This window comes from Desulfitobacterium metallireducens DSM 15288 (assembly GCF_000231405.2).
In the GTDB taxonomy this organism is placed as follows: Bacteria; Bacillota; Desulfitobacteriia; order Desulfitobacteriales; family Desulfitobacteriaceae; genus Desulfitobacterium_A; species Desulfitobacterium_A metallireducens.
In genome coordinates, this window is record NZ_CP007032.1 from 1 (window position 1) to 57671 (window position 57671).

Here is a 57671-nt window from a genome sequence, read left to right on the forward strand (position 1 = left end):
TTAAACCTTTATTTAAAATAAAAACTTATAAAATCCAAAGAAAACTTGGCAAGCGCCAAGTTTTAACGCGGTGTAGTTACCTTAACCTGCTAAAAATTAAAAATTTCCATCAATAATGTATGATGAAAAAGGCCACAATAATGCGGCCTTAAGCAGATAATTTCTTCCGCCCTTTTAAGCGACGTCTTTTGAGGACATTTCTTCCGGTTGCACTACTCATCCGGCTTAAGAAACCGTGCACTCTTTTATGACGACGATTTTTCGGTTGATACGTTCTTTTCACTGAAGCACCTCCTTTGAGCAAAAGGACATTAAATAAAATATCCTTACAACAGATATCTTAAAAGATTATACTCTAGTTAATTTTATCATGTCAAGGTGAATAAAAGGAAAGAATGTGGATAACTCGTGGAAATAAAAAGTTATCCACTGTGTATAAATATCATTTATTACTGAAGTTTCTGTTGATAACCCATTCAAAACTTGGTATGATGTTTTTGCAACTCCATATTTCGATAATTTTCCAGGGATTATTTTAGTCACAGCTTACTATGATGTTAAGTTATCCACAAATGTGTATAAGTTTGTGTATAACTTTTTTTTGCCTAAAAAATTTATTCTATTCAACAAGGGAGGTCCATTCATGCCACCCCGCCCACCACTTCAAAAAATGTGGCAAGATACACTTGCTAAACTGGAAACTGAACTTTCTAAGCCAAGTTTTGAAACTTGGCTTAGTTCAACCTGTTTGCTCGATATTGAGGGAAACACCTTAATTATTGGAGTTCCAAATGAATTCGCTAAAGATTGGCTAGAGAGCCGCTATGCCCCATTAATACGTTCAGCGGTTCAAACCGTCTTTAGTCAGCCCATGAATTTAAGTTTTATAATTGGTATTCAAAAAGAAGTTTTACACAACATAGAGAATCCTCAACAAACTTCTATTCCAGAAAATAACGAAATCACACCCAATTTTTTAATCTCAAAATATACTTTTGATACCTTCGTCATTGGTAATAGTAATCGCTTTGCCCACGCAGCTGCTCTTGCAGTTGCTGAATCACCCGCTAAATCTTATAATCCCCTTTTTATCTACGGTGGAGTTGGTTTAGGAAAAACTCACTTAATGCATGCTATCGGAAATTATGTCTTAGAACGGTCTCCAAACACACGTGTTCTCTACGTATCTAGTGAAAAATTTACGAATGAGTTAATCGAATCCATTCGAGATAAAAACCCGGTAGAATTTCGTAATCATTACCGCAATGTTGATATTCTTCTTATTGATGATATTCAATTTCTTGCCGGTAAAGAAGGGACTCAAGAAGAATTTTTTCATACGTTTAATGCTCTCTATGAGGCTGATAAACAAATTATTATTTCTTCCGACCGTCCACCCAAGGAAATTCCTACGTTAGAAGATAGGCTACGATCCCGTTTTGAATGGGGACTCATCACGGACATTCAAGCGCCTAATTTAGAAACACGGATTGCCATTTTAAGAAAGAAAGCAAAGTTAGAAAATCTCCAAGTTTCCAACGATGTAATGGTCTATATTGCTGATAAAATTCAGTCTAATATTAGAGAACTCGAAGGAGCTCTCATTCGCGTTATGGCTTACGCCTCCCTTTCAGAAAAACCAATTACTGTTGAAATTGCAGCTGAAGCCTTAAAAGATATTATTCCCGTTAATACACCTAAAGAAATTACAATTGAAAATATTCAACAAGCAACTGCTGAATATTTCCACCTCTCTTTGGGAGAATTTAAAGCAAAGAAAAGAACCCGTGCTATTGCCTTTCCTCGTCAAATCGCGATGTATCTTTCACGTGAATTAACAGACTATTCCCTACCTAAAATTGGCGATGAATTTGGAGGTCGGGATCATACAACAGTCATCCATGCCCATGACAAAATTAATCAAGCTCGACGTAAAGATCCTTTATTAGATAAAAAGATCAATGAAATCATTCAAAGAATACAATCATATTAGACTATAAATATTCTAACCATTATTTTAAAATAAACGTTAAAAAACTTATTTTGTGGACATGTGGATAATTCCTCAGAAGTTATTCACATGTTTTTAAACATTTCTTTACCCTTATTTATTAAGGGTTTCAGCTAGATATCCACAAAGAGACAAGCTATAGTACTATAACGACTAAATTAATATCTTATTATTATTCACGCCTACTTATTCCTATGTTAATCATGAGGAGGTTATTCATGAAAATTTATTGTTCTAAAGATGCCCTACTTACGGGTGTCAATACAGTACAAAAAGCGGTTTCGAATAAAAACACATTACCCGTATTACAAGGAATTTTAATTAAAGCTGAAAATAATGCCTTAGTTTTTGAAGCAACTGATATGGAAATTGGAATACGCTGTGTTGTTGAAGCTCAAATTGAAGAAGAAGGTATGATTGTTCTGCCAGCGCGTCTTTTTTCAGAGATTGTCCGTAAACTCCCCACTGCAACCATTGAAATTGAACAACGTAATGATGCAGTTAATATTCACTACTATGAATCTGATATTTTACTAAAAGGCTTTGATCCTGAAGAATTTCCCTTACTTCCTGATCTTTATGATGCTGTTTCTTTCAATTTACCGATTTCTCTATTTAAAACAATGATTCGTCAAACTGTCTATGCTTGCGCAATTGAAGAAAATAGACCTGTATTTACTGGAATTTTACTTCAGATTGAAGAATCGAATATTCGTTTAATTGGGACAGATACGCACCGTCTTGCTTATCGAATTTCAGAAATCGAAAATCCTGAAGATCTAAAATTTTATGGCGTGATTCCTGCTAAAACATTATCAGAAATTTATCGTCTCCTTAAAGATGATGATGAAGTTCTAACTATCCGTTTTAATCAATCTCAAGTATCCTTCCAATTTGGTTCAGTTCATTTATTGTCACGTTTGATTGATGGGCAATTTCCTAATTACAAGCAAGTTGTTCCTAAAAGCTGTCAATCTAAGATATTTCTTTCTACAAAAGAATTTTCTGATGCTGTTGAAAGAGCATCCTTATTAGCGCGAGATAGTAGTCATGCCAATATTATTCGCCTCTCCGTTGAAAAAGAGAGATTATGGTTAGATCAAGCCTCTGAAATTGGGAAAATTTCTGAACAGTTAGATATCCAAATGGAAGGAACAGAAGTCAAGGTTGCGTTTAATGCCAAGTTTTTATTGGATGTACTTAAAGTAATCGACTGTGAAAAGATAATATTCGAACTTTCTGGACCCTATGGACCAGGTGTTATCCGCCCAGTTGATGATCCTAATTATCTCAATCTTGTGCTTCCTGTACGTACATCATAAAAAAATGGAGATTGCAAAACTATACTTGCAAAATTTCAGAAATTATAAGAATGAAAAAATACAATTTTCCTCAGGTATCAACGTTTTACAGGGACAAAACGGACAAGGAAAAACCAACATATTGGAAGCCATCTATTATCTTCTAACTGGAAAATCATATCGCGTTCGTAAAGAACAAGAATTAATATTCTGGGGAGAAAATGCGTTTCATATCTTTGGAGATTTTTTAGCTTATGAACGAAGGTTGAGTTTGGAAAGCCATTATTTAGATAAACGTAAAATTGTCAAAATAAATCATGTTCCCTGTAAAAAACTTTCTGATTTTGTCGGGACGATCAATGTTGTATTTTTTTCACCTGATGATTTGATTATGGTTAAAGGAGGACCAGCCGAACGTCGGCGCTTTTTGGATCTTCATATTACCCAGCTCAATTCGCGCCATGTTCATCTTCTCAACGATTATAATAAGGTTCTCCATCAGAAAGCTGCTTTATTAAAAAGTTCAATTCAAACTTCAAAAGTCTCAAATATTGAGATATGGAATGAACAGTTACTCGATTTAGGTTCTAAAATTATTCGTAATCGTTGGAGATTCACTCAGATAATTGCTAAAAAAAGTAAAGAAATTTATTATCAGCTCTCCTCCGGTGAAGAAGAGTTAAGTATAAATTACTTAGCTTTAGGTCATCAGGATGTTGAAGAGGCATTGCATGAATTTCCAATCCTGTTGGAAGAAAAAATGAAGCAAGAAATCGAACGTCAAATGATTTTAGTTGGTCCTCACCGAGATGACCTTAATTTTCAGCTCAATGGAAAATCTGCGAGAATTTATGCTTCTCAAGGGCAGCAGCGCTCCATTGTTTTAAGTTTAAAATTGGCGGAACTCGAAGTGATCTATCAAGAAAAAGGAGAGTATCCTCTTTTACTCTTAGATGATGTACTGTCTGAACTTGATATTTTTCGGAGAGAATATTTGTTAGAGTTTATTCAACCGATCCGACAAGCCTTAATCACAATGACTAGTGCTGAAAAGCCGTCAACTGAAATAGCATCACTTTTCCAAGTAGACAAAGGACATATAGGGAGGATAAACTAATGTTTTTACACTTAGGTGGAGATTTTTTAGTTAATCAGCAAAAAGTCATTGCTATCTTAGATTTGGAAACAGCCATGAAAAATTCAACTTCTGAAAATTATTTAAATAGCATGAAAGTAAATGAAAAGGTACGTTATATTTCAGAAATCGGTAAAGAAAAGTCGTTAATCATCACTACAGAAGGAAATTATCTTTCTCCAATCTCCTCAACAACACTTTTAAAACGTTCTTTATCGATCGAGGAGCAAATCAATGAAAATTAAATATAGATAAATTCCTCTAAAGGATTAGAATTGAATGAAAAGTCTTTTCGTCGTATAATAAAAAGGTTAAAGGTTAACAGGTAAGGTATTATTTGGGAGGGAACAGCTTTGCAAGAAAATGCTGATTTTCAGGAGAAAGTGCCAGAAAACGTTGAGTATAATGCTGATCAAATTGTCGTATTAGAAGGTTTAGAAGCTGTTCGCAAACGTCCGGGAATGTATATTGGTTCAACCAGTAGTCGAGGGCTTCATCATTTAGTTTATGAAATTGTTGATAATAGTATTGATGAGGCCTTAGCAGGATATTGCGATACGATTGAAGTTATTATTCGTAAAGATAATACAATTTGTGTAAAAGATAATGGACGGGGTATTCCAGTTGATATTCACCCTAAGTTAGGAAAACCAGCTGTTGAAGTTGCATTAACCGTGCTCCATGCTGGTGGAAAATTTAATAATAGTGCCTATAAAGTTTCTGGGGGCTTACACGGGGTTGGTCTGAGTGTTGTGAATGCGTTGTCTAAGTGGTTATATGTTGACGTTAAAAAAGATGGAAAAATGTATCATCAAGAATATGAACGTGGAAAGACAATGACAGAACTGACGATTATTGGAGAGTCAGAAGGCTCTGGAACTCAAATTACCTTTGCTCCAGATCCAGAGATTTTTGAAGAGACGACTGTCTTTGAATTTGATATATTAGCTCATCGTCTTCGTGAACTTTCTTTTTTGAATAAAAAAGTTTCGATTACTTTAATCGATGAAAGAAAAGACGAAAGAGAAGTATATTATCACACAGGCGGTATTATTGATTTTGTAAAATATATAAACAAAAATAAAGATGTTTTGCATCCACAGCCTATTTACTTTGAATCCTTCAAGGATAACGTCGAAGTTGAAATTGGCATACAATATAATGATTCTTATACGGAAAATCTTTTTTCTTATGCAAATAATATTAATACCCAAGAAGGCGGCACGCATGAAGCAGGATTCAAGGCGGCTTTAACACGTGTTGTCAATGATTATGCACGTAAAAACAATATTATAAAAGCTAACGATGCAAATCTAAGCGGCGATGATATTCGTGAAGGAATGACTGCTGTAATCTCAGTTAAGGTTCCTGAACCTCAGTTTGAAGGTCAGACGAAAACGAAACTGGGAAATTCCGAAATTCGATCTATTGTTGATTCAATAGTGGGTGAAGGGCTTAATATTTTTCTTGAAGAAAATCCTGCCGTTGGGAAAAAAGTAATAGAAAAGTCACTTCAAGCTTTAAGAGCAAGAGAAGCAGCTCGTAAAGCACGGGAACTTACACGAAGAAAGAGCGCTTTAGAAGTTAGCTCGTTACCTGGAAAACTCGCCGATTGTTCTTGGAAAGAACCTGACCTATGTGAAATGTATCTAGTTGAGGGTGATAGTGCAGGAGGTTCGGCAAAACAAGGGCGTGACCGACGTTTTCAAGCTATTCTTCCGCTCCGGGGTAAGATTCTAAATGTAGAAAAAGCGCGGCTCGATCGAATTCTAGGAAATGCAGAAATTCGTGCGATGATTACTGCAATGGGGACAGGAATCTCAGATGATTTTGATTTAGATAAAGCACGTTATCACAAACTGATTATTATGACTGATGCCGATGTCGATGGAGCACATATCCGAATTCTCCTTTTAACCTTCTTCTATCGTTTCATGAAGCCGTTGATTGATAATGGTTATGTTTATATTGCTCAACCCCCGCTTTATCAAGTGAAAAAAGGCAGAGATGTCTCTTATCAATATACCGATGTTGAATTGTCTAAGGCTTTAGACCGCGTCGGACGGGATAAAGCAGTGATTCAGAGATATAAAGGTCTAGGAGAAATGAATCCAGAACAACTTTGGGAAACCACAATGGATCCTGCAAAACGAACTATATTACAGGTTACAATGGATGATGCTATGATTGCTGATGAACTTTTTACAAAGTTAATGGGAGATAAAGTAGAACCTCGGCGAGAGTTTATTATTAAATATGCCAAAGATGTACGTAATCTAGATATTTAAAGGAGTGCCTGTTAATGTCAATGGAAATGCAAGGGGGAAAAGTTCTTCCGATTGAAATTTCGGGTGAACTTAAAAAGTCATTTATTGACTATTCCATGAGTGTTATTGCCAGTCGGGCCTTACCTGATGTTAGGGATGGCCTGAAGCCAGTTCACCGGAGAATTCTTTATACGTTTCACGAGTTGGGAATGACCCCAAATAAACCTTATAGTAAATCAGCGCGACTTGTCGGAGACTGTATGGGTAAATTTCACCCGCATGGTGATTCCTCTATTTATGATGCAGTTGTTCGTTTAGCTCAGGATTTTTCCAGTCGTTATCCTTTAGTTGATGGACATGGAAATTTTGGATCCGTAGATGGTGATTCAGCTGCAGCTATGCGTTATACCGAGTGTAGAATGGACAAAATGGCTACATTTATGCTTGCTGATATTGATAAGGATACAGTCAACTTTGTTCCTAACTATGATGAAAAACAGGAAGAGCCATCTGTTTTACCTTCAAAGTTTCCTAATCTCTTAGTAAATGGTTCTTCAGGTATTGCAGTCGGCATGGCAACAAATATCCCTCCCCACAATTTAACTGAAGTGATTGATGGTACAATTGCCCAAATTGATAATCCTGATATTACAATTAAAGAACTGATGGAATATATCAAAGGTCCGGATCTTCCGACGGGTGCTATGATTATGGGGACTGAAGGAATTTATCAGGCCTATACAACGGGGAGAGGTATATTCAAGACACGAGCCAAAGCTCATATTGAACATATGGAAAAGTCAGGGAAAATGCGAATTTTAATCACAGAAATTCCCTTTATGGTTAATAAAGCAAGACTGGTTGAAAAGATTGCGGAGCTTGTTCGGGAGAAGAAAATTGAAGGAATTACGGATTTAAGAGATGAATCCGATCGCAGTGGTATGCGGATCGTGATTGAGCTCCGGAGGGATGTTGTTCCGCAAATTATTCTTAATCAACTTTACAAACATACTCAACTTGAAGAATCCTTTGGAATGAATATGTTGGCTTTAGTTGATGGTCGCCCTAAGCTTTTAACGCTGAAAGAAATGATCTACTATTTTATTGAGCACCAAAGAGATGTTATCACGCGTAGAACGAGATTTGAGCTCAATAAAGCTGAAGCTGAAGCTCATATACTTGAAGGCTTGAGAATTGCATTAGATCATATCGATGAAGTGATTCAAATTATCAGGACTTCTGCGGATGAGACTGATGCAAAAAATAATTTAATGGCGCGGTTTGGATTAAGCGAAAAGCAATCGCAAGCGATTGTAGATATGCGTTTGAAACGCTTAACAGGATTAGAACGCGAAAAAATTGAAAATCAATTAGCAGAACTTTTGAAAACAATTGAGTATTTGAGAGCCGTTTTGGCTTCGGAAAAAATGGTTGATGAGATTATTAAGACGGAGCTTAACGAAATCAAGGATAAATTTGGGGATGAACGGCGAACCCAAATATCAATTGATGTCAGTAACATGCAAATTGAGGATTTAATTGCGGATGAAGATGTCGTAATTACGGTTACGCATAGAGGCTATATTAAACGAATACCGCTGAACTCGTATAAGAGCCAGAGACGTGGAGGTAAGGGAGTTAATGGTATGGCGACGCGGGAAGAGGACTTCGTAGAACACCTCTTTATCACCTCTACCCATCAGTACATTCTGTTCTTCACCTCGCGAGGAAAAGTATATCGCTTAAAGGCGCATGAGATTCCTGAAGCCAGTAAGACAGCTAAAGGAATTGCAATCGTCAATATATTAAATATTAATCCTAGTGAAGAAGAAATCACAGCTATTCTTGCAATCAAAGCTTATTCCGAAGATTTCTGTCTTTTCACTGCCACGAAGCATGGAATTGTTAAGAAATCGGCTCTTAATGAATATGATTCCCAACGTAAGGATGGTTTGATTGCCTTGACTTTGGATGAAGGAGATGAACTCATTGGGGTTCGCCTGACCAGAGAAGAAGATCATATTTTAATGGCCACAAAAAATGGATTATCGATATGCTTTAATTGCTCAGATGTACGGCAAATGGGTCGTACAGCACGTGGTGTGAAGGGCATTAATCTTACAGAAGATGATTCAGTCGTTGGTATGGATGTTATCTATGAAGATGGGTCTGAACTTTTGACGATGACGGAAAATGGATTATCAAAGAGAACAGATGTCTCAGAATATAGAGTTCAAGGTCGTGGCGGTAAAGGAATTATCGCGATGAAATTGAATGAAAAAACGGGATCGTTGATAGGAATCAAAGTTGTAAAACCAGAAGATCAGCTTATGATTATAACTGAAGATGGTATTGTTATTCGCCAAGACGTATCTGGAATTTCCAAGCAAGGTCGTTCGGCCCAAGGCGTGATGGCTATGAGGACTAGAGAAAGCCGAGTTGTAGCTATTGCAAAAGTAGTTAATAAAGAAGATGTAGATAATGAAGTTTTAAACGAGGATGAAGAAGAATAAAGACATTACTTTGAATTTTTATGCTCTAATATGCGTAAAATTGACAAAGATTGATTCAGGTGCTACTATTTCAGAAAAAACAAAGACGGTTAAAATTGTTTAGAGGAGGATAAATCATGACGGAAGTTGCCTCATGGAAAGTAAAAACGGGATTAGCAGAAATGCTTAAAGGTGGAGTTATTATGGATGTAACTACACCGGAACAAGCTAAAATAGCAGAAGAAGCGGGCGCATGCGCTGTTATGGCACTAGAAAGAGTCCCTTCAGATATACGTGCAGCAGGTGGAGTTGCCAGAATGGCGGATCCCACGATTATTCAACGGATTATGGATGCTGTCACTATCCCGGTCATGGCTAAGGCTCGGATTGGTCATTTTGTAGAAGCACAAATTCTTGAATCTATGGGTGCTGATTATATTGATGAGAGTGAAGTTTTGACTCCAGCAGATGATATGTATCATATCAATAAACATGATTTTAAAGTTCCTTTTGTTTGTGGAGCTCGAAACTTAGGGGAAGCTCTTCGACGTATTGGTGAAGGTGCTGCCATGATTCGCACAAAAGGTGAACCAGGAACCGGTAATGTAGTTGAAGCAGTGCGTCATATGCGTACAGTTATGAGTGAAATCCGTACTTTATCAACAATGCCTAAAGAAGAATTAATGACCGCTGCTAAAAATATGGGTGCACCTTTTGATTTAGTAGTTTATGTTGCGGAAAATGGAAAACTTCCTGTTGTTAATTTTGCTGCAGGTGGAATTGCTACACCGGCTGATGCTGCGTTGATGATGCAACTTGGCGTCGATGGTATTTTTGTTGGCTCAGGTATCTTTAAATCTGGTGATCCTGTAAAACGAGCTAAGGCTATTGTTTTAGCGACCACGAATTATAATGATCCTCAAATGCTTGCTGAGATTTCTAAAGATCTGGGAGAAGCTATGTCCGGTATTGAGATTTCTACCCTCAAAGAGAGTGAACGTATGCAGGAGCGAGGCTGGTAGTTAATGGCGAAGAAAATTGGTGTCCTAGCCTTGCAAGGTGCTTTTCGTGAGCATCGGCAGGCATTGAAAAGCCTGGGATGCGAAGTCACTGAAGTCCGTAAATCGAGTGATTTAGAAGATATTAACGGACTGGTTATTCCCGGTGGGGAAAGTACGACAATGGGTAAGCTTCTTCAAGTGGATAAACTTGGTGAAAAAATTAAAGAATTAGCGGCTAAAAATTTACCTATTTTCGGAACATGTGCTGGGATGATTGTACTAAGTAAAAGAATCGAGGATAGTAACCAATATAGCTTAGGGTTAATGGATGTTACGGTTCAACGCAATGCATTTGGACGTCAAGTTGCAAGCTTTGAAACTAATTTAGAGATACCTGCTTTAGGTAAGGATCCAATAAGAGCTATTTTTATAAGAGCTCCGTATATCAAGGAAGTAGCTCCTAACGTTGGGATTTTAGCAGAATACGAGGGGAAAATTGTTTTTGCTCGTCAGGGAAATATGATTGCGAGCGCTTTTCATCCTGAATTAACTGAGGACCGAAGAGTTCATCAATATTTTCTCTCGATCGTTGATGAACAACTGGCCAAGTAAGGGCTGGATTAGGAGGGTTTCAATTGCTAGATCTTAAGTTTGTACGAACTCATCCGGAAATGGTTAGGGAAGCGCTAAATAAGCGGAATTCATCCTTAAATTTGGACGAATTTTTAAGTCATGAGGAAAATTACCGAAAGGTACTTTTTGAGGTAGAAAACCTTAAGGCACAGCGTAATACAGTTTCTGAAGAAGTGGGTCGCCGTAAAAAAAACAGAGAAGATGCTGAATCACTGATTCTTGAGATGCGTGAAGTTGGGCAAAAAATAAAAGAGTTAGAAGAAAAACTCAATGACCTAGAACAAAAAATGCAGGCCGTTTTGTACGAAATTCCGAACATCCCACATGAGTCCGTACCAGTAGGTCCGGACGAATTTGCAAATGTTCAAGTCCGTTCTTGGGGAAGCCCAAGAGTGTTTGATTTTGATCCAAAGGCTCACTACGATGTCGGAGAAAACTTAAATATATTGGATTTTGCTCGAGCGGCTAAAGTGACGGGTGCACGGTTTACTTTTTATAGAGGATTAGGTGCTAAACTTGAGCGGGCCTTAATTAGCTTTATGTTAGATCGTCATACGGCTAAGGGATATACCGAAATTCTCCCGCCTTATATGGTCAACCGAAGTTCTATGTTTGGTACAGGACAACTCCCAAAATTTGAAGAGGATGCTTTTAAAATTACGGGGACAGATTATTTCTTGATTCCTACGGCTGAAGTACCCGTGACGAATTTATACCGTGATGAAATTCTTGATGCTGATATGCTTCCCATGTATCATTGTGCCTATAGCGCCTGTTTCAGATCGGAAGCGGGTTCAGCTGGACGGGATACCCGGGGGTTGATTCGCCAACATCAATTTAATAAGGTTGAGCTTGTAAAGTTTGCATTTCCAGAAAACTCTTATGAAGAGCTAGAAAAACTAACACGGGATGCAGAAGCGATTCTTCAAGAGTTGGAACTTCCTTATCGCGTTATGGCTCTCTCAACAGGAGATATAGGATTTAGTTCTGCAAAGACGTATGATTTAGAAGTTTGGCTTCCGAGTTTTAACACCTATCGTGAAATCTCGTCTTGTAGTAACTTTGAAGACTTCCAAGCAAGAAGAGCGAATATCCGTTTTCGTCGTGGACCAAAAGAAAAGCCGGAATATGTACATACCTTAAACGGTAGTGGTTTAGCTATTGGCCGAACCGTCGCGGCAATCCTCGAAAATTATCAGGAAAAAGATGGTCGAGTTCGGGTTCCTAAAGCTTTACAGCCATATATGGGTGTTGAAATAATCGGATAAAGAGTGTTTTAATTTTTCAGACAGATTTTGTCTTGAAAAATATTTAAGAAAGCTGCAGAATACCCATATTAACGGTGTATTTTGCAGCTTTTTATTTTTCTTAGTGCTTGTCATTTACAGTTTAAAAAAAATATGATATACTATCATTCGTATCGATTTGGAGGGGTGTCCGAGTGGTTTAAGGAGCTAGTCTTGAAAACTAGTGACTCCGCAAGGGGCCGTGGGTTCGAATCCCACCCCCTCCGCCATATATGCGCTCGTGGTTCAGCTGGATAGAACGTCTGACTACGAATCAGAAGGTCGGGGGTTCGAATCCCTCCGAGCGCACCATAATTTAAATAAAATTGCATCTTGGCCTCGTAGCTCAGGTGGATAGAGCGGGGGTTTCCTAAACCCTGTCTTGCGGAGGTTCGAGTCCTCCCGGGGCCACCATTATCGAGGTACTCTATGAGTCATCAAGATTGGATGCGCATGGCATTAGAACAGGCCAAGATTGCGTATGATTTAGGAGAAGTTCCAATTGGCGCAGTTGTAATTCAAGATAATAAAGTTATAGCTCTAGCCCATAATGAGAAAGAGCAAAGGCAAGATCCGACAGCTCATGCTGAGGTTTTGGCCGTACAAAGAGCTACTGAAAAGTTAGGGACTTGGCGTTTATCTGATGCAACACTCTATGTTACTTTAGAACCTTGTCCTATGTGTGCAGGTGCTTTAGTTCAGTCGCGTTTGAGGACGCTCGTTTTTGGAGCTAGCGATCTTAAAGGCGGTGCAGTCGGATCAGTAATGAATGTTCTAGACTTTAGCCGTTGGAATCATCGCGTAGAAGTTGTAGCAGGTATTCTTGAAGAAGACTGTTCAGCTATATTGAAGAATTTTTTTCGTCAGCGACGTTAGTAACAATAATAAAATGAATAAATTTTACTTAGATGAGAAGTATTTCTCATCTAAGTACTATAAATAATCACGGAGGAGTATCGAAGTGGTCATAACGAGAGCGACTCGAAATCGTTTGACGGCTTAAACCGTCCGTGGGTTCGAATCCCACCTCCTCCGCCATATGAAGTAATTAAAGGGTTGTCATAATTATAATGACAACCCTTTTAATTTTAAGCTAATAAGAGGTGGGATTCGAACGGGAGGAAAAGAAAATGCGACCTATGGAAGCATTTTCCCGACCAGGCGTGATAGAGAGCGAAGCGAACGGAGCGAATCCCGCCTTCTTCGCCATACTTTTCACCGCGACATGGAACTAGAATCTATGTCGCGGTTTTATTTGTTACTTTCATCCTGCTTAAGTGCAACCATCGACTTTCGTCCCTCACTATGGCTCGGCGAAAGGCGGGTTTTCTTTACTTTCCAGTATTCTCAAGTGAATCAATCTTATCATCACTAATCTCTTCGAGTGATTTGCCCATTGTTTCTTTACCAAAGATTGCAACAATAACAGAGACGAAGGCAAATACTGCAGTCAACATTATAAAAACATAAGTATAGCCGAGCTGAGTTCCATAAGATTTATAAACAACGGGAACAATAAATGGCGCTACAAATGCACCAAGACGGCCGAAGGCAGCAGCCCAACCCGAACCGCTCGCTCTGGCAGCTGTCGGATATACTTCTGGGGTATAGGCATATACGCATCCCCAGGCGCCTAAACTGAAGAAATAAAGTAAGCAGCCAAAGAGAAGAACTTCATTGATGCTTCCAGCGTGTCCAAACAACCAGGCTGCTATTGCTGTGCCTGCGAAATATACGGATAATACCATTTTTCGTCCAACTCGTTCAACGAGGTAAGCTGCACTGAAATATCCAGGTAACTGTGCTAGGCACATAATCAGTGTAAATTCAAAGCTTTTAACCAAGGTAAAACCCTTACCCAATAACAAGGTTGGAGTCCATAGGACAAAGCCATAATACCCAAAATTTATACCAAACCAAATTAACCATAATAGAATTGTATTTTTGATATATTTTCTTGACCAGAAATCTAGGAAAGATACTCGTTCATTATTGACATGAATTTGCTGGTTAAGAGGAGAATCTTTTTGCTTAGCTGTGATGCCAGCTTGATTCTCCATTTTTCTTATGAGAGCATCTGCTTCATCAAATTTTCCTACAGATTCAAGATACCGTGGGGATTCGGGAACTGCCCTTCTTAAATATGCTGCAAAAAGTGCAGGTAAAGCGCCGACCCAAAAAGCCACTCTCCAGCCATATACGGGAATGAGTAGGTAGGCAACAAGCGCAGCAGCAATCCAGCCCCAAGCCCAGAAACTTTCTAGAAGAATGACATTACGCCCTCGTGACTTCGTTGGTGAAAATTCACTAACTAAGGTAGAAGCAGCCGGTAATTCACCTCCAAGACCAAAGCCTGTTAAGAATCTTAAAATAAGAAGCATGGGAAAATTGATTGAAAAACCGGATAGGCCACTGCCAACGCCATAAATAATTAGAGTCCACATAATGACGGTTCTTCTACCCCATTTGTCCGCGGCCATACCGGAGAAGGCAGCTCCTAAGGCCATACCTAGCATTGCTGAACTTCCGAGTAAACCTAATTGCCCTGCGGTTAGTGCCCAGTCCTTGCCGATAGCTGCCATAACACCAGACACCATACCTTGGTCCATAGCATCGAACATCCAGCCAATCCCAGTCAACATCAAGATTCTTCGAAACATAGGTGTATTTGGTAATTGATCGATTCGCGACGAAATATTTAACATCTTTTACCTTCCTTTTACGATTTATCTGTTTCTAATTATCTTACTTATACTAACGCTATTGAGTCAAGAATAGTCGTTAAAAAATCTAAATATTTTTATAATTATTAGCTAGTCAATTTCAATTAATATGGAAAATAGTAACAAAGGAGTGGGCGTTCTAATTTTAAAGAATAGAATATCCTCTTTGTTACCATATTACGACATAGAATTACCTATTTCTGGATTAAATTTCGTTGTTATATTCCTTTGAAGTCTTTAAAATTAACATATAAATACATTTCGGAGGGAATATATATGGAAAAAAGGCTTTTGAAGAGAATAGAGGCGTTGCGAAAAAAGCTGAATCAATTGGGCTTAACCCATAATCTTGTCGATGATGAAGTTGTCGCAGTAAGTCAACAACTTGATCAATTATTAAATCAATATCAAAGAATAACTGTTTATCAACAATTAAGTTTTTGGTGACAATTTTTAGCAATGAATTATCTTTGACGAAATTTGGTTGACAGGTTTTCAACGATAGCTTATAATAGCAAACGTCACTTGAAATTTAATCAATTATTTTCAACGACGCACCATGGAGAGGTGGCTGAGCTGGTCGAAGGCGCTCGCCTGGAAAGCGAGTACATGGGGTAACCTGTGTCGAGGGTTCGAATCCCTCTCTCTCCGCCATACGGATAACTAGGGCCAAGTTTGATCACTTTGTATTCGACTTTGGCTTTTTCTTTTGTTATAATAATTTTGGTCGTGCTAGACGGGGTGGTGGCGGAATCCTGTAACCTGCAATCCGCTGTAGCAGGGTGGAATTCCTGCGCGAGGGCAACGCTTGTGGAGCGGCCAAGTCTAACTTGCGATGAAATTTGGGTCTTACGCAACAGAGCACTTCGAACCGTGTCAGATCCTGACGGAAGCAGCACTAAGGAGCACGCTATGTGTGCCGTAAGGTCGCCTGAACTGAGCAAGAAAGCTTGGATTCGTCCGGAAGTGTTTGTTCGGACAAAGGTGCACGACCTTTAAATTTAAGATGGTCTATGAACCATCTTTTTTCGTATATACAGGAAAATACTGGCTGACTTTGTCTCGGCGGAAAGTGAAGGTGGGACAATGGCCTATTTAGCGCTTTACCGTGAATGGCGCCCGAAAAACTTCAGCGAAATGGTGGGTCAGGAACATGTTACGAAGACCCTCACCAATGCTTTAAAACAAGAAAAAATTGCGCATGCCTATTTATTTAGCGGCCCTCGTGGAACGGGAAAAACGACTGCTGCCAAAGTACTAGCTAAAGCTTTAAATTGCGAGAATCCAGGTGGAGTTGAGCCTTGTAATCAGTGTTCCTCCTGTTTAAGTATTGATCAAGGAAATGCGATGGAAGTATTAGAAATCGATGCTGCTTCGAATCGAGGTATCGATGAAATACGCGAATTGCGTGAGAATGTTCGACTTAGTGCAGGTGAAGGAAAGTATAAAGTCTATATCATTGATGAAGTTCACATGTTAACGACGGAAGCTTTTAATGCTTTGCTCAAGACGTTAGAAGAACCGCCTAAGCGAGTCGTTTTCATATTGGCAACAACTGAAGTTCAAAAAATACCTTTAACAATCTTATCTCGGGTGCAACGCTTTGAATTTCACCGAATCCCCCTTGAACAGATTGAGACGCGATTGCAAGAAGTGTGTCAATCTATCGATCGTACCGTTTTGCCAGAAGCTTTGAAGATTATTGCTCAAAAATCTGAAGGAGGCTTACGCGATGCCTTAAGTATTCTCGATCAGTGCTTACTCCTTGATGGGGATATTGGGGTAGAACATGTCTATCAAGTCTTAGGGATGGTTGGAGAAGAATATAGTGCCCAACTTCTTGATATACTTCTGACTCGTGATTATGCTCAAGCATTAGGATTATTGACTGAAGGAATTAATCAAGGCCGTGATCCACGGCAGATATTGAAAGAATTTATGGAGTACTTACGTCAGGTTTTACTTTATGTTTCAACACATCGAGTTCCCTTTGTTGCTCCTCAACTCAAAGAAAAGATTGTTGAACAAAGTGAACAGGCAGGGATGAGACTTGTTCTGCAATGGATTAGTATTTTATTGCATGGAGAGAGTCAGCTTAAATATGCGTCAAATGCGCGACTTGCAACGGAAATGTTACTTGTTCAAATGATTTATGATACACAGGAGGGGACTCCTTCGGGTTCCGAGGAGTTAGGACGGCGATTAACCTTACTTGAACAAGAGGTTCGTAAGTTAGCTTCAGGACAGCCCCTTCAGGTTACACAAGTGAATCCTCAGCAACAAGGACAAATCTCTACAAAAAGTCCTCGTAATCCCTCTGAGGAAAAACGTAAAGTTGAACCAAAAGTGATTGCTAAGGCACAATCTGTGGAGAGGGGCCAAAGCGGGGTATCGCTTGAGCTTATTCAGAATAAGTGGCCAGAAGTTCTGGATCACGTTCGTAAATACAAAAAATCAACCCATGCCTTTTTAATGGAAGGAAAACCATTAGATTTAAAAGAGCTAAAACTGTTTATTATTTTCAAAGAGGGGTTATCATTTCACAGGGACAAGGTTGATCAAACAGAAAACCGAGAAACTATTGAAAAAGTATTGCAGGAATTTTTTGGAGTTCCCTTACATTTGCAAAATATGATGGAAAGTGAATGGGAAAAGTTCAAACCCGAGATAGATCAAGAGGAAGAGGAAAGTAACCTTGTTGTCAAAAAAGCTGAAGATATTTTTGGGGCAGATCTTGTAATTGTTAAACAGGATTAGACAAGAAAGAAGTTTTTAAGTACAATCATTTTAATACAGTGCCATAATTATGATTAGGGAATAAGGAGCGTGCAATGATGGGTTATAAAGGTGGTATGGGGAATATGGGCAATATGGGTAATATGTTAAAACAAGCCCAAAAACTTCAGGAAGAAATGGCAAAAGCTCAAGAGGAGCTAAAAACAAAGACGGTTGAGGCTTCTGTTGGGGGAGGCGCTGTCCAAGTTGTCGTCAGTGGGAAAATGGAACTTATTGAATTGAAAATTAAGCCAGAGGCTGTTGATCCAGAAGATGTTGAAATGCTCGAAGATATGATTAAGGCGGCTGTCAATGAGGGCTTCCGGAAAGTCGAAGAAATGACTGCCTCAGAGATGGGTAAGCTGACCGGTGGACTAAAAATTCCTGGATTGTTTTAAAGGGATAAGTGAGCTAGAATATGGACTTTTTAAATTATCCGCAACCTTTAGCGGATCTTATCTCAGGGCTTTCGAGACTCCCCGGAATAGGGCCGAAAACGGCCGGGCGTTTAGCCTTCTATCTTTTGCAGCAACCTCAAATCGCAGAATCACTAGCTGATGCGATCCACAATGCCATGGAGAACATTAAAGAGTGTTCTATTTGTTCAAACTACACGGAACAAGATCCTTGTCCCATTTGCACCAGTGAAAAAAGAGATTCTTCACTTCTTTGTATTGTAGAGCAGCCAAGAGACGTTGCCGCTCTTGAAAAAACGAGAGAATTTAAAGGTAGATATCATGTTTTACACGGGGTTATATCTCCATTAGAAGGAATTGGGCCTGAGCAATTAACGGTTTCCCAACTCCTTAATCGACTAGAGGGGATTAAGGAAGTTGTTATGGCATTGAATCCAACCGTCGAAGGAGAGGCAACCTCAATCTATTTATCCAAGCTTTTAAAACCTATTGGAATTAAGGTCACGCGTATTGCTCATGGTTTACCGGTAGGCGGAGACTTGGAGTACGCAGATGAAGTCACGATTGCACGTGCTTTGGAAGGCCGTCGATTACTATAAAAATAAGTTGTGGTAGTTCTTCTTTGCCTGGTTCAAGCATAAGCTTGGACTAGGATGGACAAAGGAGGACAAACCATGACTTTTTTGTTTTTAGGTCTTTTTGTTGTTTTGATGGGACTAGTTGTTCGCACGAGCTTAGGAAAGCCTAATTTATTGCTTAAATTGTCGATTCATATTCTTGGTGGTATTGTGGGATTATGGATCTTTGATCTTATTTTAAGTGTCTTAGGTTTTGGAATTCCGATTAATATATTTACAATTTTTATTGTAGGGTTATTAGGTTTCCCAGGTGTTTTAGCACTTGCTGGGCTTCAGGCATTTGGAATTTAATTATGTATACATTTTCACACACCCTTGACTAATGAAACACGTGAAGGGTATACTGAGACTAAAGAAAAAGGGGACTATTCAGGAATGACCAGAATAGTGCCCTAATCTGTTTTTTTGGGGTTCTTTTATGAAAATTCTATCTATTTCAACAATATATGCATTATACATATAACTTAGAATTTAGGGGATAGAAAGAAACCTTAGAACCCTATAATTAAATTTTTCACATTTTAAGGAGGATGTATCCAATGGCAAAAATGAAAACCATGGATGGTAATGAAGCGGCAGCACATGCGTCGTATGCGTTTACAGAAGTCGCAACCATCTTCCCCATCACGCCTTCTTCGACGATGGCCGAATTTGTAGACGAATGGGCTGCTCATGACAAGAAGAACATTTTTGGACAGGCTGTTAAGGTTGTAGAAATGCAATCTGAAGCTGGTGCTGCTGGTGCGGTTCATGGCTCTCTCCAAGCAGGTGCGTTGACAACTACATATACAGCTTCTCAAGGTTTACTCCTCATGATTCCAAACATGTATAAAATAGCTGGAGAATTACTGCCATGCGTTTTCCATGTTAGTGCACGTGCTTTAGCAACTCATGCGCTTTCTATTTTTGGCGATCATCAAGACGTTATGTCTGTTCGGGCTACTGGCTTTGCTCAACTTGCTTCTAATAGTGTTCAAGAAGCCCTAGATTTAGGATTTATTGCTCATTTAGCTACGATTAAAGCACGTGTTCCGTTCGTCCATTTCTTCGATGGTTTCCGGACATCCCATGAAATTCAAAAGATTGAAGTCACAGATTATGAAGATGTTGCTAAACTCTTAGACCGTGATGCTGTTGCAGAATTTAAGGCTCGTGCCTTGAATCCGGAACATCCTGTACTTCGCGGTTCTGCTCAAAACCCGGATATTTATTTCCAAGGCCGTGAAGCTTCAAACAGCTTCTATGAGGCAATCCCAGATATTGTTGAGCATTATATGCAAGAATACAAAAAAATCACGGGCCGTGAATATCATCCTTTCCAATATTATGGTGCTGAAGATGCTGACCGTGTCATCATTGCCATGGGTTCCGTCTGCGATACCATTGAAGAAACAATCGATTATTTGATGGCTAAAGGAGAAAAAGTTGGGGTTATTAAAGTTCACCTCTTCCGCCCGTTCTCCGCTAAATATTTATTCAACGTTTTACCGAAAACGGTGAAGAAGATTGCAGTTCTTGATCGTACAAAAGAACCTGGTTCTGCAGGTGAACCTCTCTATCTTGATATCAAAGATGCGTTCTATACAAGTGAAGTGCGTCCGGTAATTGTGGGTGGACGTTATGGTTTAGGTTCTAAAGACACTACACCTTCTCAAATCTTGGCTGTCTATAAAAACCTTAATGCAGCAGAACCTAAAAACAGTTTCACCATCGGAATTATCGATGATGTAACCCATTTATCCTTGCCTGAAGATGAATTCATTGATACAGCACCGGAAGGAACAATTTCTTGTAAATTCTGGGGGTTGGGTTCTGATGGTACAGTCGGTGCGAATAAACAAGCCATCAAAATTATTGGTGACCACACCGATATGTCTGCTCAAGCCTATTTCCAATATGATAGTAAGAAATCTGGAGGTACTACGATTTCTCACGTTCGTTTTGGTAAGAAAGCGATTAAATCTCCCTATTATGTTATTGGGGCAGACTACATTGCTTGTCATAATCAAGCCTATGTTGGCCAATATGACTTAGTTAAAGGCTTGAAGAAGAACGGAACTTTCGTTCTTAACACGCAATGGAAACCGGAAGATCTGGAAGAAAAAATTCCTACTTCTTTAAAACAATACCTTGCGAAAAATGATATCAACTTCTATATCATTGATGCTGTTTCAATTGGCCGTGAGATTGGTTTGGGTTCCCGTATCAATATGATCATGCAAGCGGCTTTCTTTAAGCTCGCTAACGTGATTCCTGTTGATGTAGCGATTGGCTACCTTAAAGAATCCGTTATTAAAGCTTATGGTAAAAAAGGTCAAAACATTATTGACATGAATAATGCTGCGATTGATCGCGGAGTTGGTTCTCTCGTTAAGGTAGAAATCCCTGCTTCTTGGGCTACAGCAACGGACGCACAAGCAGAAGCTGCGGCAACCAAAGAATTACCGGATTTTGTCAAGAATCTTATGATTCCTATGAATGCACAAGAAGGAGATAGCCTTCCTGTCAGCGCTTTTGCTGGTATTGAGGATGGTACAGTTCCTTCTGGCACTGCTGCGTATGAAAAACGTGGGATTGCTGTCATGGTTCCCGAATGGCAAATGGATAATTGTATCCAATGTAACCAATGTTCCTATGTCTGCCCGCATGCTGCAATTCGTCCTTTCTTAATGAATGAAGAAGAAGCAGCTCAAGCCCCTGCAACCTTTGCTGGCAAAAAGGCGATCGGTAAAGAAGCAGAAGGTCTCCAATTCCGTATTCAAGTGGACACACTCGATTGCACTGGTTGTGGAAACTGTGCTGAAATCTGTCCATCTAAGGAAAAATCTCTTGTTATGAAGCTTGCACCAGAGCAAATTGAAGCTCAAGCAGATAACTGGGAATTTGCACTTACGCTTTCCGATAAGAGCAAACGTTTTGACTTATTCACAGTTAAGAATAGTCAATTTGCACAACCTCTTCTCGAATTCAATGGTGCTTGCCCAGGTTGCGGTGAAACGATGAATGTTAAGCTTCTCACCCAACTCTTTGGTGATCGTATGATGATTGCTAATGCAACAGGTTGTAGCTCCATTTGGGGCGGTAGTTCACCTTCCGTTCCTTATACCACGAACAAAGAAGGTAAAGGTCCAAGCTGGGCAAACTCTCTGTTCGAAGATAATGCTGAGTTCGGTTATGGTATGTATCTTGGTGTTCGTCAACAACGTGATAAAGTAGCACAATTGATGACCGAAGCTATCGCTACTGATATCAGCGCTGAGCTTAAAGAAGCTTTCCAAGAGTGGATTAAGAGTATGAATGATGGCGATGAATCCAAAGTAGCATCGGCTAAGGTTCTTGCTCTTCTGAATAACTACGAAGGAGACAATGGTCTTCTCAAAGATATCTACGCTCGTAAAGATCAATTCGTTAAAAAATCACAATGGATCGTCGGTGGAGATGGCTGGGCTTATGATATCGGTTACGGCGGTTTAGACCATGTTCTTGCTTCAGGCGATGATGTGAATATTCTTGTTATGGATACTGAAGTATATTCCAACACCGGCGGACAATCCTCTAAAGCAACACCACGTGCTGCTGTAGCTAAGTTCGCTGCTGCTGGTAAGAAGATCCGCAAAAAAGACCTGGGTATGATGGCTATGAGTTATGGTTATGTTTATGTCGCCCAAATTGCAATTGGGGCAAACATGGCTCAAGCGCTTAAAGCGATTAAAGAAGCAGAAGCATACAAGGGACCTTCACTTATTATTGCTTATGCACCTTGTATTAACCATGGTCTTAAAGTAGGAATGTCTAAGAGCTTAAATGAATCTAAAAATGCCGTTGAATCGGGTTATTGGCATCTCTATCGCTTCAACCCGGATCTTGAAGATCAAGGTAAGAATCCATTCGCGTTGGATTCCAAAGAACCAACTAAACCTTTCCGTGACTTCATCATGGGCGAGGTTCGTTACACCTCCTTGCTGAAAACCTTCCCAGAAACTGCTGAGGAACTCTTTAACGGCGCTGAGAAGTATGCAAAGGTTCGTTATGACTCTTACAAACGTCTTGCAGATCAAAAGTGGGACTAAGAAACTTAATTCAATATGATTTTTTCGAATTTTGAGAGTGGGTATTTCCCACTCTTTTTTTTTGCTGACTGATATGGGTTAAAAATTGGGTTTGAAAGACCAGGGGCTGTTGAAATTAACAGCCCCTTTCTTTTCCTCCCAAAAGACCCTCAAGCGTAGCCTCACGCACAGGAGTGAACGATTTGCGAGGAGGAACGGTTTAACGCACGAGGCTTGCGTGGGTTAACGGCGCCACTGGACTTGGCCATGGAAGGCCTGATGTCGCGGGTGCATGGACGCATAGGAGCGACTCACATCAGGTCGAGTTCCTGAGTGTTGAGTGAACGGATGCACGTGAAGCTACACGACCATCAATTGTGCAGGCCTTTTTTTACCGAGTGTTGACCTTAAAGGGGTCTCTGGCTTGTTCAGCGATTCAGGAGGCTAGAAACAGATGCATAACGAGCAGGAACTTCGCGAAAGATAAGCTAGATGAGGGGGAATCGTTTTGAAAAGTTGGCTAAAAATGATTAAGGATCTTACCCTAAGACCCCATACTCGAAGAATTCGCAAGCCTCCAGTTTTGCCGATTGATCAGGAGCGTGAAAAACCTTTATCCTACAAAATAATCCGGGAAGAACTTGAAAAAAGTAGTGACATTGTCTTCCGGGAGTTTAGTTTACGGGCGCAAGAGGAAATCCCATGTGAGCTTGTCGTTGTTGATGGACTGATTGATAAGTCTATCTTAAATGACTTTATTCTTCGAGTCCTGATGGTGGATTTGCAGTTAGATCCTGACATAAAAAAGCTAACGCAAAACAATATTATCGATAATGTACTAATACGTTTAGCACCGGCCAATGAAATAAAGAAAATTGATAAGATGGGAGAGGCTCTTGATGGCATTTTATCAGGAGATGCTGTTCTCTTTTTTGAGAATCTATCGGAAGCTTTGGTTATCGGAGCAAGAGGTTGGGCCTCGCGAGCTGTTTCCGAGCCCCAGATTGAGTCGTCCATCCGGGGGCCTCAGGAAGGGTTTACAGAAACGCTGCGAACGAATACGTCCTTACTCAGAAGAAGAATTAAGCATCCCTCTCTGCGAATCGTTTCCCTAAAGCTTGGGGATTTGACCCACACGGATGTCGTCGTTTGTTATGTTGATAAAATTGTGAACTCTGATGTTTTATCCGAAGTCCTTCGACGTTTGAGTCGGATAAAAGTGGATGGGGTAGTTGCTGGTGATTCCATTGAGGAAATGATTGAAGATTCACCCTACTCTTCCTTTCCCACGGTTTATCATACAGAACGACCTGATGTCATTACAGCAAATTTGTTAGAGGGTCGGGTAGCAATTATGGCTGATGGAACACCAACCGCATTGCTTGTCCCAATTACTTTGTCAAAGTTGATGCAAGTGAATGAAGATTATTATGAACGGGCCATGATAATTATCCTAATCCGCTTTGTTCGCTATTTAGGTGCGACCGTTTCAGTCCTTGCACCGAGCATCTATATTGCAGTTACAACCTTTCATCAGGAGATTTTACCGACCTCTTTAGCGTTGAGCATTGCAGCGGGACGCGAGGGAGTACCTTTTCCGGCTTTAGGAGAGGCATTGCTTATGACGTTAAGCTTGGAAATTCTTCAAGAAGCGGGGCTTCGCCTACCGAAACCGGTTGGACAGACGATAGGGATTGTTGGGGCCTTGGTAATTGGGGATGCAGCAGTAAAGGCGAGTCTCGTGAGCCCTCTGATGGTCATTGTCATTGGGATTACTGCCGTTGCAAGTTATACGATTCCTGCTTATGATTTAGGAATTGCTGTCCGTCTCATCCGATTTCCGCTAATGCTATTAGCTGGAACAATGGGTTTTTACGGAGTGGGAGTGGGGCTTTATGCTGGACTTATTCATGTATTAAGTATTCGTTCTTTTGGGGTTCCCTATTTAAGCCCTATTGCTCCTCTAAGAATTCGTGCATTATTACAAGATACATTTGCTAGAGCTCCTTGGTGGGCGATGAAGAGGAGACCTGAACTGATTGATGTAGAAGACCCTAATTCGAGTTCAGGGGGGACAAAATAGATGGAGAGAATTTCTACTCATCAATTCCTGATGTTGGGTGCAGGCGTTACCTTAGGAACGACTTTTTTACCCGTAGGGACAGTTGTAACAAGTTTGGCAGGGCGTGACGGCTGGATGGCAGTTATTCCCGCGTTTCTTTTTGGTCTTCCCTTCGGCCTCATGGTACTGTCTTTAGCTGAAAGATATCCTCAAAAAAATCTCATTCAGATTACCGAGCAAGTTCTTGGCAAGTGGATCGGTAAAATTTTTGGAATTTTGGTATGCGTGATTGCTGCATATTTTGGAGGAATGATTGTTGGACAAGGTATCGATATGTTTTCCCGTTCAATTTTACCGGTGACCCCACGTTGGGTCTTTATTTTCGCTGGGTTGCCATTGATCTTAATGATGGTCTATGCCGGACTTGAGGTCCTAGCTCGCTTCTCAGAGATTGTTTTTCCAATATTGGTGTTAGCCTTAGTGGGGACAGCTCTTTTATCAATTCCACGTTTTGAGCCGGGAGAGCTTTTCCCGTTTCTCGAGAATGGGTTTAAACCCGTATTATATGGAGTTGTTGAGATAATTCCCTGGCCGATGGAATTTATTCTGTTTTTAGGAGGCCTTTTAGAATTTTTACCTACAAGTCAACAAGAAATTAAACAAATGAGGATAAAGTTGGGGTACATTTTCCTACTCGTAGGGTTTATCGATATGCTGATTACTCTTGTCGAAATTTGGGTTTTTGGTCCCACTGAGACTGCACGACAAACCTATGGATTGCTGACGCTTGGTAAAATGATCGAAATTTCCCGGACGATTTCGGGAATAGAGTCTATTTTTATGATGTTTTGGATGGGAGCAAGCATAATAAAAATATCGGCTTTTTATTTCCTTGCGTGGTGGGGAGTTCAGTCTGTGTTCAAAGTCAAACGGTGGGTCGCCCATGCCCTAATAATTCCTATTTTTATGGTTGTTTCCTGGACTTCAGTCCGAGGAGCCGATATCTTAATTGCAATTGTTCAAGCGGATCGCTACCTTATTTTGCCATTAGCACTGGTATGGATACTCCTACTCTGGGGGGTGAGCACGTGGAAGCAAAGAAAACAAAGACAATCTTCAAACGGGTGCTAATTTTTCTTCTCATCTTTTCTGTTTTTTTTCTTGAAGGATGCTGGGGGAAAAGGGAAGTTGAGCAACTGGCTTTCGTTATCGGTCTTGGAATTGATCAAGGGGAAAAACCCGGAGATATTATCTTGACCTACCAAATGGCTCAGCCTAAAAAGGGGGGGCAAAGTGGCGCGGAGATTAATAATTGGACACTTACCACAGAAGTGACCCATGCTCCACTTAGTGAAGATAAATTATATGAAATTCTTGATCGCCATCCCTTTCTAGGAACGACTAAAGTATTGATCATTGGCGAGGAACTGGCGAAATCAGGGATCGGTTCTATGATTGATTCATTTCAAAGGTTTTATCAGTTTAGGAGAACAATGTATTTGCTCGTGGCAAAAGGGAAGGCCAAAGATATTCTGAATACTAAGCTTCGTAATGATCAGTTACCTTCCTTAAGTCTTGCGGGTAGGATTGACGAAAGTAAAGGTGTCTCTACCTATCCAGTCATAAGGATTGGGCACTATCTTACCTTATTATCTCGGGAAGGACAAACCCCGATTGTTCCCATTGTGGATCGGCTACAACCAGGAGAGGGCGGAATTGATTACAAAGGGAGTGAGGGTGGAGAGGCGGAGGAACTTCAGATCGAGGGGGCTGGGGTATTTCGTGGGGATAAAATCATTAGTTATTTATCAGACCAAGAAACAAAAGGATTTATGTGGTTAGAGAATTTAATAGGTATCCGCTTTATCGGTACAGAGGAAATAAACGGGATCAGTCTTACGGCGAAGGTCACGAGTTCAAAAGCAAAATATAGTGTAACTCAGGATGAAAAGGGCCTACGTTTCAGTTATCAGCTCAAGGCGAAAGCAACTATCGATGATATCAAAGGCAGCCAGCCTCCGATGTCTGTTGAAGAATGGGGTACGTTTTCAAGAGATGCTGAAAAAGCAGTGGCTCAAGCGATTGAAAAGGAATGTCGGTCAGCTATTAGTAAAGATAAAGAGATTCCTAACGATTTTCTAGGAATAGGCCGTCATATCGAACAGAAGAATCCGAGTTTATGGAAAGAAGTTCGTAATCATTGGGAAAATACGCTGCAGGAGTTACCCGTTGACATTGAGGTAGAGGTCGTCATTGAGAACAGTGGGGTTGGGCGCAATAGTCCGGTTAGCCCAAAAGAAACTCGGCAAGAATAGATTGAGGGCGAATTCTTGATTTAGATTAATGAAAGGAGAAAGATTCATGAATTCTCAAGTCTTGCCGCGTTGTAAATGCTGTCAGGAGGTCCCGATTCAGGGGCTATATGATGGGATTCGAATTCAAGGGGTACTCTTTTGTTCAGAATGTTGCCATAGAATAGCTATGAGTTCAAACAGTTCAATTTTTTATCAAAGATTTTTTAGGGAAATAAAGAATACTCTTTTCCTATGAGACTTTTGGGGTTCTTTGGTTCTTTTTAAATAAGGTAAGGGTTGTTTTGGACTAGATGAATCTTCAAATAAGATGTGATACAATAAAAGGAAATACCTCTTAAATAAAAGAACTGGGGGAATGTTTTTGTTATCCCTAGGAGAGGAGCTGTTAAAGTACCAAGAACAAGAATTTCTGTCGTTTCACACTCCTGGACACAAAGGGAAAAGCGAGTTTTTTAAGAACCTCAATTTTCCAGAACAGGATCTGACAGAACTTCCTGGTTTAGATATGCTGCATGCGCCACAAGGTGTAATTGCTAAAGCGCAAAAACGAGCAGCACAGGTTTTCGGAGCTGAAGAAAGTTTCTTTTTGGTAAATGGGGCGACTGTTGGTAACCAAGCGATGTTTTTAGCTCTTGCGGGAACAAAGGGGAAGGTTTTAATAGAAAGACAATCCCATCGTTCCGTTATGGCGGGCCTTGTTCTTTCTGGGCTAGAACCGGTATACATAAAACCTGTTGTTCACCCAGAGTTCCATTTACCCTTAGGATATGAGTATAAGCTTGAGCCTCAACTGTGGAGGGAGATACAAGGGGTACACCTAACTTATCCCAGTTATTATGGAACCCTTTCTGATGTCTCTCCTATCGTTCAAGGACGAGATTTGTGGGGATCTTCCGTTCCTATTCTTGTGGATCAAGCTCATGGTTCGCATTACTTATCTAAACTTTTTCCTCCGGGAGCTTTAGAATGGGGCGCAGATCTTGTTTTACATAGTTCTCATAAAACGTTGAGTGCTTTAACTCAGGCGGCGATGCTTCATGTTCAAGGAGAAAGAATTTCGAGAAACCGTTTGAAGCAAGGACTAGAGCTTTTACAGTCTTCCAGTCCTAGTTATCTCTTAATGGCTTCTTTAGAACGGGCCGTTGAATATGCTCAAGAAGAACAACGTTGGAAGCTTCTTTTTGAAGCTGTCCAGGAACTTCATCAACGCGTTGGAAAAGTTCTACGCATATTGAATTTAAAGGATAAAGGCCGATATGGAATTGCTCAGCTCGATTGGTCAAAAATCTTGATCAATACTTCTTCAATTGGGCTAGCGGCACCATTAGGTGTTCAATTCTTAAGAAAGTATTTCCGGATTGAGCCAGAATTATGGGATCAAGAGAATATCTTGTTTTTATTAGGAATCGGTAATACTCTGGAAGAGGTCCAACGGTTAACCGAAGGACTAATTGCCATGGTACAATGGGCTGAGTCTGAAAAAGATTCTGGTCTAATGATGATTAACTATAATGAAAATAGAGGAGATTTTGTAAAGGGATATGAAATTCCTTTGCCATCTCTTAGACTTACTCCACGTGAAGCCTTCCTGGCACCAAAACGTCAGATTCCGCTTAAAGAAAGCTTAGGAAAAATTCTTGGGGAGAGTATTTCCCCTTATCCACCAGGGATTCCTTGGGTCGTCATGGGGGAAGAAATGACCCCCGAATTATTAGAGGCACTATTAGATTCTTCCTCAAAAAGCTGGCAAGGGTGGGAAAGTCCTGAAAAAGGCGTTTGGGTCATTGAGGAGGGATAAGAGCGGATGAATATTGCACTTGAGCTTTTGGTGAAGGCCGCTCTTGAAGAGCGCCTTGCCCATTTACTATTGTTCCATAGTGGAGCTGTTGTTGAACGTCGCCAAGCGGGTATGTATTTAGCTCAAGCTTTAAATTGCCAAAGACCACGGGAAGATGGTCCATGCTTAGAGTGTTCTGCTTGTTGTAAGATCCATTCAGGTAACCATCCTGATGTTCAGATTCTGCAACCTCAAAAAGCCTCTTTTGGAATTGAAGAAATCCTCCATTGGCAAGAGCAAGTATACCGTAAACACTATGAGGGAAAATATAAGGTCTATATTCTGGAACAGGCTGATCGATTGACCCTTCCTGCAGAGAATGCCTTACTGAAGGTCATTGAGGAACCACCAGAAAGAACAATTATTATTTTGAGCGCTCAAAACGCTGAAACACTGCTACCCACTATTCAAAGTCGTGCACAAGCTGTTTATTTTCCAGTAATTGAAAAAGAAGTTTGGATAGATTCTCTTGACCCTTCAATAAATCGGCAGGAAGCAAATGAGGCTTTCCGGTTGTGTGGGAACGATCCAGATAGTGCTCAGGTGATTCTTGAATTGGGTGTGGCTAAAGTGAAGCAATGGGTGAATCAATTTCAGGAATCGGTTCAAGAACGAGATTTTCTGAAGGTGTTTAATCTATTCCCCATTGAAAAAAATGAAGCTTTAATTTATCTCCAGGTCTTAGCCTATCAAGAATATGGAGACTTAAGAAGTCCAGGCTCGATGTTAGCTATAAATAAAACGCTGGATCAAATTCGAAAGCAGGCTAATCCTCGATTAGCGATTGAAGTATTGGCCCTAGAATTATTTCGGCAAGGAGGATATTAAAGTGGTAGAGGTTGTGGGGGTCCGTTTTAAGCGGGCAGGAAAGATTTATTACTTTTCTTCTGGAGATCTTGGACTTAAAATTGAGGATAAAGTGATTGTGGAAACCGCGCGTGGGGTTGAATTTGGAGATTTAGTGATTGCGCCAAGAAATATTCCGGAAGACACTGTGGTTTCTCCGCTTAAGCCTGTCATTCGCAAAGCGACTCCAGAAGATGAGCAAATTGTGGAAGAAAACAAAGTGAAGGAAAAAGAGGCTTTTCAGATTTGCTTCAAAAAGATAGAAGAGCACCAACTTCCTATGAAATTGGTGGATGTAGAATTTACCTTTGATTGTAATAAAATTATATTTTCCTTTACCGCTGAGGGAAGGGTTGATTTCCGAGAATTGGTTAAGGACTTAGCTTCAGTTTTTCGGACGCGTATTGAACTCCGACAGATCGGAGTTCGTGATGAGGCTAAGATGTTAGGTGGGGTGGGTTCCTGTGGTCGAATGCTCTGCTGTTCCACTTTCCTTGGAGATTTTGAACCGGTATCAATTCGAATGGCCAAGGATCAAAAATTATCCCTTAATCCAACTAAAATTTCTGGAATTTGTGGGCGACTGATGTGTTGTCTAAAATATGAAAATAGTGCTTATGATGAGGAGTTAAGGGAGGGGGCAAAGTATCCCTGCGAAAATAATCAGGGATGTTGTCACCAAGAAAATATTCAAAAAGAAGGTAAACCCGATAAACCTGAGCGACCTGCCCAGGCAATTCCAGTTTCAGGGAAGGGACGTCAAAGGAAAGGGGAAAAGAATAAAGGAAAGAGTGAGAAAGTATGAGTCAATTGACCCAGGCTTTAACTGAAGTAGAGGAGAAATTAAATTCCCTGCTCGAAGAGGTACGACGATTACGTCCGTATGTCGAAAGTCTGGAAGAAGAAAATGCTAGACTAAAACGAGAATTATGTGCCATTCCAGAACAAGAGACCGAGCGGGTTATTGCAAATGCGGAACACCTTCAGGGTGTTGCTCATGATAACTTGGAAAAGTTATATAAAGAAGGATTCCATATCTGCCACCTCCATTTCGGGCAGCCGCTGGAGGAGGGAGATTGTTTGTTCTGCATGGGGTTTTTGAGGAAAGATTAGTAAAGTTTTGTTGGCACTCGTTTCGGCCATTCATTCGTCGACCAAACTAGTACTCAGGCTCGAATTTAGGGTTCGGGTTTCCGCCAGGAATCGGCATGCAGAGTTGCTATGCCATCCTTGGCGCACTCTGCACTAGGCACGTCCTGTGCTCAACCCTTTTATGCAAGAACTCGCCTTCGTTTAGTTTGGTTACGACTCATTCAAAGGCCTTCACTCCTTGCTAACAAAACTTTTGGGTAAGGATATTTTTGGAGTAGATTTAAAAGCTTTTTGATAGGAGCGTTATTTTATTGGCTACAGTTGAGAAGGGGACGCTTTACGTTTGTGCGACGCCAATTGGAAACTTAGGGGATATCACCCTACGCGTTCTTGAAGTTTTGCGTGATGCTGATGTGATTGCAGCGGAGGATACTCGGCATTCACGAAAGCTATTAGAGCATTTTGGGATCAAAACTCCTTTAACGAGTTATCATCAACATAATGAAAAAGGGAAGGCTCAGGAATTGGTGCACAGACTTCAAGGTGGAGAAGTGATCGCTTTGATTTCTGATGCAGGTATGCCTGGAATTTCTGACCCTGGACAAGAAGTCATTCGCCTATGTTTATCAGAGCATGTTCCTGTTGATGTTCTACCTGGACCTAATGCGGGTTTAACGGCTTTGGTTCTTTCAGGGCTTCCCAATGATCATTTTATTTTTCATGGCTTTCTTCCCTCAACAAAGAGTGCCCGAAAACGTGAAATTAAAGGGTATGCTAAGCTCCCTTTTACGCAAATTTTCTATGAAGCCCCACATCGATTAGTGGATACGCTTACCGATCTTCTGGAGGTATGTGGAGATCGAGAAGCTGTAGTTGTTCGTGAGCTAACAAAGCTTCATCAGACGGTCCATCGGGGAACATTAGAGAGTTTAAAAGTGGAGTTTCAGGCGATTCCCCCACGTGGAGAAATCTGCGTTCTTCTAGCTCCCTATGAAGAAGAGCCAGTTCAAGGTGGCCCAGTAGAGTGGCGAGAAGAAGTGGAAGAGGGAATCCATCAAGGGTTACAACCGAAGGAAGCCATGAAACGTGTTGCCCAAAAATATGGGATTAGTAAGAGAGAAGTTTATCAAGCGACTTTAGATCGTAAGGAATAAAGAAAACCCGGCTTTCGCCGAGCCTTAGCGAGGGACGAAAGTCGCTGGTTGCCCTTATGCTGGAGGAAAGTATGAAACCGAAGGTTATACTTTCTGAAAGTAAAATAAAGAGACTTAGTTTCCGCTAAGTCTCAGATGAATAAAAAAAGAAGGCGATTACGCCTTCTATGTATTCTGCTTAAGTTTTTTAAACAGCTTCAGATTCATTGTTGGCTACAGTTGCTCCCATAGCTGCTGCGCATTCGCGGCAAACATTTTTGCCATGGAACACTTGAATATCGCTAGCATTACCACAAAAAACACAAGCAGGCTCATATTTTTTGAGAATGATTTTTTCCTGATCGACGTAAATTTCTAGAGCATCTTTTTCATCAATTCCCAGAGTTCTACGTAGTTCGATCGGAAGTACAACCCGACCGAGCTCATCTACTTTTCTCACGATTCCCGTTGATTTCATCATCATGACTCCCTCCTTACAACAACATTCGACAATTTCTAACACCCTTATGATACCAACCGTACCATTTAAAGTCAATGGGTTTCTGGAAAAAAGTTGTTGTTTCTTTTATATTAGGTATAGTGGTTCTTAAATTGGAGATACTTGACAAAAAACGTTAAATTAATTCTGCAAAATTTGCCGAAAGACTTTATAATAGATTTGAATCGTTACAAATACTTTGGAGAGGACTGAGACTCTTGAAATATTACATAACAACCCCCATTTTTTATCCTAATGCAAGCCCCCATATCGGGACGGCTTATACGACAGTTGCTGCTGATGCCTTTGCCCGGTATCATCGTATGAATGGAGACGATGTTTACTTTTTAACAGGTACAGACGAAAATGCGCAAAAGATTGTCCGCACAGCTGAAAGTAAAGGGATGGATCCCAAAAGTTACGTTGATGGGATTGTCGAACGGTTTAAGTCACTTTGGGAAGAGCTTGATATATCGAATGATGATTTTATTCGGACAACAGAGGAACGTCATCATCAAGTCGTTAAAGCGCTTTTTACGAAACTTCACGATCAAGGGGATATTTACAAGTCTGAATATGAGGGCTGGTATTGTACCCCCTGTGAGACCTTTTGGCCGGAAAGTAAGTTAATCGATGGCAAATGTCCGAATCCAGATTGTGGACGAGACGTAGAATTATTAAAAGAAGAAAGTTATTTTTTTAGACTTTCTAAATATCAAGATGCTTTGCTTAAGCATATTCAAGAAAATCCTGATTTTATCCAACCCGCTTCACGACGCAATGAAATGATTCGTTTTGTTGAAGGTGGCTTAGAGGACCTTTGTGTATCAAGAACAACGTTCCAATGGGGAATTCAAGTTCCTTTTGATCCAAAACATGTGGTTTATGTGTGGCTGGATGCATTGATCAACTATATTTCAGCTTTAGGCTATCCAGATGGCAAGCTCTATCAAAAGTATTGGCCGGCTGATGTCCATTTAATGGGCAAAGATATTGTGCGGTTCCATGCTGTGATTTGGCCGATTATATTGATCGCTTTAGGAATTCCATTGCCGAAGAAAGTATATGGCCATGGTTGGTTTTTAAGCAAGGAGGGCGGCAAGATTTCTAAGTCACGAGGAAATGTCCAAGACTCTTTTGAATTAATCCGACGTTATGGCTCGGATGCCATTCGCTATTTCCTTCTTCGTGAAATGCAAGTGGGAGCAGATGGTACGTATTCTGAGGATAATCTTGTAGATCGCCTTAACAGTGATTTAGCCAATGATTTGGGTAATTTTGTTTCCCGGAGCTTAGCGATGATTGTGAAGTATCGAGAGGGCCTTATTCCTAAAGTAGGAGAAGATACTGCTTTGGAACAGGAACTTAAAGCCTTAAGTCAGGAAGTAAAAGCTAAGGTTGAGGAAAGAATGGAAGCGTTGGATCCTGCAGGTGCTTTGGAAAACATCTGGCGGTTGGTTGCTCGGATGAATAAATATGTGGATGAAACAGCACCTTGGGCTCTAGCTAAACAAGAGGATAGTCAGGCGAGGTTAGATCATGTTTTGCATACCTTTGCCGAAGCAATACGTATTTTTGCAATTCTTTGTGCACCTTTCATGCCTAAGCTTCCGGGTAAGATGCTCGGATTTCTTGGAGTGGATCAAGCCTTGCTTCGTTGGGAAGATGCCACTGATTGGGGAATTATTTCAGAAGGAACACGGGTCGAGAAGGGTCAGCCTTTATTCCCCCGCGTTGATGTATCACAATGGACAAGTGTAGAGGAGAGTAAGAGCGTGGAGCAAGACATGAATCAAGGAGTTAATGAGCAAAACATTGCACCGGTAGAAGCTGTAGATGTAAAATCTGAGTTTGAGCCTATTAAAGAAGAAATTACAATTGATGACTTCGCAAAGATTGACTTGCGTGTGGCTAAAATTCTTCAAGCTGAAAAGGTAGAGAAAACGGACAAACTCATGAAACTCGAAATTGAGGTGTCTGGAGAGAAACGGACCATCGTTTCGGGAATCGCCCAACACTATACTCCTGAAGATCTTGTGGGGAAATCGGTGGTCATTGTCGCTAATCTTAAGCCAGTCAAATTACGGGGAATTGTCTCTCAAGGTATGATTTTGGCTGCATCTCAGGATGGAGTATTAGAAGTGATTTCGGTCAATAAAGATTTACCCGGAGGAGCTCGCGTTAAATGATTTGGGATACCCATGCCCATCTCGATGATCCCCGTTATCGGGAGGACTTTGAACACGTTCTTGAAAACATGAAAAATGCTCAGATCTCCCGTGTGACCAATATTGGATATGACCTGCCATCTTCTCAACACTCTGTTGAATTAGCTCATCGTTATGACTTTATCTATGCTGCAGTTGGAGTTCATCCTCATGATGCTGAAGGAGTAACCGCTGAAACATGGGAAACCCTGCTTCAGCTTGCAAAGGATGAAAAGGTCATTGGCTGGGGGGAAATTGGGCTGGATTACTATCGGGATCTTTCTCCTCGGTCAATTCAGCAGGAGATATTTATTCAGCAGATAGAGCTAGCCAATCAAGCGGGTTTACCCATTATTATTCATAATCGTGAGGCTCACGGAGATCTTCTGAAAATTGTACAGGAACATCCTCCGAAATACGGTGGAGTATTCCACTGCTATTCTGGTTCTTGGGAAATGGCAAAAGTTGTTCTAAACTTAGGCTTTTATATTTCTTTTGCAGGACCACTTACTTATAAAAATAATCGTCAAACAGTTGAAGTAGCCAGTAAAGTACCGCTCGATCGTTTTTTTGTGGAGACGGATTCTCCCTATTTACCTCCTGAACCTTATCGAGGTAAGCGAAATGAGCCAACTTATGTTCGCGAGGTTGCGGCTAAGATTGCAGAACTTCGGCAACTTAGTCTTGAGGAAGTGGCTCAGCAATCCTTCCAAAATGCTATACGTTTATTTAGGGTACAAGGCTAACTCTTTAATTTAAGTTGATTTTGAGAAATCACATTTTAGTCCGGAAAACTGATTAGTTTTCCGGACTAAATTTTTATACGAGCAGAACAGCCAACTTAAGACATTTTTTCAAGGTTGCTTGTCGGTTCTTTTTTCATTGTCTTTTTCATAATTTTAAATGAGGGGGGGAAAAAATGTATTCATTGCCTATAGCTAACTATATGGATTTTTGGCGAACTGCAAAGAACCGGAGTGTATATATAGGGAGTGGACTATTATTAGTGGGTACGACTATGGTTTACCTACCAATGGATAAGGTTATTGAGAATTTACCCCAAAGAGTAGTTCCTCGGCTGCAACTTTCGACTCCGCTAATACCTTCATTGCCAAAGGAAGGGGTTATATCTGAGGAAATTGTTTCTGAGCAAGTTGTGCCTGAGCAAAGTACACAAGTTCGTACTGAATTTCGAATCATAGACGTCGAGGTTCCGGTTGCAACAGAGTATGTGGAGTCAGGTCAGCTGGCTCCTGGTATGAGCAAGGTTAAAGATGAAGGAGAAAAAGGAATTGAAAGAAGGGTAATCAAAATAACCCAGATTGATGGAGAAGTCACAAGCGAGCAAATATCACATCAGTTTATGCTTGAGGCACCAAAGAAGCGTGTAGTCTTACGCAACAGTCAGCCTATTGTTGCAGTAAAGCCTAAAATTGATGTGAGCAAGCTTAATGTCCAAAGGGTTATGACGATGGAAGCAACAGCTTACACCTATACAGGGAATCGGACCGCAACAGGGGTTGAACCTAGAGAAGGTTTAATTGCTGTTGATCCACGGGTAATTCCCTTAGGAACTCAAGTATATATTGAAGATTATGGATATGCAGTCGCCGCTGATACAGGCGGCGCAATTAAAGGAAATATTATTGATGTATTTTTCCCAAGTCTTCAACATTGCATAAGTTGGGGGAGGCGTCCAGTTCAAGTCTACATATTATATGGAAAATAATGTAATTATTTTTGACAACTGACCACAGATAGGATAAAATGAGGTTGTAGGTTATTATGGAAAAACATTCCAAAAATATCATGGGGGGATTCAATGGTTGAGAAAACGGGGACAAGGGCTATTTCGCTAGTTCGAAGCTCCCGCAAGACTCAAATATTCGTAGCATTATTAGGAATACTCTTGGTTATTACATCCGTAGTGTTGTTAAAAGCGAAAACAATCAATGTACAAATTGACGAGAAAGTCGTTAGTATAACGACAATCAGCGATTCAGTGGGTAGCGCTCTAAAATACTCAGGTTTAGGTGTTTTCCCAGAAGACCTTGTTGTCCCTGATCGTTCTACTCAAGTAGAAAAAGGGCTAGAGGTTAGTGTCACTCGAAGTCTTCCGCTCACGGTAAAGCTTGATGGGCAGGAATATACTAGCCGTTCAGCTAAATCAACTGTAGGTGAAGCTTTACAAGATTTATCAGATCGTCTAGGGCTAAACATTCAGGAAACAGATGAAGTAGATATAGATCTCCAAACGCCATTAGTAGCGAATATGGAAATAGATGTAAAGAAAGCTGTTCCAATTCACGTAAAAGTTGACGGTAAACAAATCGATACTTATTTAGCGCCTCGTACTGTCGCTGAAGCACTTACTAAACTAGGAATTACACTGGGTGGGCAGGATAAAGTTTCATTACCTTTGGATCATAACCTACAAGAAAATGATGAAATCCAGGTCGTAAGGGTCACAGAAAAGGTAGAAACAGTAACAACAGAAATACCTTACCAAGTTGTTGCGAAGCCCGCCGATTTTCCAGTTGGATTTCCGGATCGAATTGTGAACAGAGGAGAGAATGGGCTTAATCAACAAGTAGTAAAGATAACCTACGAAGATGGTGAAGAAGTTCAACGAGATGTTCAGAAACAAGAAGTGACGAAGACACCGGTGAACCAAGTTGTCGCACGCGGAGCGCAAACTTCGATTTCTCGTGGTGGGAAGACAATTAACTTTTCAAAAGCTATTGTGGTACGTGCTAGTGCCTATTCTTCAGGTTCGGTTACAGCAACTGGGTCTTCTGTACATTATGGAGTCGTTGCTGTCGATCCACGAGTCATCCCTTTAGGAAGTTCTCTCTATGTCGAAGGCTATGGAGATGGAATCGCCTTAGACACGGGTGGTGCCATTAAGGGAAACCGAGTCGATCTCTATATGAATTCTGCAGATGCAGCTTACTCTTGGGGTGTAAGATCCATAGTTGTTTATATCAAGTAATAGAATATTTGAGTTATCAAGTTGTAAAAAGGGGCTGTCGCAAAACAGCCCCTTTTTCGGTGCTCAAAATAATTATTGAGTATTGCAAAAGACCCGAAAGCGTAGTTTCTCCCCTTCGAGGATAAGTCGACTAAGCTTTGAGTTTCGTTCCTCAATTCAAAGCTAGTCTCCTATAGCGCATAGAAGTGAACGATTCGCGGAGGGACATGCAGGTGAACAAAGCTTTCATAGCGCCAGAGTGAACGGATAGGTGCGAAACTACACGACCATAGGATTTTGCGACACTCTCTTTTTATTATCTTATACATTAAGAATTTAAGGTTACAATAAAGTGCTTACGTCTAAAAATAACAAGTAGCATGTTTACAAGCCTTTTGATCATATTTTAGAAATAGAATAGGATTTAGAGGGGGGGAGGGCCTTGCGTAAACCAATAATCTTCATTAGAAATACAAAGGGAATGGCAGCCATTATCATCGTGTTGCTGATGGCGAGTCTCGTATTTTCTGTGCTCTGGCAGGGTTCCACTGTAGTAATAAGTCATTTAAATAATACACAACATATCGTAGTCATTGATGCCGGGCATGGGGGGTATGATCCAGGAGCAATAACCTCTCAAGGGCTTTATGAAAAAGAAATCAATTTACAAATGGCCAAACGAGTGGGTGAACTTCTTAAACCAAGCGGCATACAAGTCTTTTTGACACGAGAAGAAGATATAGACTATGTTCCTGAGGGAACACGGGGGCGACAGACGAAGAAACAAGCGGATTTGAATTATCGAATTGATTTAGCAAAGCAAGCAAATGCGGAAGCCTTCATCAGTCTGCACCTTAATTCTACTGTAACGGGTAAAAATTCGGGGGCTGAGACATTTTATCAAAATCAATCTGAAGAAGGCAAAAGATTAGCGGAGAGTATTCAAGAAGAATTGATTAAAGTTCCGGGTATGAATCGGCGTATCGCTAAGCCAGGAGACTTTTATGTTATTAAGAATACGCCAATGCCTGCAGTAATTGTAGAACTAGGATATATATCCAACCCTCAAGAACGAGTTAGGTTACAGCAAACGTGGTATCAGGATCAGTTAGCACGATCGGTAGCTAAAGGAATTGCTCAATATTTTGATCTCCCCTAAAATTTGAATGAGAAAAGTTGAATGAATTGAATGCTGAAAAGTATATGGTTTATTATGGATGAATTCGGATACATAAGCTGAATCGAAGAGGGGAAAATAAAGTCAGTCACCGAATCAAGATGAAGGAGTTGATCTCTGAATGAAGCGGTTTCTGACTTTTTCTTTAATAGCTGTCTTAGTTTTAGGACTTAACTTAACCGGATGTAATCCGGCGCAACAGCCTTCTCCGCCAACACAACCTCAGCAGATGACGGAGAATGGCCAACCTCCTACGGCGGAAGCAGATACCCGTCAAGATGTTCTTGGTGCTGAAAAGCGGGTCGTTATGGGTTTCTATACAGATCCAGAGGGACCTACACCCGGTTCAAAGGAATCTATGATGAAGAACATTAAAATGCTAGATGAAGTCTCCTTCTTCTGGTACACCTTCGATGAAAATGGGAAAGTTGTGACTTCTGGCAAGAAAGATCTGAGCATAAAAGAGGCAGCTCAGAAAAATGGGGCCAAAGCCTATGCCTTAATCCATAACATGAGAGGCGGAGGATTTGATGCCAATCTTGCTCATAAAGTTTTAGCTAATTCTTCGACAAGATCTACCTTTGTCAATAATCTGGTTAATCTAACGATTAACGAGAAATGGGATGGGATTGCGGTAGATATCGAAAAAACGCCGCCAGGAGATCGCAATAATTACTCTGCGTTTCTTGACGAATTGCATAAGGCACTAAAGGCTAAGGATAAAGTCCTTAACGTATCGATTCCGGCGAAGTACATTGATTATCCTTCAGATTTATGGTCAGGAGCGTATGATTATGCTGCAATTGGGAAAGCCTCAGACCAAGTTGTACTGATGACCTATGATGAACATGGTTTAGGAACAACCCAAGGGCCGATTGCTTCCCACGCATGGGTAAATAAGGTGATTAGTTATGCTGTAGGAAAGATTCCCAAGGAAAAGATTGTAATGGGGCTTCCGGTTTACTCCTTTGACTGGGGGTCGAATAAACCTACCGTACCTGATTATTTATCCTATGCTCAATCGGTTGAGCGTGCCAAAAAACATGGCATTGAAGTCCTATTCGATGAGGAGAACAAAGTACCCCACTATCATTATACGGCCAATGGTGTTCGGCATGAGGTTTATTTGGAAAATGCCAAGAGTTTGCAACCTAAGATGGAGTATGCCAAAGAACATAAATTACATGGAGTAGCTGTCTGGCGGATTGGAATGGAAGATCCCGCTATTTGGAATAGTTTGATTAAGACTTACGGAACAAATAAAAATAAACAGTAACCACCTGAGTTCAACGTAAGGAATCGGGTGTATAAATCAGGAATCAGAATTTTAGATGGCAATATAGAGCGGGGAAAGCACCCCGCTCTATATTAATTTGAGAAAAGGAGGAAGATAAGATAAGATAATTAAGCAACATAAGAAGAGGAAGAGGTTACCTGATGATTGAAGAATTGATTGTCGTCGAAGGCAAAAATGATGCTCAAGCCGTTCGCCGCGCTTTAGGAGAAGTCGATATTCTCTGGACAGAAGGATATGGCTTAACGCATGAAAAGCTTCAATATATCAGCGAGATGGCAACACGCCGTGGCGTCATCGTTTTGACAGATCCAGATTCGGTGGGGGAACAAATTCGAGAACGCATAAGACGTACGGTTCCTGAGGCTAAACACATTTATCTGTCCAAAAAAGATGCTCGTTCCAAAGATGATAAGGATATAGGGGTAGAAAACGCTTCACCTGAAGACATTCGACGAGCTTTTCAATTTATTCAGGTAGAACGTACTGAGGTAAAGAGAGCCCCGATTTTTAATATGGATGACTTGGTTCGAACAGGACTCGTCGGGCTTCCCAATTCGGCGGAGAAGCGGAGAAGGGTTGGCCGGATTTTAGGATTAGGGGATGCTAATGCAAAGCAGTTTTTACACCGGTTAAATCGTTTTCAAGTTTCACGTGAAGATTTTGAAGGAGCACAACTCGGAGTAGGAGGTAAGGATGGAAAACGCAGCTGACTATACACGGCGTTTACTTAGAAAAGGTGCCCGGGCTCATAAATCATTAGGACAGAATTTCTTGATGGATGATCAGGTGATTTCTGAGATTATAGGGGCAAGTGTTCTTGATCCAGATATCCCAATGATAGAGATAGGTCCAGGTCTTGGCGTATTAACACGAATTCTTGCTCAAGACGTGAATAAACTTTGGGCGGTTGAGCTCGATAAAAGTAAGGTAGAGATACTTCGACATGAACTTGAGGGACCCTCCCTAGAGATTCTGGTTATGGATGCCTTAAAGCTCAATCTTCGCGATATCTGGGGCGAACAGAAGGGCTTCTTGGTTGGCAATTTGCCCTATTATATTACCAGTCCGCTCCTTATGCATTTTTTAGAGCAAAAGGAGTCTCTGATCGGGATGACAGTTATGGTCCAAAAGGAAGTTGCCGATCGCATAGTCGCTAAACCAGGAACGAAAGCGTACGGAGTGCTGTCCATTGCTGTGCAAGTCGCAGCAGAGCCTGAAAGAATCTGTAACGTTTTACCCCAGGCTTTTTGGCCTGCGCCAAAAGTTCACTCGACTGTTGTTCGTTTGAATCTGCGCCCTTATCCAGGCCTACAGGTCAATTCCCAGGATTTTTTTCGGGTGGTAAAAGCAGGTTTTAGCCAACGTAGAAAAACCTTGGGGAATTCACTTTCCTCAGGGTTAGGAATCGATAAAAAGAGGGTCAGTGAGATTCTGATGCAGGCAGGGATTGATGAACAAAGAAGAGCAGAGACCCTCAGCATTGAAGAGTTTCAAACAGTGACTCAAGTCTATTTAGAAAAAGCCCTTAAGTAAGGTTTTAGTTTTACTGGGTTATCTTTTAAACGAGAAAAAAGGCGCCTGTTCGTCAGATTGAACGAACAGGCGCTTTTTAAAAATCCAAACTATTTGGCAACATCCTTTTTCTCAGCCTGTGGTTGCGACTTAGCGACCTCTTCTTCAGGAGTAGGAATTCCAAGGATCGCGGCAGAGTGATCGCGTCCTAAATAGAAGTTTGACCAAGAAGAGGTTTGGTAAAGATCCCAGTTGGCAGGTGGAATATGATAGGAATCCAGTTGATGCTCTTCGCCAACTTTCTTTAAGCGTGAATAAGCTCTGACATAGACACATTGTTTTTCGTTAGGATAGACTTCACACCAGCCTTGAAAGCTTCCGCCACAGGCCCCGTTACGTTGATTTTTAGGGCATTGGGACATGGGGCAAAGATAGGCCATATCCAGTAAAGCACAATCGCCACAATCCTTACAGTCATTCGAGATCACTTTAATGACATGTTCTAGACTATGTTTACGGGGGTTCTTTCGTGCTTTATAAATACTTCTCATAATTGGGAAAAAGGCTTGATTGGGAGTAAAGATAAGGCTGTGCATTAGACGCAAGGCACGGAAGCTTGCTCCGACAGGAGCATTAAGCGGGAGATTCTTTCGATCAACAGGGATTGTTGTATTGAGTCCTGTCTTCTCATCTTTTTCATAATAATAAAATCCACCCGGGATAGGATAATCAAATTCACGAATAAGATCCATCCATTTTGAACTGAGTTCTTCACCCTTATTAATAATGTACTCAACTTGTTCGTATTTAACGTTATTTCCGCCGATGTGTACTCCAGCAAAGCCCATCCCCTTCATGATCGCATACATTTTGGCCGCTCTGAGTAGGCGGGCGCTTAACCCTTTATCTTCAGCTTTTTTTTCTTGATCTAGTTCAGCTAAGAGTTTATCAGTGACAACACAGCCCGGAAGTTTATTCTGGTTCATGATCCGAGCGGCTCCATAAGGAAGAATGTAAATATTACCGATGATAGGAATATTTAAATCATTTAATTTTATAAACTGAAGGACTTCATGAAATTTACGGGCATCATATCCAAGCTGAGTCACTATAAATTCAGCTCCGCTGGCTATTTTCTTTTTCATTTTAAAATATTGAACCATCTGCTCCGCTTCAGTTGCTTTGAAGGGAGAGACAGCGGCTCCGGCAAAGAAATCACTCGGTTGGTGACGGATGATTCCTTTCATTCCGGGATACTCCAAGCCATGGTTCATTTCACCGATCAATTCAACACCATGAGTTGGATCAAGATCGAAAACAGGCTTAGGTCGCCCTTGGAAACCTGACTCGGTGTAGTCTCCGGTCATGACTAAAAGATTACGGACTCCAGCACGATCAAGTGCATAAAGTTGACTTTCCATTTGGTTACGGTTTTTGTCTTTACATGTAAAGTGGACGAGAGGTTCAATCCCTAGTTTTAAGATCTCTTCACCTAAATAGTCTGCAAGCATCGCTGGATTTCCGCCGGGATTATCAGTGATAGTTAAGGCATGGACCTTTCCTCCTTTGGCTGCTTGTTCAGCAGCGAGGAGGGCACTTTCTTGGGCTTTCTCTCGAGCGCCTCTACCGGGAACTAATTCCCAGGTTACAGACATCGTTTTCTTATCGAGCAGAGACTCCTTAAATCGGTTTTCCATCCTTTTTCCCCTTTCCTACCCTTCCCTTGGTCGAAGTAAAACCTTTGATGACCTGTTTATATACTTTCTTTAATTGTAGTACAATTTGGACAATTCTTTCAATAGAACTCCCAAAGTTTTATTTTGCAATTATTAGAAATAATTGTTGAAATTCTTAACCAATAAGGTGATAATAAAAGAGAAAGTCGAAAATTAAGATAATTATGAGATTATTTCAAAACATTTGTAAAGGCAAACTCAGTGAAAGCCGAGGACGCAAAGCTACGAGTCTAAAGCCTCGGCAGAGGTAAAGATAGTCGGGTTGCCATGTTAAAGGATACGACGAATTGATCCTTGTTTTGGCAACGCCATACAGGGATTTATTTTTTTAAAAAAGTTAAAGGGGACGAATAAATTGAAAAAAATTAAGTCTAAGTTTATCGCTTCGTTTTTGCTCATAGCCATGATTATGGCTGCCTTTGTTGGAGGGTACAGTGTCTATAGTCAAGTTCAACTCGTGGATAATGAAATTCAGGATTATCGAGAAACTTTATTTCAGGAATATGATGCTATGATGAAGGCACAAGTTGAAACAGCTACGAGTTTAGTACAAAATGTTTATAATGAACAGCAAAAGGGGTTACTGACAGAGGAGCAGGCTAAAGTGAAAGCGGCTAATCTCGTTCGTGACTTGCGTTTTAATGGGAGCAACTATTTTTGGATCGATACGACAGAAGGCATAAATGTTGTTCTTTTAGGAAGAGATACAGAAGGGAAAAGCCGTCTTGCATCTAAAGATCCCAACGGGGTTGAATATGTAAAAGAATTTATTAAGAATGGGCAGCAAGAAGGTGGGGGTTACAGCGATTATCAATTTGCTAAACCCAATGAAACACAACCGCTACCGAAAAGAGGATACACGCTCCTTTTTAAACCCTATAATTGGGTTATCGGTACCGGGGACTGGGTCGATAATATTGAGAAAAGTGTGAGCGAGAAACAAGCTACATACCAGGCAGATATGCGTAAACAGGTAGGGATTAACGTAGGAATTATTCTGGTCGCGTTAGTTGCAGTTATTGCTTTTGCACTTTATTTTAGTCGTAAAATATCCCGACCCATTATCGAGGTAGCAGAGGAGAGTAAAGCTGTTGCCAATGGGGATTTCACTCGAGAAAAGCTGAATGTGTCTTCAAAAGATGAGTTGGGCGATTTAGCGGATTCTTTCAATAAAATGTCAGATAGTTTGCGTGAGCTTGTTCAGAGAGTTTCCCAAGCCTCCTCACAAGTTGCAGCTACTTCTCAAGAGTTAACCGCTGGAGCCGAGCAATCTGCTCAAGCTTCCAGTGAAGTTGCCGTTTCAGTAACAGAAATGGCTCAAGGCGCGGAAAAACAAAAGACGACGGTCGATGAAGTAGCAGCTGTAGCTGAGCAGCTCGCTGCGGGTGCGGAACAAATTCAAGCAAATACAGGAAATGTTGTTAGTTTTGCAGAAAGGACAGCACAATCAGCAGATGAAGGTCGTACTGCGATTACGACAACGATAGAACAAATGAAACAAATCCAGTCTGTGGTGAACCGTTCTGCTGAAATCACACTTCAATTGGGCGAGAGATCTCAGGATATTGGCAAGATTGTGGATACCATCTCGGCCATTGCTGATCAAACAAACTTACTTGCGCTGAATGCCGCGATTGAAGCAGCTCGGGCTGGCGAACAAGGAAGAGGGTTTGCTGTAGTTGCAGATGAAGTTCGCAAATTAGCTGAACAATCACAAGAAGCAGCGAAGGAAATTGCGCATTTAATTGCCAGTATGCAACAAGATACAGAGAAAGCCGTTAGTGCCATGAATAATGGGACTTCTGTCGTAGAAACGGGATCCAAGGTCGTAGCCCAAGCCGGAGAAGCCTTTGAAGAAATTGCACAACAAATCGAAAAAGTTGTGGCTCAGGTCAAAGGGATTTCAGAGGAAATGGAGCAAATGACCCAAGGAAATGAACGAATTGCTTCTTCTGTACGCGATTTGGATCAGATCAGTCGGGTTATTGCTGATCAAACTCAGAATGTATCTGCTTCTTCAGAAGAACAAGCCGCTTCGATGGAGGAGATCGCCTCTTCAAGTCAGCTCCTAGCGAAGATGGCTGAAGAACTAGACCAGTCTTTAGCTAAGTACAAGATCAACTAAGCATAGGAGTTAAAAGAAAGTCTTTTGCACTAGGAATAAAATAGACAAAAGAATAGGCTGATGGATAAGATAGATGAGCAAAGAATGTTTGCTCATCTTTTCTATTATAGACGGTAAAGAATAAGAGGCCTGTAAATCAGAAGAAACATACTTAAACCGGTAGAAAAGGATTCCTAAAGCTGAAACTCCACTATAAGGAAAGAAAGGATAAATATCGATCGTTGAAAATCCAGGGTAATATACTCCTAAAGGGAGAAGCCAAGGTCCTGAGATATACGTGTTAGATAAAACGAATCCCAAGATTAGGGCAAAGAGTGAGTAGAAGCTTAAAAAAGCCGTTGAACGTTTTTGGAGAAAGGGATAAAGAAGAGCCATCACCCCCAGAAAATGGAGTATTCCAAAGCGGATATAGGACTCGGGCATTGCGATATAGGTAAGTAAGGTGATAATCAGAGCCCAGGATAAGATTTTGACAGCATTGCGGAATGGATGGTGACTGAAACCGCTACTCACTCCTGCTAGGAAGATAAACAAGACGGCCGAAATCTTTCCTTCTACAAACCAATACCAAGAATCGACCTGAACTGGGGCAGAAGTGAAGAAATCCAAGTCATAAATAAAATGGTAGAGAATCATAAGAATGAGGGCAAGGGCTCGTAATAGATCGATTTCGGGAATTCGAGAGGCGGTATTTTTCAAATTAACACCTTACTTTCTTACACTTTATCTTTTCGTTGATAGGGAATGATGAGATGCTGTTCACAAAAAGGATGAGAAATAGCTAAGGTTTCATTCCAAAGTTTGAGAATATCAAACCGTCTTTCGGGATGATAGCCTAGTAATTGGTGTTTTCCCAAGGAACGTGTGAGAGGCTTATCATGAGCTAAAGCAAATCCCATGATGCAATCCCCAATAATCGTTTCGGCGATTAAGCGGGCATGTTGTCGCTCTTTACGCGGAGATTTTAAGTCTTGATGGCGTAGTGAAGTTACGACTTGGGTTTTTAAGCCAAGTTTGCTAGCCCATACTAATGACAAAGGCGGAATTGCGATCCCCTCGGGGGGAATGGCATCCAAAGCTTTGGCAGATAAAGCATGGGGACCATGGGTGGGCGTAGCTAGACCTAAAGTATGGAATAGTCCGAGCTCTTTGTTGAGGTTAGCCCGAAATCGTAAAACAAGATGGGCGAGATTCGCGCGATGAGTAATATAGGGATAACAGTTGGTGAGGGCGATATCGACTCCCTGATCTAAAGCGAAAAGGAGTTGTTCCAAATTTTCAAGGATATTTCCCGACATATCTCCATCTAAAAAGAGCACTCCCTCAGAGTTCAGTTTATGGGCATAGAGAGCGCCGACAGCCCGAGGAATATCAATACCGAGCGGTTCAGCAAAATAGATGGTGTGAATGCGTGAATCAGGAATGGAACGGGTAAGCTCTAGGGTTCGATCGGTACAACCGTTCAGCACAAGAATAATATACCTGAGAGGAAGTTTCAAGACTGTGGCCAGGACGGCAAGGATACTCTTTTCTTCGTTGTAGGCGGGAATGACAACATCATACATGTTTCTCGCCTCCAGCATATGATTTTATTACATCATATGCCGTTTCTCTTCATTCGTCATAGAATAAAGCAGAGATCGGAAGGAGGGAAAAAGTGTGTTTGATGTAGGAGATATCGTCGCTAGGCATTCGCACAAACAGGACTTGTATTTCCGGATTGTTCAGATTCAAGCCAGCGGAGGAGAAAAAACAGCCTTACTTAAGGGCATTAATACGAGGCTCTTAGCTGATGCTCCTCTAAATGATCTCGTTGGGAAAAATCCGTCTGAGGTTGCCCATTATCAACTGGAGGATTTTCAGGGAATTTACCAAAAGCTCAAGGTTGTTGTTAATCAGAGAAAGGCTAGTCAAGAGAAGGATGAAACTGATGAATATTTCGAAATACCGGGTCGCGTCCTTCACCTTGATGGCGATGAAGACTATCTTAATCAGTGCCTTAAGACCTACCATCAATTAGGGTTGGAGGCTAAGGGGATTTGTAAATCAGAAAAAGAGCAACCTAAAGTGATTTACCAGATTCTCAAAGAGAATCCTACAGATATTCTTGTTTTAACCGGACATGATGGGTTTCTTCATGGAAAAAAGGACTTTCGGAGCCTTGATAGTTATAGAAGTTCACGGTATTTTGTACAGTCCGTTATTGAGGCTCGTCGATTTCAACCCAATAGGGACGCTTTAGTCATTTTTGCGGGAGCTTGCCAGTCAAACTATGATGCAATTTTATCATCTGGGGCAAATTTTGCCTCTTCTCCGCAAAGAGTGCTGATTCACGCTTTTGATCCGGTTTTTATTGTTGAGAGAATTGCCTATACTCCAATCGATGGAATGGTTTCTTTAAAAGAAGCTATAACGCATACAGTAACCGGGACGGATGGAGTCGGTGGGATTGAGACAAGGGGGCAGTTGCGACGGGGATATCCAAGAAGTCCTTATTAAATCCAAGGGGACAGTTAAGGTATAAAAAGTGAAGGGCGCCGATGAGGCGCCCTTTGTATAATTATAGGACTCAGAAGGATATTTATCCCAATAGGCCGAAGATATATAAAAGATAGTCAGAATTAAAAGATAGGGGGTTAGAGAATGAATCCTATAAGTGTTAATTTTGGCCTATTTGGTTTGGCTGCTACTTTTAACGTTTTATTGTTGATTCTGGGTTTTGCTTGTTTAATTCAACTTTTCCGATTTTTAACTAAGGGCATTAAAGCACTAGATATTTATATAAAAAATGTAAAATAAGAAAAACGAAATATGATTGGAGGTTAATCATTGTTTTGAAGCATAAAGTTTTTGTAATGGGTATCCCAATTTTACTTTTAATAGCTTTTCTTATGGGAATAGCATCTCTCTTCTATGGCATACCTTTCGGAAACCTTATTGCAAAACATTATATTAAACAATATTCTAATGTTAAGTATAGTCATGTCGAACATAGAATGGGCAACGTTAATTATAACTTCAAGAACTCAGCATACCATGCCTCGATTTTAGATAGTAATGGGAGCCTTATAACTGAAATTGCTTATAGCTTAGGAACTAATTCTTTGTATGATTCAAGTTACAATGATGAGATTAGTAAAGATTTTAAAGCAAATATAAATGGTTTACTATCAAAAGAATATCCTTCAATAGAAACTACATTTGTTTATGTATGGGAAGAGGTAGATGCGAACCAAGATTTTAATAGAGCTGATCTAAAGAAAAAACATAGGATAGATGTTTCCATGAATGACAAATCGACCACAATAAGCACTGATGAAAGCAAAAAAAAGTTTACCGAAATAGTGAGAAAAATATTTAATTCAGTAGAAGGCCAATACAATGCAGAATCGTCACAAATAATGTACGATAATCATCACGACATGATGGAAGTATTGATAGGGAACGAACAAAGTAAATTACCCGATGAAGAACTGCAAAAATTGATTCATGTAATACATACCTATGATGGTACAGAGAATCCAGTAGTCAAAGCAGAAGCAATTACCGTTGACAGTATTGATGAGTTCGTTGATTATGTTCACCAAGACTTAAGCGCTAAATATCAAGTAACCCAAACGACTGAAGAAGGAGACGCAATTATTCAGACCTTAGAATATGACGGAACAACTATTAAATTTACTTTCGATAATACACAGGACAAATTTGCAGGAAATAGCAAAGGCGTAATAACTAAGGAATATCTAAAAATAGATAAGGAAGGCGGCCTTTGTTATTTACTAGATAAAGACGGAAATAAAAGTGTTTTCCCTTTATGATGTATAAAACAATTACAGACCCATGGGATATTTAATCGGTGTAATGCAAAAGAGGCAGACCAGAAGAATAATTATCTGGTCTGCCTCTTTAAGGTTTTAATACACTAAAACTACATCCATCATGTTAAGGCTTAATAATCACTGGTGTACCAACCCCTACTTGTTGATAGAGGGCTTCGACATGATTATTATGCATACGAATGCATCCCTTTGAAGCACTTGTTCCAATGCTTGCGGGGTTACTTGTTCCGTGAATTCCGTAATGAGGGATGGAGAGTCCTAACCAGCGGCTGCCAAATACACCACCGGGATTTATATATTTACTGGCAACTGAGTAAGTCCCGGTAGGTGTTGGCGTGTTAGATTTGCCAATAGCAATCGGGTAACGCGCGATCACTTTATTTCCCTCATGAAGTTCAAGTTGACGACTGGAACGGTGAATGACAATTTGACGTTGGGGCATTAAACCTTCCTCCCTTCTTTTACAGCATATGGCGCTGAATTTGAAAATGTTTAATTTTGAATAATGTAGGGACCTTTTTGCGGAAAATAGATAAAGGAAACTTACTTCAGGTGGAGTTTTGACTTCATCTGAAGTTTAGTTGACTTATCCAGGGACTTAGCGCCACTTATCTCCCTCTTATGTAGAGGGAGTATTAGTGGCGATTAGTCATCGGATAATGGAGGGAGGCTTTTCATGAGTGACTATGTTGATGGCAAACTTTTAATTATTGGTGGAGCTGAGGATAAAAAAGGGGAATGTAAAATTCTCAAACGTTTTATACAGGAAGCGGGTGGGAGAGAAAGCGTGATTACGGTCCTAACAGCGGCGACGGAGCTTCCGGAGCAGGTTGGTGAAGAGTATCAGGAACTCTTTACAAAATTGGGGGGTGGCGAGATTCAAGTCCTCGATGTTGCCGACCGAGGGGGAGCCAACCACGAAAGTATAGTTCGTGAATTGCAAAAATCGTCAGGTGTTTTTTTTACAGGAGGGGATCAGCTGCGGATTACGGGGATGATTGGAGGAACTCTGCTGGGGAAAGCCCTTCATCAGCTCTATGAAAGAGGGGTAATCATTGCAGGGACAAGCGCTGGAGCCTCTGTCATGTCGGATACCATGATTGTGGGTGGGGAAGCAGGTACACCCAAAAAAGATACTTTAACGATGGCTCCAGGGCTCGGGCTTTTACGATCAGTTGTTATTGATCAACATTTTGCGCAGAGGGGAAGAATTGGACGATTATTGATGGCTGTTTCCCAGAATCCCTATGTTTTAGGCGTAGGAATTGATGAGGATACTTCAATCCTGGTTCATTCCGATGGACGTTTTTTTGTCGTGGGCAAGAATACGGTAACGGTGGTCGATGCTTCACCGACAATTGCGAGTAACGTCTCGGAAATCTCTCCAGGGCAGGCCTTAGTGTTGACTCCAGTGCTGATGCACGTTTTATCCGAAGGATATGGCTTCGATCTTAAACGCCGAGTTGCCCATTTTCACGCCTAAGGTTTAGGAAAGAGAATATTAAGAATAAAAAAGGTAAAACTAATAGATGTGTACTTTTCCCATGTCAAAGGAGGACAAATATCGTAATGGAGATAAAAAGTATCCAGGCGATTCAGGGTGCTAATGTCTATAGTTATCGGCCAATCATCCGAACCGTTGTGGATCTCCAGGAATGGGCAGAAAAAGAAAGCAAAACACTGGGGGATTTTAACTCGCGTTTAGTCCAGATCCTTCCTAATCTTTATGAGCACCACTGCTCACGGGGAAAACCGGGTGGTTTTATCGAGCGGCTCCAGGAGGGAACGTTCATTGGCCATGTTATGGAGCATGTGACTATTGAACTTTTAACCCTCACAGGACAAACTATTCCTTATGGTAAAACAATGTCTATTCTGGAATCCCCAGGAGAGTATGAAATCATCTTTAATTATGATTCCTTAGAGGCGGGAATTGAGGGTTTCAAACAAGGGTTTAAGGTTGTTGAACAACTCCTTGCAGGGGAGCTTCCTGATGTTAAGATATCGCTAGAACGAATACGACAAGTTAAGGAAGAGTTTGAGCTTGGCGCTTCAACCCGGTCAATCCTGGAAGCGGCAAATGAAAGAGGAATACCCGTACAACGGTTAAATGAAGGAAGTCTGCTTCAGCTGGGGTATGGTCGTAATCAAAGACGAATTCAAGCGGCAATGACTGATCAGACAAGTTGTATCGGAGTTGATATTGCCTGTGATAAGGAGTTAACCAAACAGCTTCTTTATGAAGGGGGAGTTCCTACTCCAAGAGGGGATAGCACAGAGAGTGAGGAGGAAGCTGTCGAGATTTTTCATTGGTTGGGCAAGCCGTCTGTAGTGAAGCCCTATAATGGAAATCAAGGAAAAGGGGTTAGCCTTAAATTAGAGACCGAGGGTGAAGTTCGTGCAGCGTTTAGGGTTGCGCAAACCTATAGCAATCGCGTCTTGGTGGAAGAATATGTGGAGGGACAAAATTATCGGCTCTTAGTGATAGGAAACCAACTTGTAGCTGTAGCGGAGCGGATTCCAGCTAGCGTGATTGGAGATGGAGTTTCGAGTATAGAACAATTAGTCCAGAAAGTGAATGAGAATCCCTTGCGGGGTGAAGATCATGAAAAACTCCTCACTAAGATTAAAATTGATCCTGTAGTGATTATGTCTTTAGCCCAGAAGAAGTTGACTTTGGAGTTTGTACCCGATGAAGGGGAGCTTGTTTATCTTCGAGATAGTGCCAATTTAAGTACGGGTGGGATTGCTAAAGATGTTACTGCACTTGTCCATCCTGAAAATGCAGAATTAGCAATATACGCTGCACGGATAATTGGATTGGATATTGCAGGTGTTGATTTAGTTATTGAGGATATTGGAATCTCTTATCGGGAACAAAAGGGGGCAATTATTGAAATTAATGCTGCGCCTGGGATTCGCATGCATCAGCATCCCTCTCTCGGAATACCTATCGATGTGGGTCGGAAAATTGTTGACCATGTTTTACCCAAGGGTAACGGGAGAATCCCTATTGTTTCTATAACAGGCACAAATGGCAAAACAACAACAACCCGAATGATTGGGAAAATGTTGGCCGATCGACATCTTAATGTAGGGATGACGACGACAGATGGAGTTTATATCGGGGGTAAGCTTCTCATGAGCGGGGATACAACAGGCCCAGAAAGTGCTCGCATGATCTTACGCCATCCGGATGTGCAGGTTGCCGTTTTGGAAACAGCGCGTGGCGGGATTTTACGGTCGGGTTTAGCCTATGATTATGCGGATATAGCCGTGATTACTAATGCAGCAAAAGATCATTTGGGTCAATATGGTGTAGAGACGCTTGAAGATATTGCTCATGTCAAGAGCCTTGTTGCTGAGGTGGTGAAGCCGCATAGCCATGTTGTATTGAATGCGGATGACCCGTTGGTTGTTCAAATGGCGCGTAAAACGAAAGGGCGGGTTATCTTTTTCAGTAGAGAAAAGGATAACCTAACCGTTCGTAAACATTTGGCCTGTGGTGGGACGGCTGTTTTTGTTCGCCGTGGCGTAATTTTACTTTGCCAAGGGGATCAAAGCTATAAAATTTGCACGGTCAAACAACTTCCCATTACCTGGGAGGGGAGAGCTGTTCATAATCTTCAGAATGCCTTAGGGGCAATTGCTGCAGGTTGGGCGTTAGGATTGACGGCAGAGGATATTCATTTGTCCTTGAGGGAATTCACCTCTGATCCGGAATATAACCGAGGACGTCTCAATCTTTATGAAATCGGCGGAGTTAATGTCTTCATCGATTATGGACATAATGCCGCCGGAATTCAGGAAGTGATCAATACTTTAAAAAAATTTAAAGCGAGTTCTGTCGTGGGGTGTGTTACCGTGCCAGGAGATCGTTCCGATGAAACAATACGGGAAGTTGCTCGTGTAGCGGCTCAGGGATTTCACCGTTTAATTATCCGAGAGGATGAAGATTTACGAGGAAGAAAACCAGGAGAAATTGCGAAGATTATGCTTGAGGAAGCGCGCTCTGCGGGGATGGATCTTAAGCAAATCTCGGTTGTTTTACCGGAACGGGAAGCCTTCAAATATGGTATTGAGCATTGCCGTGCGGGTGAGATTTTTGTGATGTTTTATGAGAATCTAAAGCCTATAGAAGAGGAAATTCGGCTTCGCCTGAATCAACAAGACATGACTGGATTTGGGATACCTCAAAAAGTGGCAACAGGCGAGGCAGGCTAAGGCAATAATTCAAAAAGAATCATGAGAAGGGGTCATTTTGGCCTCTTTTTATGATTCTTTTTGAATTCTGGTATGCCCTACGATGAATGGGGTTAAGTGTGCGGACAAGTGTAAATAAGCTATTGGCGGTGCTAAGCTTGTTAATAGCTAGTTTTCTATACATTAGACTGGTAGAGAGAAGGTAAAAGGGATATAATATAATAAAATAAAATCCGAACGTTCGGAAAGGATACCGCGATGAAAGCAGATGATCTTGTAACGTTCGCATATGCGAAGATCAATTTGGGGCTTTCTGTGAAAGGAAAGCGCCCAGATGGGTATCATGAGTTACAGACGGTGATGCAAACCATTGAGCTTCATGATACGGTGAAGATATCTCGAGTCGGAAATGATGAGATTGAATGCCTTTGTGGAGGGTTAAGCGGACCGAGGAATTTAGCCTATCAAGCGGCAAGGCTTTTTAGGGAGGGGATTAATTCCCATCAGGGTATCCGTCTTGAAATTGAAAAGAAAATCCCGATTCAAGCGGGTTTAGCCGGTGGAAGCGCAGATGCAGCGGCAACGTTGAGAGGGTTAAATCAGCTATACAATCAACCTTATTCTCAAGAGGAAATTCTTCAACTTGCTAATCAGTTAGGCTCAGATATCGCCTTTTGTCTAAACGGAGGAACGCAATGGGCCGAAGGACGGGGTGAAAAACTTCTGCCTTTAACGGATGTTCCAGAGATGTTTTTGATCATAGTAAAACCTCAGCAGGGGATTAATACAGGCGAATCTTATCGGAAATTTGATCAGTTAGGGAAAAGTCATCCGCTTTCCTTTCATGCTTGGGATGAGGCTTTGCAATCCGGTTCTGTTGAGAAAATTGCTTCATTATTGAGTAATGATCTAGAAGCAGGATCGCAAATAATTTTGCCATTGATTGAAAGATTAAAAGAGGGTCTAAAGGAGAACGGTTGCTATGGGGCTCTTATGTCGGGAAGCGGATCTGCTGTTTTCGGAATTGCTCATTCTGCGGAGCACGCTCAAGAGATAGCCCATTCCTTGCAGAAGAGAGGATATTTATCTTGGGCGACTAAAACAATAACGCCATAGTATATATAAAGTAAAATTGATAAGTCCATAGAGAGTTAAAGCATTTTATCGGATTATCGGAGGGTGCTTAAATAGTTGAATTTGAAAGGGGAAATATATGTTGGAAAGAAAACTAGTTCCGGTTAAACTCGATAGCTATAAACCGCTTCGAGAGATTGTTTTTGAATCTTTACGTGAAGCCATTATCAGCGGGCTGCTTGAACCGGGAGAACGACTGATGGAGATACAATTAGCAGATGAAATGGGGGTTAGCCGTACTCCTGTTCGAGAGGCGATTCGCAAATTAGAATTAGAAGGGTTTGTCGTGATGATTCCTCGCAAGGGAGCTTATGTTGCAGGAGTCAGCGATAAGGACGTTGCTGACGTTTTTGAAATCCGCGCCGCCTTGGAAGGATTAGCTGCAAGTTTGGCCGCAGAGCGGATAACCGATGAGGAAATTGAGCAGATGGAGCGGATGATTCTTTACCGTTCAGGAGAAGAAGTTGATATGGAGAAAATTGTGGAAGCGGACACGGATTTTCATGCACTCGTTTATAAAGCCAGCCGTAATGAACGATTGATTACGATTTTAGCTAATTTACGTGAGCAGATTCAACGTTTTCGGGCAACCTCGCTAGCGTATCCTGGGCGACTAAAAGATGCAGTCGAGGAACATCAGGGAATCGTTGATGCCTTATCTAGCCACAATGTAGAAGAAGCTCAGGCTTTAGCCATGGCTCATATTGTGACTGCAGAGAATGTTATGTTTGAAGCCCTGCGTTTAACTAAAGGAAAAAAGGAAGCAGAGAAAGTACAGGAAAAAGATAAGGAATAGAGGATCAGACCATGGACAAGATGAAAAGAGCGGAACGTATGGTCGCAGCTATGCAGATCCTAATGTCTAAGCCCAATATGCTTATTCCATTAACCGTATTGGCAGAGCGTTTTGGAGCGGCAAAGTCGACGATTAGTGAAGATTTATTGGCATTAAAAGAAAGCCTACAATGCACGGGTCAGGGCCGTTTGGAAACAGTCTCGGGAGCCGCTGGTGGGGTCCGTTATATTCCGGAAATTTCACAACAGGAAAAAGACCTTTTCCTTAAGGATCTTGCCGAACGTCTCAGTGTAAAAGAACGAATATTACCGGGTAGTTTTCTCTATATGACAGATCTATTGTATAATCCTACGATTTTAAGACCTTTAGGGTTGATTTTCGCAGGGACCTTTCGGGAGAAAAAACCGGATATCGTCGTTACAATTGAAACAAAGGGAATTCCGCTTGCTTTAGTCACGGCTGAGGCTCTAGGGGTACCTATGGTCATTATTCGGCATGGAAATAAAGTGACAGAAGGTTCTGCTGTGAGTATCAATTATGTTTCCGGATCCTCAAAAAGAATTCAGTCAATGTCGTTAGGACGGAGGGCCTTGGAATCGGGGAAAAACGTTTTAATCATTGATGATTTTATGAAGGCAGGTGGAACCTCCTTAGGAATGATCAATTTAATGCAAGAATTTGAGGTCAATGTTGTTGGGTTGGGAGTTCTCATGGAAAGTCTAACGGATAATGAGCCTAAGCTTGTTCAGCATTACCTTTCGCTACTCCAACTCAAGGAATTAGATCCGGCGCAGGGGTTAGCACTTGTTACCCCTTCACCAGAATTTATATAAAAGAATCGATCTTTTTCAGCTTGAATTATACCCTCTCCCCCTGTGCAATAGAGGTTTAAAACTATTGAGGTAAAATCGCGAATTTTAAAAATTTTACCAGGAAAAGCAGGAGTTTTTTACCAAATATAGAATTATAAATCATGGAATATTGCGAGGCAGCAGGGAAGGGTGGTGATTCTTAGTGAATATTACTGATGTACGAGTTCGGAAAGTGAATGTTGAAGGTAAGATGAAAGCAGTCGTTTCGGTAACATTTGACAATGCGTTTGTCGTTCATGATGTGAAGGTTGTTGAAGGTACAAATGGTTTATTTGTTGCGATGCCAAGCCGTAAAACTCCGGAAGGGGAATTTCGTGACATAGCTCACCCTATTTCCTCTGCGGCGCGTGAAGTTATTCAGACCGCTGTTTTAAAAGCCTATCAAGAAGCGATGTAGGAACGATAATCGGTAATTCACGAGATATATTTGATGAATAAGAATGGTACACATGTCTAATGCATGCATAGATACTATCAAAAAGAGACCTGTAGAGGTCTCTTTTTAGATATAAAAAGATAAAGTGAGAATAAAAGGAGGAATTTTGCAGTTTTTTGACGAATAATTTTATTTCGAGAGTTTTCGGTTAAAATAGGGTTGGAGGCGAAAAACCATGCCTAATTGGGCAGCAGTCATCCTGGCTGCGGGGAAAGGGACACGAATGAAATCTAAGCTTCCTAAGGTGATGCATCACTTGGCAGGGAAGCCGATGATTTCGCATGTCCTGGATCTAGTGACGAAGAATAAAATAGAACGCTCTTTAGTGATTTTAGGACACGGGCGGGAACAGATTGAGGAGTTTCTATCTGGACAGACTGAAATTGTTATTCAAGCAGAACAGTTAGGGACAGGCCATGCACTAATGCAAGCGGACCCTTATCTTGATGGAGTGGATAATATCGTAGTCTTGAGCGGAGACCAACCCTTAATTCGGCCGGAAACCTTAGCCGAACTCATCCGTATTCATGCTCATAGTCAAGGAGCTGCAACAGTTCTCACAGCCCAGTTTGAAAATCCTTACGGATATGGACGTGTTGTTAAGGATGGAGAGAATTTTGTTAAGATAGTGGAAGAAAAGGATGCAACTATAGAAGAACGAGCCATCCAAGAAATTAATACGGGAACTTACTGTTTTAATGTGGCCAAACTTAGGGAAGCTCTACAGAAGATTACACCTCAAAATGCCCAAGGTGAATATTACCTCACTGAAGTTTTTGATATATTTATGACCCAGGGAGAAAAAATTGCAACATATTGTACGGAAGATGTCAATGAAGCCTTAGGGATCAATAG

The 57671-nt window shown here is 41.0% G+C and carries 50 protein-coding genes, 5 tRNA genes, 1 other RNA gene and 1 riboswitch (1 of these 57 running past the window's edge); of the genes, 49 read left to right on the forward strand and 7 right to left on the reverse strand.

What is annotated here, in order from left to right; genetic code table 11:
* Positions 1 to 148: 148 nt before the first annotated feature.
* Positions 149 to 283: a 50S ribosomal protein L34 gene (rpmH, locus tag DESME_RS00005; RefSeq protein ID WP_025248573.1), complete on the reverse strand. Its 135-nt coding sequence runs from the start codon at positions 281 to 283 to the stop codon at positions 149 to 151.
* Between the two features lie 360 nt (positions 284 to 643).
* On the opposite strand from rpmH, the gene dnaA reads away from it, so the two are divergent.
* From dnaA to DESME_RS00075, 14 genes are all read left to right on the forward strand, one after another.
* Positions 644 to 1993, forward strand: coding sequence for a chromosomal replication initiator protein DnaA (gene dnaA / locus DESME_RS00010; RefSeq protein WP_006717707.1), 1350 nt, complete (start codon positions 644 to 646; stop codon positions 1991 to 1993).
* Between the two features lie 236 nt (positions 1994 to 2229).
* Positions 2230 to 3333, forward strand: coding sequence for a DNA polymerase III subunit beta (gene dnaN / locus DESME_RS00015; protein ID WP_006717704.1), 1104 nt, complete (start codon positions 2230 to 2232; stop codon positions 3331 to 3333).
* A gap of 4 nt (positions 3334 to 3337) precedes the next feature.
* On the forward strand, positions 3338 to 4429 hold the full coding sequence (gene recF / locus DESME_RS00020) for a DNA replication/repair protein RecF (protein WP_025248574.1): 1092 nt from the start codon (positions 3338 to 3340) through the stop codon (positions 4427 to 4429).
* A complete protein-coding gene (remB, locus tag DESME_RS00025; RefSeq protein ID WP_006717701.1) occupies positions 4429 to 4692 on the forward strand; it encodes an extracellular matrix regulator RemB in 264 nt (87 codons plus the stop codon). The genes recF and remB overlap by 1 nt, the downstream gene beginning before the upstream one ends.
* Before the next feature lie 108 nt (positions 4693 to 4800).
* Positions 4801 to 6735, forward strand: a complete 1935-nt coding sequence (gene gyrB / locus DESME_RS00030) for a DNA topoisomerase (ATP-hydrolyzing) subunit B (RefSeq protein ID WP_006717699.1) — start codon at positions 4801 to 4803, stop codon at positions 6733 to 6735.
* 14 nt (positions 6736 to 6749) lie between these two features.
* Positions 6750 to 9227 (forward strand): DNA gyrase subunit A, encoded by a 2478-nt coding sequence (gene gyrA / locus DESME_RS00035; protein ID WP_006717698.1) that lies wholly within the window; start codon positions 6750 to 6752, stop codon positions 9225 to 9227.
* Between the two features lie 116 nt (positions 9228 to 9343).
* Positions 9344 to 10228, forward strand: a complete 885-nt coding sequence (gene pdxS / locus DESME_RS00040; RefSeq protein ID WP_006717695.1) for a pyridoxal 5'-phosphate synthase lyase subunit PdxS — start codon at positions 9344 to 9346, stop codon at positions 10226 to 10228.
* 3 nt (positions 10229 to 10231) lie between these two features.
* Positions 10232 to 10819, forward strand: coding sequence for a pyridoxal 5'-phosphate synthase glutaminase subunit PdxT (pdxT, locus tag DESME_RS00045; protein ID WP_006717694.1), 588 nt, complete (start codon positions 10232 to 10234; stop codon positions 10817 to 10819).
* 23 nt (positions 10820 to 10842) lie between these two features.
* A complete protein-coding gene (gene serS / locus DESME_RS00050) occupies positions 10843 to 12108 on the forward strand; it encodes a serine--tRNA ligase (RefSeq protein ID WP_006717692.1) in 1266 nt (421 codons plus the stop codon).
* Between the two features lie 159 nt (positions 12109 to 12267).
* Positions 12268 to 12356: transfer RNA gene (locus DESME_RS00055), tRNA-Ser, on the forward strand.
* A 5-nt stretch (positions 12357 to 12361) separates the two neighbouring features.
* Positions 12362 to 12438: transfer RNA gene (locus DESME_RS00060), tRNA-Arg, on the forward strand.
* 23 nt (positions 12439 to 12461) lie between these two features.
* Positions 12462 to 12540: transfer RNA gene (locus DESME_RS00065), tRNA-Arg, on the forward strand.
* Between the two features lie 15 nt (positions 12541 to 12555).
* Positions 12556 to 13002, forward strand: coding sequence for a tRNA adenosine(34) deaminase TadA (gene tadA, locus DESME_RS00070; protein WP_006717690.1), 447 nt, complete (start codon positions 12556 to 12558; stop codon positions 13000 to 13002).
* 71 nt (positions 13003 to 13073) lie between these two features.
* Positions 13074 to 13164, forward strand: a tRNA-Ser gene (locus tag DESME_RS00075).
* Positions 13165 to 13457: 293 nt separating this feature from the next.
* Here the strand turns inward: DESME_RS00075 and DESME_RS00080 are convergent.
* Positions 13458 to 14831 (reverse strand): MFS transporter, encoded by a 1374-nt coding sequence (locus DESME_RS00080; RefSeq protein ID WP_006717688.1) that lies wholly within the window; start codon positions 14829 to 14831, stop codon positions 13458 to 13460.
* Between the two features lie 294 nt (positions 14832 to 15125).
* Between DESME_RS00080 and DESME_RS00085 the strand changes: the two genes are divergently transcribed.
* The 16 genes from DESME_RS00085 to rsmI all read left to right on the forward strand — a co-directional run bounded on the left by DESME_RS00085 (position 15126) and on the right by rsmI (position 32033).
* Complete coding sequence (locus tag DESME_RS00085) at positions 15126 to 15296, forward strand: aspartyl-phosphate phosphatase Spo0E family protein (protein WP_006717686.1); 171 nt, start codon at positions 15126 to 15128, stop codon at positions 15294 to 15296.
* Positions 15297 to 15410: 114 nt separating this feature from the next.
* Positions 15411 to 15503: transfer RNA gene (locus DESME_RS00090), tRNA-Ser, on the forward strand.
* Between the two features lie 73 nt (positions 15504 to 15576).
* Positions 15577 to 15841, forward strand: an RNA gene (ffs, locus tag DESME_RS15515) — signal recognition particle sRNA large type.
* A 94-nt stretch (positions 15842 to 15935) separates the two neighbouring features.
* Positions 15936 to 17606 (forward strand): DNA polymerase III subunit gamma/tau, encoded by a 1671-nt coding sequence (gene dnaX / locus DESME_RS00095; RefSeq protein WP_006717684.1) that lies wholly within the window; start codon positions 15936 to 15938, stop codon positions 17604 to 17606.
* A 77-nt stretch (positions 17607 to 17683) separates the two neighbouring features.
* On the forward strand, positions 17684 to 18022 hold the full coding sequence (locus DESME_RS00100) for a YbaB/EbfC family nucleoid-associated protein (protein ID WP_025248575.1): 339 nt from the start codon (positions 17684 to 17686) through the stop codon (positions 18020 to 18022).
* 20 nt (positions 18023 to 18042) lie between these two features.
* The gene (gene recR / locus DESME_RS00105) at positions 18043 to 18639 is read left to right on the forward strand and encodes a recombination mediator RecR (RefSeq protein WP_006717679.1); all 597 of its coding nucleotides are present in this window, start codon (positions 18043 to 18045) and stop codon (positions 18637 to 18639) included.
* Positions 18640 to 18714: 75 nt separating this feature from the next.
* The gene (locus DESME_RS00110) at positions 18715 to 18969 is read left to right on the forward strand and encodes a pro-sigmaK processing inhibitor BofA family protein (RefSeq protein WP_006717677.1); all 255 of its coding nucleotides are present in this window, start codon (positions 18715 to 18717) and stop codon (positions 18967 to 18969) included.
* Between the two features lie 248 nt (positions 18970 to 19217).
* Positions 19218 to 22748, forward strand: coding sequence for a pyruvate:ferredoxin (flavodoxin) oxidoreductase (gene nifJ / locus DESME_RS00115; RefSeq protein ID WP_006717676.1), 3531 nt, complete (start codon positions 19218 to 19220; stop codon positions 22746 to 22748).
* Between the two features lie 505 nt (positions 22749 to 23253).
* A complete protein-coding gene (locus tag DESME_RS00120) occupies positions 23254 to 24810 on the forward strand; it encodes a spore germination protein (protein WP_041484005.1) in 1557 nt (518 codons plus the stop codon).
* Complete coding sequence (locus DESME_RS00125) at positions 24811 to 25920, forward strand: GerAB/ArcD/ProY family transporter (RefSeq protein WP_006717672.1); 1110 nt, start codon at positions 24811 to 24813, stop codon at positions 25918 to 25920. It begins immediately after the preceding gene.
* Positions 25878 to 27104: a Ger(x)C family spore germination protein gene (locus DESME_RS00130; RefSeq protein WP_006717669.1), complete on the forward strand. Its 1227-nt coding sequence runs from the start codon at positions 25878 to 25880 to the stop codon at positions 27102 to 27104. The genes DESME_RS00125 and DESME_RS00130 overlap by 43 nt, the downstream gene beginning before the upstream one ends.
* A gap of 361 nt (positions 27105 to 27465) precedes the next feature.
* Entirely contained in the window at positions 27466 to 28902 is a 1437-nt protein-coding gene (locus tag DESME_RS00135; RefSeq protein ID WP_006717665.1) for an aminotransferase class I/II-fold pyridoxal phosphate-dependent enzyme, read from the forward strand.
* Between the two features lie 6 nt (positions 28903 to 28908).
* Entirely contained in the window at positions 28909 to 29769 is an 861-nt protein-coding gene (locus tag DESME_RS00140) for a DNA polymerase III subunit delta' (protein WP_006717663.1), read from the forward strand.
* A 1-nt stretch (position 29770) separates the two neighbouring features.
* On the forward strand, positions 29771 to 30592 hold the full coding sequence (locus tag DESME_RS00145) for a PSP1 domain-containing protein (protein ID WP_006717661.1): 822 nt from the start codon (positions 29771 to 29773) through the stop codon (positions 30590 to 30592).
* Positions 30589 to 30900 (forward strand): initiation-control protein YabA, encoded by a 312-nt coding sequence (locus DESME_RS00150; protein ID WP_006717660.1) that lies wholly within the window; start codon positions 30589 to 30591, stop codon positions 30898 to 30900. The genes DESME_RS00145 and DESME_RS00150 overlap by 4 nt, the downstream gene beginning before the upstream one ends.
* Positions 30901 to 31190: 290 nt before the next feature.
* Positions 31191 to 32033 (forward strand): 16S rRNA (cytidine(1402)-2'-O)-methyltransferase, encoded by an 843-nt coding sequence (gene rsmI / locus DESME_RS00155; protein WP_006717658.1) that lies wholly within the window; start codon positions 31191 to 31193, stop codon positions 32031 to 32033.
* Between the two features lie 187 nt (positions 32034 to 32220).
* Here the strand turns inward: rsmI and DESME_RS00160 are convergent, their stop codons facing one another.
* On the reverse strand, positions 32221 to 32490 hold the full coding sequence (locus tag DESME_RS00160) for an AbrB/MazE/SpoVT family DNA-binding domain-containing protein (protein ID WP_025248576.1): 270 nt from the start codon (positions 32488 to 32490) through the stop codon (positions 32221 to 32223).
* Between the two features lie 239 nt (positions 32491 to 32729).
* Here DESME_RS00160 and metG point away from each other — a divergent pair, with 239 nt between their 5' ends.
* The 8 genes from metG to rsmA all read left to right on the forward strand — a co-directional run bounded on the left by metG (position 32730) and on the right by rsmA (position 41696).
* A complete protein-coding gene (gene metG / locus DESME_RS00165; protein ID WP_006717654.1) occupies positions 32730 to 34700 on the forward strand; it encodes a methionine--tRNA ligase in 1971 nt (656 codons plus the stop codon).
* A complete protein-coding gene (locus DESME_RS00170) occupies positions 34697 to 35464 on the forward strand; it encodes a TatD family hydrolase (RefSeq protein WP_006717652.1) in 768 nt (255 codons plus the stop codon). Before metG ends, DESME_RS00170 begins: the two co-directional genes overlap by 4 nt.
* A 173-nt stretch (positions 35465 to 35637) precedes the next feature.
* The gene (locus tag DESME_RS00175) at positions 35638 to 36447 is read left to right on the forward strand and encodes a 3D domain-containing protein (protein ID WP_006717650.1); all 810 of its coding nucleotides are present in this window, start codon (positions 35638 to 35640) and stop codon (positions 36445 to 36447) included.
* Between the two features lie 93 nt (positions 36448 to 36540).
* Complete coding sequence (locus DESME_RS00180) at positions 36541 to 37710, forward strand: resuscitation-promoting factor (RefSeq protein ID WP_006717648.1); 1170 nt, start codon at positions 36541 to 36543, stop codon at positions 37708 to 37710.
* A gap of 460 nt (positions 37711 to 38170) precedes the next feature.
* Complete coding sequence (locus tag DESME_RS00185) at positions 38171 to 38848, forward strand: N-acetylmuramoyl-L-alanine amidase family protein (RefSeq protein ID WP_427846190.1); 678 nt, start codon at positions 38171 to 38173, stop codon at positions 38846 to 38848.
* A gap of 139 nt (positions 38849 to 38987) precedes the next feature.
* Positions 38988 to 40142 carry a glycosyl hydrolase family 18 protein gene (locus DESME_RS00190; RefSeq protein WP_006717643.1) on the forward strand — a complete coding sequence of 385 codons (1155 nt, stop codon included), beginning with the start codon at positions 38988 to 38990 and terminating at the stop codon, positions 40140 to 40142.
* A 161-nt stretch (positions 40143 to 40303) separates the two neighbouring features.
* Complete coding sequence (gene rnmV, locus DESME_RS00195) at positions 40304 to 40873, forward strand: ribonuclease M5 (RefSeq protein ID WP_006717641.1); 570 nt, start codon at positions 40304 to 40306, stop codon at positions 40871 to 40873.
* Complete coding sequence (gene rsmA / locus DESME_RS00200; RefSeq protein ID WP_006717639.1) at positions 40857 to 41696, forward strand: 16S rRNA (adenine(1518)-N(6)/adenine(1519)-N(6))-dimethyltransferase RsmA; 840 nt, start codon at positions 40857 to 40859, stop codon at positions 41694 to 41696. The genes rnmV and rsmA overlap by 17 nt, the downstream gene beginning before the upstream one ends.
* An 89-nt stretch (positions 41697 to 41785) precedes the next feature.
* Here the strand turns inward: rsmA and DESME_RS00205 are convergent, their stop codons facing one another.
* Complete coding sequence (locus DESME_RS00205) at positions 41786 to 43372, reverse strand: methylenetetrahydrofolate reductase C-terminal domain-containing protein (RefSeq protein ID WP_006717638.1); 1587 nt, start codon at positions 43370 to 43372, stop codon at positions 41786 to 41788.
* Positions 43373 to 43592: 220 nt separating this feature from the next.
* A riboswitch (cyclic di-GMP riboswitch) is annotated at positions 43593 to 43681 on the forward strand.
* Positions 43682 to 43766: 85 nt separating this feature from the next.
* On the opposite strand from DESME_RS00205, the gene DESME_RS00210 reads away from it, so the two are divergent.
* Complete coding sequence (locus tag DESME_RS00210) at positions 43767 to 45536, forward strand: methyl-accepting chemotaxis protein (RefSeq protein WP_006717636.1); 1770 nt, start codon at positions 43767 to 43769, stop codon at positions 45534 to 45536.
* Positions 45537 to 45545: 9 nt separating this feature from the next.
* Here DESME_RS00210 and DESME_RS00215 read toward each other — a convergent pair whose 3' ends face one another.
* Positions 45546 to 46235, reverse strand: coding sequence for a heparan-alpha-glucosaminide N-acetyltransferase (locus tag DESME_RS00215; RefSeq protein ID WP_006717634.1), 690 nt, complete (start codon positions 46233 to 46235; stop codon positions 45546 to 45548).
* Positions 46236 to 46252: 17 nt separating this feature from the next.
* Positions 46253 to 47101 carry a glycosyltransferase family 2 protein gene (locus tag DESME_RS00220; protein WP_006717632.1) on the reverse strand — a complete coding sequence of 283 codons (849 nt, stop codon included), beginning with the start codon at positions 47099 to 47101 and terminating at the stop codon, positions 46253 to 46255.
* A 94-nt stretch (positions 47102 to 47195) separates the two neighbouring features.
* Between DESME_RS00220 and yabG the strand changes: the two genes are divergently transcribed.
* The 3 genes from yabG (at position 47196) to DESME_RS15285 (ending at position 49354) form a co-directional block, all read left to right on the forward strand.
* The gene (gene yabG, locus DESME_RS00225) at positions 47196 to 48035 is read left to right on the forward strand and encodes a sporulation peptidase YabG (RefSeq protein ID WP_006717630.1); all 840 of its coding nucleotides are present in this window, start codon (positions 47196 to 47198) and stop codon (positions 48033 to 48035) included.
* 144 nt (positions 48036 to 48179) lie between these two features.
* Positions 48180 to 48335 (forward strand): hypothetical protein, encoded by a 156-nt coding sequence (locus DESME_RS15800; RefSeq protein WP_006717629.1) that lies wholly within the window; start codon positions 48180 to 48182, stop codon positions 48333 to 48335.
* A 35-nt stretch (positions 48336 to 48370) separates the two neighbouring features.
* On the forward strand, positions 48371 to 49354 hold the full coding sequence (locus DESME_RS15285) for a DUF4362 domain-containing protein (RefSeq protein WP_006717626.1): 984 nt from the start codon (positions 48371 to 48373) through the stop codon (positions 49352 to 49354).
* A 124-nt stretch (positions 49355 to 49478) separates the two neighbouring features.
* Here the strand turns inward: DESME_RS15285 and DESME_RS00235 are convergent, their stop codons facing one another.
* Positions 49479 to 49817 carry a L,D-transpeptidase gene (locus tag DESME_RS00235; RefSeq protein WP_006717624.1) on the reverse strand — a complete coding sequence of 113 codons (339 nt, stop codon included), beginning with the start codon at positions 49815 to 49817 and terminating at the stop codon, positions 49479 to 49481.
* Between the two features lie 234 nt (positions 49818 to 50051).
* Here DESME_RS00235 and DESME_RS00240 point away from each other — a divergent pair, with 234 nt between their 5' ends.
* From DESME_RS00240 to glmU, 7 genes are all read left to right on the forward strand, one after another.
* Positions 50052 to 50858: a cyanophycinase gene (locus tag DESME_RS00240; RefSeq protein ID WP_006717623.1), complete on the forward strand. Its 807-nt coding sequence runs from the start codon at positions 50052 to 50054 to the stop codon at positions 50856 to 50858.
* An 86-nt stretch (positions 50859 to 50944) separates the two neighbouring features.
* Positions 50945 to 53599, forward strand: a complete 2655-nt coding sequence (cphA, locus tag DESME_RS00245) for a cyanophycin synthetase (protein ID WP_006717620.1) — start codon at positions 50945 to 50947, stop codon at positions 53597 to 53599.
* 237 nt (positions 53600 to 53836) lie between these two features.
* Positions 53837 to 54694, forward strand: a complete 858-nt coding sequence (gene ispE / locus DESME_RS00250) for a 4-(cytidine 5'-diphospho)-2-C-methyl-D-erythritol kinase (protein WP_006717617.1) — start codon at positions 53837 to 53839, stop codon at positions 54692 to 54694.
* A gap of 100 nt (positions 54695 to 54794) precedes the next feature.
* Entirely contained in the window at positions 54795 to 55508 is a 714-nt protein-coding gene (locus tag DESME_RS00255) for a GntR family transcriptional regulator (protein WP_025248577.1), read from the forward strand.
* A gap of 11 nt (positions 55509 to 55519) precedes the next feature.
* Positions 55520 to 56341, forward strand: coding sequence for a pur operon repressor (purR, locus tag DESME_RS00260; RefSeq protein WP_006717614.1), 822 nt, complete (start codon positions 55520 to 55522; stop codon positions 56339 to 56341).
* Positions 56342 to 56522: 181 nt separating this feature from the next.
* Positions 56523 to 56777, forward strand: a complete 255-nt coding sequence (gene spoVG, locus DESME_RS00265; protein ID WP_006717612.1) for a septation regulator SpoVG — start codon at positions 56523 to 56525, stop codon at positions 56775 to 56777.
* Positions 56778 to 56991: 214 nt separating this feature from the next.
* Positions 56992 to 57671, forward strand: the 5' portion of a protein-coding gene (gene glmU, locus DESME_RS00270; RefSeq protein WP_006717609.1) for a bifunctional UDP-N-acetylglucosamine diphosphorylase/glucosamine-1-phosphate N-acetyltransferase GlmU. 679 nt of this gene lie beyond the right edge of the window; the window shows 680 of its 1359 coding nt (coding positions 1-680); its start codon is at positions 56992 to 56994; its stop codon lies off the right edge, out of view.

Bases quoted from the DNA above. Each gene is read 5' to 3' on its own strand.
- dnaA (WP_006717707.1), top strand. From the start codon at position 644: ATGCCACCCCGCCCACCACTTCAAAAAATGTGGCAAGATACACTTGCT.
- dnaN (WP_006717704.1), top strand. From the start codon at position 2,230: ATGAAAATTTATTGTTCTAAAGATGCCCTACTTACGGGTGTCAATACA.
- recF (WP_025248574.1), top strand. From the start codon at position 3,338: ATGGAGATTGCAAAACTATACTTGCAAAATTTCAGAAATTATAAGAAT.
- remB (WP_006717701.1), top strand. From the start codon at position 4,429: ATGTTTTTACACTTAGGTGGAGATTTTTTAGTTAATCAGCAAAAAGTC.
- gyrA (WP_006717698.1), top strand. From the start codon at position 6,750: ATGTCAATGGAAATGCAAGGGGGAAAAGTTCTTCCGATTGAAATTTCG.
- pdxS (WP_006717695.1), top strand. From the start codon at position 9,344: ATGACGGAAGTTGCCTCATGGAAAGTAAAAACGGGATTAGCAGAAATG.
- pdxT (WP_006717694.1), top strand. From the start codon at position 10,232: ATGGCGAAGAAAATTGGTGTCCTAGCCTTGCAAGGTGCTTTTCGTGAG.
- tadA (WP_006717690.1), top strand. From the start codon at position 12,556: ATGAGTCATCAAGATTGGATGCGCATGGCATTAGAACAGGCCAAGATT.
- DESME_RS00080 (WP_006717688.1), bottom strand. From the start codon at position 14,831: ATGTTAAATATTTCGTCGCGAATCGATCAATTACCAAATACACCTATG.
- DESME_RS00085 (WP_006717686.1), top strand. From the start codon at position 15,126: ATGGAAAAAAGGCTTTTGAAGAGAATAGAGGCGTTGCGAAAAAAGCTG.
- dnaX (WP_006717684.1), top strand. From the start codon at position 15,936: ATGGCCTATTTAGCGCTTTACCGTGAATGGCGCCCGAAAAACTTCAGC.
- DESME_RS00100 (WP_025248575.1), top strand. From the start codon at position 17,684: ATGGGTTATAAAGGTGGTATGGGGAATATGGGCAATATGGGTAATATG.
- recR (WP_006717679.1), top strand. From the start codon at position 18,043: ATGGACTTTTTAAATTATCCGCAACCTTTAGCGGATCTTATCTCAGGG.
- DESME_RS00110 (WP_006717677.1), top strand. From the start codon at position 18,715: ATGACTTTTTTGTTTTTAGGTCTTTTTGTTGTTTTGATGGGACTAGTT.
- nifJ (WP_006717676.1), top strand. From the start codon at position 19,218: ATGGCAAAAATGAAAACCATGGATGGTAATGAAGCGGCAGCACATGCG.
- DESME_RS00120 (WP_041484005.1), top strand. From the start codon at position 23,254: ATGATTAAGGATCTTACCCTAAGACCCCATACTCGAAGAATTCGCAAG.
- DESME_RS00125 (WP_006717672.1), top strand. From the start codon at position 24,811: ATGGAGAGAATTTCTACTCATCAATTCCTGATGTTGGGTGCAGGCGTT.
- DESME_RS00140 (WP_006717663.1), top strand. From the start codon at position 28,909: ATGAATATTGCACTTGAGCTTTTGGTGAAGGCCGCTCTTGAAGAGCGC.
- DESME_RS00150 (WP_006717660.1), top strand. From the start codon at position 30,589: ATGAGTCAATTGACCCAGGCTTTAACTGAAGTAGAGGAGAAATTAAAT.
- DESME_RS00160 (WP_025248576.1), bottom strand. From the start codon at position 32,490: ATGAAATCAACGGGAATCGTGAGAAAAGTAGATGAGCTCGGTCGGGTT.
- DESME_RS00170 (WP_006717652.1), top strand. From the start codon at position 34,697: ATGATTTGGGATACCCATGCCCATCTCGATGATCCCCGTTATCGGGAG.
- DESME_RS00175 (WP_006717650.1), top strand. From the start codon at position 35,638: ATGTATTCATTGCCTATAGCTAACTATATGGATTTTTGGCGAACTGCA.
- DESME_RS00180 (WP_006717648.1), top strand. From the start codon at position 36,541: ATGGTTGAGAAAACGGGGACAAGGGCTATTTCGCTAGTTCGAAGCTCC.
- DESME_RS00185 (WP_427846190.1), top strand. From the start codon at position 38,171: ATGGCAGCCATTATCATCGTGTTGCTGATGGCGAGTCTCGTATTTTCT.
- DESME_RS00190 (WP_006717643.1), top strand. From the start codon at position 38,988: ATGAAGCGGTTTCTGACTTTTTCTTTAATAGCTGTCTTAGTTTTAGGA.
- rnmV (WP_006717641.1), top strand. From the start codon at position 40,304: ATGATTGAAGAATTGATTGTCGTCGAAGGCAAAAATGATGCTCAAGCC.
- rsmA (WP_006717639.1), top strand. From the start codon at position 40,857: ATGGAAAACGCAGCTGACTATACACGGCGTTTACTTAGAAAAGGTGCC.
- DESME_RS00205 (WP_006717638.1), bottom strand. From the start codon at position 43,372: ATGGAAAACCGATTTAAGGAGTCTCTGCTCGATAAGAAAACGATGTCT.
- DESME_RS00220 (WP_006717632.1), bottom strand. From the start codon at position 47,101: ATGTATGATGTTGTCATTCCCGCCTACAACGAAGAAAAGAGTATCCTT.
- DESME_RS15800 (WP_006717629.1), top strand. From the start codon at position 48,180: ATGAATCCTATAAGTGTTAATTTTGGCCTATTTGGTTTGGCTGCTACT.
- DESME_RS00235 (WP_006717624.1), bottom strand. From the start codon at position 49,817: ATGCCCCAACGTCAAATTGTCATTCACCGTTCCAGTCGTCAACTTGAA.
- DESME_RS00240 (WP_006717623.1), top strand. From the start codon at position 50,052: ATGAGTGACTATGTTGATGGCAAACTTTTAATTATTGGTGGAGCTGAG.
- cphA (WP_006717620.1), top strand. From the start codon at position 50,945: ATGGAGATAAAAAGTATCCAGGCGATTCAGGGTGCTAATGTCTATAGT.
- ispE (WP_006717617.1), top strand. From the start codon at position 53,837: ATGAAAGCAGATGATCTTGTAACGTTCGCATATGCGAAGATCAATTTG.
- purR (WP_006717614.1), top strand. From the start codon at position 55,520: ATGGACAAGATGAAAAGAGCGGAACGTATGGTCGCAGCTATGCAGATC.